The organism is Acinetobacter sp. 24-47-62, assembly GCF_056779765.1.
The window spans coordinates 1-57,638 of record NZ_JBWYIN010000018.1 but is presented as its reverse complement, the minus strand read 5'-3'; the positions used below and the strand labels follow the sequence as shown (position 1 = coordinate 57,638).

Sequence of the window (57,638 nt, the reverse complement as noted above, 5' to 3'; positions counted from 1 at the left end):
TCAATGCTAGAAGCTGGACTCGAAACACTCAACAACTCTGCAAGCTGCTTCGTTCGTTTCCGTGTATCTCGTCGGTATGGGGTGCATTCTAGAGCATTTCAAAATCATTGCAAGTGCTTTTAACCCCATGTTTTAATGAGTGTTCTATTTTTATGCACCATTATGATTCATTAATAATCACATTTACACTTAACCCTATAATATTGAAGCAAAAACATTAATTTAATATTTCTGCTTCTTTTTTTAATCACTATTTCGCTTTTGAAGGTTTTATATTCACACTTAAAATTTTAATAGGATTTTTTGGCACATCTTGATACATACCAAATCTACCAGTAGGCACTTTTGCAATTTTATCGACAACATCCATGCCTTTAGTTACCTGACCAAACACAGCATAACCAGGATTCATTGGCGCTTTATTTAGAAAATCATTATCCGCAATATTGATAAAAAATTGGCTTGTTGCTGAATCAGGCTGGTTTGTACGTGCCATGGCTAAAGTGCCACGGTTATTCTTTAAGCCATTATAAGACTCGTTCTTGATTGGAGGTCGATTCGCTTTTTCTTTCATCGATACATCTAATCCTCCACCTTGGATCATGAACCCTGGAATAACCCGATGGAAAATTGTGCCGTTATAAAAATTAGCTTTCGCATAAGTTTCAAAGTTCTTTGCTGAAATCGGAGCTTTATCATTAAACAACTCGATTTCGATATCTCCTGCTGATGTTTTGATTTGCATATGCGTATTTGCTGCCAAAGACAAAGTACTCATCGCCGCAACAGAAGCACCTAACATCATTTTTTTTAACATACGCTATCCTCTTATTGATGTTTTATCTTATCTATTATTCACGAATCAATCGCCAGAAAAGATTCAATTTTTTGTTAAGCATCAAAGTATTTTTATTCGATTGCTGTATATAAAGAAAAAATCCTGAGTTTCGTTTGAATCTCAGGATTTGAAAGTAAGCATCTATTAACTATTTTTATCCCAAAATCTTCTAAACTCTTTACTCATTTCAATCAACAATTTTTTAGAACGCCCTGAGACTAGCGTTAGATTAATAAATCCGTGTGTTTGATCTTCAAAATCTTGATACAACACTTTAGTGCCATTTTGACGTAATTTGTGGGCGTAAATTTTGCCTTCATCATGCAATACATCATGTCCCGCTGTAACAACATAGGCTGGTGCCAATTTTTTTAGATTACCGTATGTTGGGGAGATTAGTGGATTATCCAAAGCAACTTTATGTCTTGTCGCGTAGTATTCTGTCACATAGTCAATATCGCTGTTGGTTAATACTAAACCATCTTTATACGCAAAGAATGATGGATGACGACTTTTGAAATCTACCGCAGGATATATTAAAAATTGAGCTTGAGGCGCATAACTGGCATTTAATGCACGTTGAGCAACGACAGCACTAATATTACCGCCAGCACTATCTCCTGCTACAGCAATACGATTTTTTAAGATTTTAAAGTGACGGCGATTTTGATATACCCATGCCAATGCGTCTTCACATGATTGAATCAATGATTGTGGAGAAACTTCTGGCGCTAAAGGATAATCAATACTGATCACTTGTACTTTTGCATAATTCGCAATGATTCGGCACGCTTCATCATGTGTATTCACACTTCCGACAACAAACCCACCACCATGATAAAATACAATCATTGGTAGTTTTTTATTCGGAGCAGGATGATAATGTCTGGCAAATACAGTACCACTTTGTAAAGGAAGACGAATATCTTCTACATATTGAACATGAGATGATTTATGTGTGATGGATTGGATTTGATTTTCAAATTCTTTTCTTGATTTATCAATATCAGCGCCAATAAAGCCTGATTTTCCTTGTTTCAACTGTGCAGCCATCAAGCATTTTGTAAAGCTATCGAGTTGAGGATAGTCATAGGGATAGCCAAGTAACTTTACTAGAGATTCTTGAACGATCTTTGGGAGTCGATCTAATGCACGTCCTGCAGAACCCTGACCATTTTCAAGTAATTGTTGTATTTTTTGATTCACGATTCCGATCCTTTTAAAAATCCGTATTCTTCATATTTTCTACACGATCAGCCATTTCATGACTATTTTGTTAACTAAGTCTACTGATCAATATACAAACTTCAATCCCATTTACGCTAATCTGACTATAGCAGTCTTGTCATTGACTATTTAATCCAACATCAGGAATTTTTTGGTTGTCCTGATTCAACATATAAAGGTGAAAGCTATGGCAATAAAAGTAATGATAATGTCATTGGCCACAGCAGTTCTTGCAGTCGGTTGTGTGGCCTTCCCTGATGATGGCCCTTATTATAATGGTAATTATGACCATCGTTATGATCGTGATTATGATCGCAACTATGACCGTCAACGTTGGGAGAGAGAACGCGCACAACGTTTACATCAACAGCGCCTTGAACAAGAAAAGCGCAAACGTGAATATGAACGTCAACGCCAACAACGTGAATTAGCAGATCGACGTAATAAAGAACGTGCTGAGCATGATCGTCGTAAACAGATTGAACAACGTCAAAAGGAAATTTTAAAACAACGTCAAGCTGAACGTAATCGTTGGAATCAAGATAATCGTAAAAAAGCGATTGAGGAACAACGTAAGCGCTTAGAACAGGATCGCAAGAAGCGAGAACAGGAACGTCAACACGATCGCCGAGATCGTTAAGCTTTCTTGGACTCAACACAATTGATTTAAAGTTACCTCACAAACCTAACATTCACATTTGAATGTTAGGTTTTTTTAAGTGCTGTGACTCTAAAAATAGACAGTAAAGGCATCCTATTTACTCTCTATTCTCTGCATTTTCATAAAATTTAACCCATTATAACCAGTTTAAATGAATTAAATTTCATTGCATTTTACTCAACAACTTGAGGGGCTTCTGCACCTTCAGCTGGGACAGCTTGAATCGGTTCAGCAGACTCTACATTTGGGTCAGCTTGTACAGCCACACCATTTTGGGTATCCATTTCAGTAGTTGCCGCTTGCGCTATTGAAGCATCTGTTTGTGTGGTCGCTTGAGCAGTTTCAGCAGATTGGTTTGAAGTACAACCTACAGTAGCAAAACCAATAGCTGCAAATGCCAGGGAAATGAGACCTAATTTTTTCATTGTTTAATTCCTTACTTGAAACATTCAAAGTCAGAGTTAACTTTGAAGGCTTATCATTCCTGACTTTTTTATTTCATGCGTCAGTTCTTGGTTCAAGTTTCGATGACTTCAGGTTGAACTTATGAAAAAAGTGTAAAGAAAATGCAATTCAACTTTTATAGTTGAATATATCTCCTAAGCCATTTATTTAATTTATTTTTTAGTGAATATGTGGTGCGATATAAGCCCTTTTCGAAGGTGACTGAATCACAGTGTGGCTACACGGTATATCTGTTGCTTAACATTGTTACTCAGATCTCGACAAGCAAAAAAAACTCATCCAAGGAGGTTGGATGAGCTATTAAAAAGCAAAAACAAAATAAATAGAAACTACAGCGTTAGTATCTGGTTAAAGATAATACAGTTTTGATTATTTAAAAGGAAAGACTTGTTTTATCTGAATCTATATTTTTTATATATAAAATATACACTAAATCATATTTTTATAATCTTTCTTCAGCTCATCTCCTCTTCTTATTCTAGACTTTAGATTTCTCTAAATGGATCGAAAAATTTTCATTCCTTGTTGTAAAGATGAATTTAGTAGAAATAAACATCGTTTAAGCTTGAATTATTTATAGTCGCCCACATTACCTTTGTATTGATGAATTACACACGCATGGCAGTTCAGATTAACGCAGTTAACACTGATGCCAAAGGACTGTACATGTTTAAAAACCCATTTAAGCGGAGATCTTCCATGGCAAATGAGCAAAACGAACAAACTCAGGACGTTCAAACGGAACAAACTGAACAGCAAGTTGAAAATCAACAAGCTGAAGTTGAAGTTTCTGTAGAAGACCTTCAAGCGCAAATCGCAACGCTGACTGAAAACTTAAAATATGAAAAAGCAGTTGCTGCAAATGCGAAGTATGAAGCAGAAAAAACCAAAGAACGTTTAGAGCGTGAAGCGGATACTGCGAAAAAATTTGCTTTAGAGAAATTTGCAAAAGAATTATTGGATTCAGTTGACAACCTTGAACGTGCAATTGCTGCTGCAGGTGATGAAAAAACTCCTTTATCAGAAGGTGTAGAACTCACACTGAAGTCATTATTAGCAACATTAGAAAAATTTGGTGTTGTGGCAGTTGACACTGAAAATGGTTTTAATGCTGATTTGCATCAAGCAGTAGGTATTGCTCCAGATGCAAAAGCGGGTGAGATTGGTACGGTACTTCAAAAAGGTTACACCCTTTCTGGCCGTTTACTTCGTCCTGCAATGGTCATGGTAGGCCAATAAGTCAAGAAATACGGGAGTTTGTAAAAATTTTTTAAGTTTTTAACTTGAAAAATAATGAATGGCTCTCATATCGGATAACAAGTGAAAGATCACAACAAAATTTTCGAGGAACACATCAATGGCTAAAATTATTGGTATTGACTTAGGTACTACAAACTCATGTGTTGCAGTACTTGAAGGCGATAAAGTTAAAGTAATCGACAACGCTGAAGGCGCTCGTACAACTCCGTCTATTATTGCGTATAAAGATGGTGAGATCCTTGTTGGTCAATCAGCTAAACGTCAAGCAGTAACAAACCCGAAAAATACATTATTCGCGATTAAACGTTTGATCGGTCGTCGTTACGAAGATCAAGCAGTTCAAAAAGATATTGGTCTTGTACCTTACAAAATCATCAAAGCTGACAATGGCGATGCTTGGGTTGATGTAAACGACAAGAAACTAGCACCACAACAAATCTCTGCAGAAGTTCTTAAGAAAATGAAGAAAACTGCGGAAGATTACTTAGGTGAAACAGTTACTGAAGCGGTAGTTACTGTTCCTGCATACTTCAACGATGCTCAACGTCAAGCAACGAAAGATGCTGGTAAAATTGCTGGTTTAGATGTTAAACGTATCATCAACGAACCAACAGCTGCAGCGCTTGCGTTCGGTATGGATAAGAAAGAAGGCGATCGTAAAATAGCGGTTTACGACTTAGGTGGTGGTACTTTCGACGTATCAATCATTGAAATCGCTGACCTTGATGGCGACCAACAAATCGAAGTGTTGTCTACTAATGGTGACACATTCCTTGGTGGTGAAGACTTTGATAACGCGTTAATCGACTTCTTGGTTGAAGAGTTCAAGAAAGAACAAAACGTAAACTTGAAGAACGATCCTCTTGCACTTCAACGTTTAAAAGAAGCTGCTGAGAAAGCGAAGATTGAATTGTCTTCTTCTAATGCAACTGAAATTAACCTTCCATATATCACGGCTGATGCGACTGGTCCTAAACACTTAGTGATCAACGTAACACGTGCGAAATTAGAAGGTCTTGTTGCTGACTTAGTTGCTCGTACAATCGAGCCATGTAAGATTGCACTTAAAGATGCAGGTCTATCAACTTCTGATATCTCTGACGTGATCTTGGTTGGTGGTCAGTCTCGTATGCCACTTGTACAACAAAAAGTACAAGAGTTCTTCGGTAAAGAGCCACGTAAAGACGTGAACCCTGACGAAGCTGTGGCAATGGGTGCTGCGATCCAAGGTGCTGTACTTTCAGGTGATAAGAACGACGTTCTATTACTTGACGTAACACCGTTGACACTTGGTATTGAAACAATGGGTGGCGTGTTAACTCCAATCATCGAGAAAAACACAACAATCCCTGCGAAAAAATCACAAGTGTTCTCTACAGCTGCTGATAACCAGCCTGCAGTAGACATTTCGGTTTACCAAGGTGAACGTAAAATGGCTCAACAAAACAAATTGTTGGGTAACTTCCAATTGGGCGATATCCCACCTGCTCCACGTGGTGTGCCGCAAATTGAAGTATCGTTCGACATTAACGCTGATGGTATCTTGAAAGTATCTGCGAAAGACAAGAGCACTGGTAAAGAGCAATCAATTCAAATTAAAGCAAACTCAGGTTTGAGCGATGCTGAAATTGAAGCGATGATCAAAGATGCTGAAGCGAATGCGGAAGAAGACCGTAAGTTTGAAGAATTAGCGAAAGCGCGTAACGAAGCTGATGCATTAGTTTCTTCTGCTCAAAAAGCAGTAAAAGACCTTGGCGAACAAGTAACTGCTGATGAAAAAACTGCGGTTGAAACTGCTGTTTCAGAACTTGAAGCTGCAACAAAAGAAAATGACGTTGACGCGATCAAAGCGAAAACTGAAGCACTTCAAAACATCATCATGCCGATCACTCAACGTGCTTATGAAGCTGCGCAGGGTGCTCAAGGTGGTGCGCAAGGTTTTGATCCAAATGCATTCCAAGGTGATGCTGCTGGTCAACAACAAAAAGCGGACGACGGCGTTGTAGATGCTGAGTTCACTGAAGTGAAAGATGACAAAAAATAATTTGTCCTCTTAAACGAAAACCGCGCGAAAGCGCGGTTTTTTTATTTACATCTTTGAATTTTTAAATGATTATCAGATATTTGTATCTTGCATTGCAGGCATCATAATTTCTTTCACACAAGATGCTCTAGACGTATTAAGCACAAAATGAACGGCAGCAACTACATCAGACACAGGAATTAAAGATTCGTCTGTTTCTTCTAGGACAGATTCTATTGTTGTATCTAGATCAAAATCAGGTGCTAAATATCCAAGATTTAACACCGTAACGCCTATTCGATCCTTTCGTATCAACTCTCTTAAGGCATGGGAAATTCCACGTAATGCAAATTTGGTAGCTGAAAACACTATTTCTTTTCCATTGTGATTGTCTAAACCCCATGTTGAACCAATGAGGATCACTTTGGCATAATCTGATTTCTTTAAATTTTCCAAAATGGATTGTATAGATAAAATACAACTGATGATATTTGTATTGATGATCGTTTGAATTTCTAATGCTGAGATTGATGGAAAATCATAGTCATGCGTAAAAGCATCTTGCTCCCAAACACCTACATTATAAATAAATACATCTAATGCTTTATCTCCAATTACGTCTTTAATTTTCTTGCATGCTTGGACAGGGTAAGCTAAATCAGTTTGAATCCGCTCAATCTGGCGTGGTAGTTGTGGGGTTGAGCGTGATATTCCATAGATTAAATCATCATCATTTGGAACTAAAGTAGCTAACGCTTTTCCTAGACCATAACTGATGCCATGAATTAAAAAAGTTTTATTGATTGATGATGGCACTGTCGTTTTTCCAATTTTGTTATTAGATTTCTTATGATCAAATCTCAAGTTAGCTTGAGGTCAAGTTGAATTAAAAACACAAATAAAATAGAAAAATTAAAATGACAGTTTTTATGACGATGACCAAAATAACCTGCCTATTTTAATAAAAAAGCCCAATCTACATTGGGCTCTTTATCACGAATTACTCATCAAACGAACTTTCTAACTCTTCAAGTTCCATCATCAGTTCAAGCATTTTTTCTTCTGCTTGTGCTAATTTTCCTTTAAGCTCAGTTTGTTCATTCATCAATTTTAAAAGATCATCTTTCCGAGACGCATCATAAAGTGATGCATCTCCTAAAGCATCCTCAATCTGACCTAGACGTGGTTGGATTTTCGCAATCTCAGCTTCCAGTTTTTCAATATTTTTACGAATTGGTCGGCTCATTTCACGGCGACGCGCAGCTTCTTTACGCTGTGCTTCTTTATCTACTTTAGAAACTACAGGCTTATCGATCACTTGAGATTTTACTGGCTCAGGTGCTTGCTGCCCTTGCTTCATCAACTCTGCACGTGCTTGACGTAACCAGTCTGCATAAGCGACCAGATCACCTTCAAACTCACGACATTTACCGTTATGCACTAGGAGTAATTCATCACAGACACTTGCAATCAATTGACGTTCATGTGACACCAGCACCACTGCCCCTTCAAAGTCTTGTAGTGCCATAGTTAATGCATGACGCATATCCAAGTCTAAATGGTTGGTCGGTTCATCTAGAATTAAAACATTTGGACGCTGCCAGACAATCAAAGCCAATGCTAAACGTGCACGCTCACCCCCTGAGAAGCTTTCACACGGCGTATCCATACGCTCACCAGAGAAGCCAAAACTCCCTAAGAATGCCCGTAAAGTGGCTTCACTAATCTTTTTATCTGCAATACGAGATAACTGCAACATTGGACTCGCATTACCATCTAATGCATCCATTTGATGTTGGGCAAAATAACCAATATTAAGTAGTTCAGATGCTTTACGTTGACCTTGGATTAAAGGTAAATCACCCACCAATGATTTAATTAATGTGGACTTACCCGCTCCATTCATCCCCAATAAACCAATACGGCTGGTTGGCGTGATTTGTAGTTTCACATTGGTCACAATCAGTTTGTCACCATAACCAATATCAGCACTATCCAGTTGCAACAACGGAGAACTCATTTTGGTGGGTTCACGGAAGCTAAAGGTAAAAGGCGTATCGACATGCGCAGCAGAAAGCTCTTGCATTCGTTCGAGCTGTTTAATACGGCTTTGTGCCTGTTTTGCTTTGGTTGCCTTAGCTTTAAAACGATCAATATATTTTTGCAGATGTGCACGTAGCTCAAGCTGTTTCTCATAGGCTTGTTGTTGCTGAGCTAAACGTTCACTTCGGGTACGTTCAAAGGTTGAATAGTTACCGGTATAAAGCATTAGTTCTTGGTTTTCGATATGTAAAATATGGTCGGTAATGGCATCCAAGAAATCACGGTCATGCGAAATCAGTACCAATGTGCCTTCATATGCTTTCAACCAGTCTTCTAACCATAAAATAGCATCTAAATCTAAATGGTTCGTCGGTTCATCAAGTAAGAGTAAATCTGAACGACTCATCAAAGTACGCGCAAGATTTAAACGCATACGCCATCCACCAGAGAAACTTTTTACACTAAGTTCTGACTGATGTTCAAAGAAGCCTAGGCCAGCCATCAGTTGTGATGCTTTAGACGGCGCTGAATAGCCACTAATTTCATCAAAACGACCATATAAATTTGCCAAATCTTGATCAGACAATCCGTCAGGATGCTCAAGTTTGTGTTGGATATCCCAATACTCTTCATCACCGGATAGAACGAAATCAATCGCTTTCATATCCAGCGCTTTAATCTCTTGCGCCATATGCGCCACTGTCCAAACCGATGGTCGTGTCAATGAGCCACCATCTGATTCCATGCCCCCAAGTAATGCTGAAAACAACGTCGATTTTCCTGCACCATTGACACCTGTTAAACCAATCTTCCAACCAGGGTGAAGTTGCATAGACGCTTTTTCAAATAAAATGCGACCGCCGCGGCGAATGGTAAGTTGGTCTAACTGAATCATAGATATTCAAACAAATAAGTATTGGATAGCGCATTTTAATGGATTTCAACCAGAACAACCAAAAATTAATCCATCTTTCATCTTCATTTCATTCTTGACATAAAAAAGCCATCACTCAGGATGGCTTTTGAATCATTCAAAACTTAACGATTTAGTCAGTAAAAGTTACTTTAGCAATGGCCTTTTTACCTGCTTGAACAATCACTGTTTTGTTTTCGTTAATTGAGAATGATGCATCCACCACTTCCCAATCAACTTTTACGGCTCCACGTGAAACAGCATCTTTTGCTTGCGCTGCATTTTTGGTTAAACCTGCTGCACGAACAATAGAAGCAATAAACATTTCACCACCGAATTCACCACGTGAAATCGTCACTTCTGGCGTTCCTTCAGGAAGCTCACCCTCTGTGATGATATTCCCTGCACCTTTATGTGCATTCGCAGCAGCTTCGCTTCCATGGAAACGCTCCACTAACTCGAGCGCTAAGATACGTTTAATTTCTTGAGGGTTACGACCTTCAGCCATTTCTTTCAATAAGCCTTCGATCTCTTCCATTGACTTGAAGCTCAGCAGTTCGAAATATCGCTCAATTAAGCTGTCTGGCATCGAAAGTACTTTTTGGTACATCGCACCAGGTGCATCAAATACACCAATGTAGTTACCTAAAGATTTAGACATTTTGTTGACGCCATCTAAACCTTCAAGAATTGGTACAGTGATACACACTTGTGACTCTTGATTATAACGACCTTGTAAAGTACGCCCCATCAGCAAGTTAAAGGTTTGATCTGTACCCCCTAACTCAACATCTGCCTCAAGTGCGATAGAGTCATAGCCTTGCACCAATGGATACAAAAACTCGTGAATCGCAATCGGCTGTTGGTTGTTATAGCGTTTAGTAAAGTCATCACGTTCAAGCATACGTGCAACCGTTTGCTGTGAAGCCAATTGGATCAGATCAGCAGCAGTTTTTTGAGCAAACCATTCTGAGTTAAACACCACCTTAGTTTTATTTGGATCAAGAATTTTGAACACTTGTTCCTGATAGGTTTTCGCGTTTTCTAAGACTTGCTCACGTGACAATGGTGGACGAGTTGCACTTTTACCTGTTGGGTCACCAATCATCGCAGTGTAATCACCAATCAAGAAGAATACTTCATGACCTAAGTCTTGAAACACTTTAAGCTTGTTAATTAATACCGTATGACCTAAGTGTAAGTCTGGTGCTGTAGGATCAAAACCCGCCTTAATTTTCAAAGGACGATTCAATTTTAATTTCTTCAGAAGATCTTCTTCTGAAATAATTTCATGTGTGCCTCGTTGAATAAGGGCAAGTTGTTCTTCAGCAGGCAGGAAATTTGACATCACAAAACCCAAATACATCTGTTGTTCAATTTGTGCGATATACTAACACTTTTTCAGCACAATGCAGGCTTAAGAATAATCATGACCACAATCTACATTGGTGTAATGACTGGCACGAGTATGGACGGCGTCGATTTTGTAGCCGCTTCTTTTGATCCATTACAGATCCATGCAACGCTGACATTAGCCTTTGATCCAGATTTACGTGATGAACTGATGGCACTTACTTTGCCAGACGATAATGAAATTGACCGCATGGGTAAGGCTGATGTCGCTTTAGCACAGATGATCGGTCATGGAGTCAATCAACTTATACAAGAAAATAATCTCGATAGAACTCAAATAAAAGCCATTGGATCTCATGGTCAAACGATTCGTCATCGTCCCGAACATGGATTTACCCTTCAAATTGGTGATCCCAACATTATTACTGAAATCACTCAAATTCCTGTGGTATCAGATTTTAGACGCCGTGATATGGCTGCTGGTGGTCAAGGTGCACCTCTAGTGCCAGCATTCCATCAAGCCTTATTTCAGCATCCGACGATACACCGTGTGATCTTAAATCTCGGTGGAATTGCCAATGTCAGTATGTTACCTGCGGGTGATCCTAAAGGCGTATATGGTTTTGATACTGGACCAGCCAATATTTTGATGGATGCTTGGTGTGAACGTTACACAGGGCAGCCTTATGATGAAAATGGCAATTGGGCTGCTTATGGTACGCCTATTCGTGCTTTGCTTGATCGTTTGCAATCACATGACTTTTTCTCGAAAGAGCCGCCAAAAAGTACTGGTCGTGAAGACTTTAATTTGGAATGGTTGGATGAACAAATTGCGGATTGGCGTAGCGATGTTGAATACGATGAACTTGAAGATACGCCTGAAAATGTTCAAGCAACGCTGATGAAACTTACGACACGTGCCATTAAAAAAGCCATTTATCGTTCCCCTATGGACACAGGTGAAGTTTATGTCTGTGGGGGGGGTGCATACAACTCACAATTATTAGAACAATTACGTTGGCGTTTACGTAAACATGAGTGGAGTGTTCAAACCACAGCAGATTTGGGATTAGCACCGACTTGGGTGGAGGCGACCGCTTTTGCGTGGTTGGCTATGCGATTTGTAAACCAACTTGCTGGTAATTTACCTGAAGTGACAGGAGCTCAAGGAGATCGAGTTTTAGGAACGATCACTGCGGTTTAAATGAAGAATCGATGTATCCACTATCCTGAGTTGATACATCGATTTACTTAAACAGGTGCAAAATTCAATTTTGAAAGTGGCGAGTTTACAGCAAAAATTCGATGTCTACATTCAGTAAAGCCATTTTCCCTTAAACGCTGAAGATGCATATTTAGATAATCCTCTGCATCTGCTTGGCTTTCAAATAAGTAAATTCCACCTGCTTCTTTGGACGCTTCATTTTCAGTCCAAATTTTCCAAATCAAGCCTTTCTCATTTGCTATTGAATCCGCGAGTGTTTTGAAACTTTCAAACATTTCATGCCCCCAAGGTCCATCATAGGGAAAATCAATTTGTAGAATAATCGCCATTCAACTTTTCCTTATATACGCGCATCTTTGATTAAGTCATCAATAGCTTGTGTTAATTTTTCCAATGCCACATGACCAGAGCCTATGATTTTGACATTGTCTCCATGACGTATCGCAAAACTTGGGAACCCTTTTATGCCCCAACTTCGATTAAGCTTGAACTCTTCATAGGTCGCTGCTTGGGTCTCAGGTAATTCAAACAACGTTGAGAATACGTCAAAATCCAGCTCAAACGTTTCACATATACTTCGATAATATTCAAGCTCGTTCGGATCTTCACCATCCACATAAAATTTATATTGGATTGCTGAAAAAAATGCCAAAAGTTTTTCATCATGATGATCATGGTCTTGCCAAAGTTGTCGAGCAACGTAAACAGCACGTGCTGAAGGCTCGGTATCATAGTTAAAATGTGCTCTTTCTAACAATTTTTCAGTGAAAGGTTGTTTAGTCAGTCTCTGAATATTTTTCCATTCGGTGCGTAAAAAATTCTTGAAAGTATCGGTCCAAGCATCACCTCCACCAGGTCTTAAACCACCGCTAATCACTTGAAAGCCAACACCATGCTGAATTGCATATTCACGCGCTTGTTTAATGATATTTGAACTTCCCCAACACCATGAGCACATTGGGTCACCCACATAAATCAGGCTGAGGTCAGATGCTACATTGACCACTGCATTTTGGCCTTTTTCCAATTCGGCTACTGAACAAGTACCAGTTTCTAAATCACAATTCATTGTCATTGCTATGTCCTCAATTTGCTAAATCAGATCATTTGCTACATCTGATCAATTGACTTAACTTAGCGGTTCTATAATGATGTGAATAGACAATAAAAATGAAAGGTGGTGTTCGATTTTATGAACAGCTTACCCTACTCAATCGATGACCTATATTGGTTCGTACTGATTGCAGATGCTGGAAGTTTATCCGCGGCAGCAAGACGTTATGATATTGCTAAATCCACGTTATCCAATCGACTTTCAAGACTTGAAGAATCCTTAAATATTAGATTATTAAATCGAAATACCAATTCAAGCTCACTAACTGATGCTGGGAAGATTTTCTTAAAAGAAATCTCCCCCCTATTTCATCAAATTGAATCGCTGACGAACGATCTCACACAATTAGAAATACAACCCAAAGGTCGAATTCGAATAGCTGCTTCGGGAACTTTTGGAAAATTGGTGGTATTGCCTTTAATCTCTCAATTTTTAATTGAATACCCACACATTGATATTGAAATTGATTTGAATGACAGCAAAGTTGATTTAATTTCTGGAGGATATGACTTAGCCATCAGACTTGGTGATTTAGCAGACTCTACACTCCATGCTCAAAAGGTTGGACAAGTTCGAAGAATTTTATGTGCCAGTCCGACCTATCAAATGCATTGTGGCATTCCTGAACACCCAGAGCAACTGTGTGATCATCATTTTATCTCGCATAACCGCGAGCTGTCCAAAATCACACTTTTCAAAAACGGTACGATAAAAAAATTTAAAATTTATACACATCTGATGGTGACACCATCCGAACATGCACTTGCTGCTGTAGAAGCACATTTAGGTATTGCCGCCGTTGCAGAAATCCAAGTGGCCCATCAATTAGTCAACTCAACGTTAATTCATATTTTACCTGAATGGTCTCTAATCCCTGAAGATGTCCACTTGGTTACTCCGAGCTTAAGCTATCGGACCTTAGCTTTGAGACTTTGCTTAACGTTCTTACAAAAACAAATACCAATACAAATACACCGTTTAATCAACCCATAATATTGTCAGACAATGAACGACCTTCTTTCACCTAGAACTGACCCGTTCAGCCCTAGTTCTATCATCCAAATTTGATAAAGATATGTAAAGGAAAGAGGATATAGATCATGGAAAAACAACAACGAATCACTGAGTTTCAAAAAGGTAATCTTATTTTTGATGTAATAGATAGCGGTCCAATCGATGGCAGTCCAATTGTGCTATTACATGGTTTTCCTGAAACATCAAAAATTTGGCAGCATAGTGCCGAAATACTAAACCAACATGGTTTTCGCACCTATGCGTTAAACCAACGTGGATATAGCTTAAGGGCTCAACCGAAAAAACGCGCAGATTATGCCATTCAACATTTAGCAGATGATGTAAATGTTCTACTCGACTTAATTGGAGAGCCTTCATATATCGTAGGACACGACTGGGGCGCAGTCGTTGCTTGGGAAGTTGCTCTACGTTATCCTAATAAAATTAAACATTTGACCGCGATCTCCGTCCCTCACAAAGCAGCATTTATGCGGGCTTTTTACAGCAGTACACAACTTTTTAAATCCTATTATATGGGACTATTTCAGCTTCCATGGATACCTGAGTTGCTCTTTAATAAAACACCTCAAATTGGCGAGGCTTTATTAAAAAATTCTGGAATGACAGTTGAACAATTAAATGACTTTAAACAAGAAATGATCATAGAAAAACGGCTCAGCCCATCACTCAATTGGTATCGAGGTTTACCTTTTAGCTCTAATAAAACGCTATTCAATAAAGTCAAAGTTCCCACTTTATTTATTTGGGGCAAAGATGACGTTGCAATTGATGCTAAAGGTGTTCAGTTCAATCAAAATTATGTTGAAGGTCCATATACGGAAATTCATTTAGAGGCGAATCATTGGATTCCAGTTCAAAATTATCATGAGCTGACTGATTTAATTCTGAAAGAACAGCAAAAATTATCATAAAAAAAGCCCGCTTAGCGGGCTTTTTTTGCTGCATATTAAATTGAGAATGAAGATCCACAACCACATGTCGTTGTCGCATTAGGATTTTGCACGATAAAGCGAGATCCTTCCAAACCTTCGACATAATCCACAACTGAACCAACGAGATATTGATAACTCAGTGAGTCAACAAGCATCTTCACATCACCATTCACAAATTCAGCATCGTCTTCATTTTGAGATTCAGCAAAATTGAATCCGTAAGAAAAACCAGAGCAACCACCACCTGTCACATATACACGTAACATCAAATCTTGATTTCCTTCGCTCTCACGAAGTTGACGAACTTTATTCGCAGCATTGTCAGTCAGCTCAAGTGCTTGGGCAGTCATGATGGATTCCTCAAAAAATTAAATAGGCTTTGAAATTAAAAGACCATATATCAAGTATAACATACTCAATATATGGTCATAACTCGAACTTTAAAGTTTATTCAGAGTAAATTTATCGGATTTAAATGTAACGTCCTATGAACTTATTTGTAGTTCTCATCCTGCAAGCTACATTCAAAGTTTGTCGGTTCATTCTTACAACGGAACTGCCAAAGTAGTTTCATCATTTGTTTGTTGTAAACACCTTGTTTAGTAAGTGCAATACGAGATTCACGCATCAATTTTTGGTAACCAGGTTTATCTCCAGCTGGAACATTCATCCAATATTTAGCCGGAATATCCGCTTTCATTTTGCCTAAAATTTGATTCGCACGTGGTAACTGTGTTTTCACCCAATCACGCGATTTCTGTCCGAAACCTTCAGGGAATTTATCATGACGAATGATGATATTACCGGTCACTTGAAGAATTGGATAATTCACAATTGCACCTTTCGTTCCTAGCCCTTTATGAAGTTCTAAAGGACGGAATACCGCTGCTGGTGCACCAATAATATCAACTTGGCCATTATTGAATTTACTACCAAAATTAGTGACATCAGAACTCACTGCTTGCGCACCAATTTGCTGTACCATAATTTTTTGTGCCTGATCATAATCAAGTACAGCGATCTTTTTACCCGCAGCTTTAGCAACCGTATTAATACTACGATCACGCACCATTAAATAAGCATCGCCAACAGGAATCACACCTGCAACTTCATAGTTGCCATTTTTCATATGTTTTGCAAAGGTTGGACTTGCTAAACCTTGCATGACTTTAACAGCTAAATTGAGATTAGTAATCGCACCAATGGCATCTAAAGAGCCAGTGAAATTATTAAACTGACGACCGCGCATCCCTGTGATACTTACACCGTCACATTTACCTGCTTTGAAATCTTCAGCAATTACGCCTTCATTTTGTCCGACTTTAAGCTCAATATCAGCTCCCCACTGCTTAGCAGCAAGTTGATAGTCTTTCATTAACGCATAGACATCGCCGTTTTTCCCGACGAGATCAAACACGCAGACGACTTGCTTTGCTTGTGAAGCCGTTGCAGCAGTCATTAAACCTGCTGATAATAATAATGTTTTGGTTAAATTCATTTTATTGTTTCCTATTCCTTCTTTCTTATAATCTCGAATATCCCATATCGAACACCTTAAACTTCAGTGTCAGTGTGTTAAACTAAAATGAGATTACACGATCCAATTGTGTAGATACTGATCCTGAGATGCTGTATGTATATGGTTTTTAGATACAGATCATTTAAATACTACTTATTGTGATTAAAGCATACTTTTTTCTTATAAATGTGCATTGGCGAAAATGACATAAAATGAATAAAAAAAATCCTAGACCAGGTCTAGGATTTTTTCTTTAGAAATCAGAATTATTCACCACCAAGTGAACATTCGAAGTTGGATTTATCGACAGAGCAACGTGCTTTCTTAAGAACAGACATCATCTCTTTGTCATAAATACCTTGTTTAGTGAGATCCATACGACCATCACGAAGTAGTTTTTGATATTTCAGCTTTTCTTCAGCTGAGAATTGCATTTTGTACTTAGCAGGAATTTCACTCTCTAAACGCTTGATCATTGCGTAGCTTTTCGGCAAGTTTTTAACAAACCAATCACGTGATTTTTGACCAAACCCTTCAGGGAATTTTTCAGGCTTCATCACAAAGTTTGCTGTAATGTGTACTACAGGGAAATCAAACATTGCCCCTGTATTGCCTAAACCTTTATAAATTTCAAGAGGCTTATAGGCATATGCTGGTGCACCCACCATATCCACTTGACCATTATTGAACTTCGCAACAAAGTTCGAAACATCAGATCCGACTGCTTGAGCACCGACACGTTGCACCATAATTTTTTGTGCTGGGTCATAGCTTAATACTGCGAATTTCTTACCAGCGGCTTTTTCAATAGAATCAATTTTTTTATCACGCACGAAAATATATGCCGCGCCTAGTGGTGCAATACCAGCAACTTCATATTTTTTCCCACCGAGATTTGTGACCATCTTTGCAGCATTACGTTTGTCTAAAGCAAAAGTAATCGCACGTTGTGCAATTGCATTTGATGGTGCGCCACCTAAAGAGTCAATCGAACCCACAAACTTATTATATTGACGAGCACGCATCGCTGTTAAGAAAACAGCATCACACTTACCTGCTTTAAAATCATTATCGGCTACAGCCTCATCTTGACGTGGAATCAGATTAATATCTGCCCCCCAACCCTTTGCTGCCAATGCCCATTCTTGAGCCATTTGGAACGATTCACCAGACTTACCGAGTAAATCAAATACACACACATCAACCTTTGCTTGAGCAGTTGAAACCATACCCATGGTTGAAGCCGCCAATAAAGCCAGAGTTGTTTTTTTCATTCTTAGTTCCTTTTAAGCATTTAAATGGATTCTTTTCCATGACAAAAATTTTAATCACTCTCTATTTAAAAAAATAGAGCTATTGCTCTATTTTTTATTATTCAATTATAAGTTGTTGAATTTTATAATTTTAATTATTTATTAATTTCGTAAACGCTTATTTAATTATCTTTATATTTCATATAATAAATAAAATATGTGACTTCAAGCACATCATTTTATTGAAATTAATTCCAAAAAAATGACTTAAGATTTTAGATTGATACAAAAAAAGCACTCCTAAGAGTGCTTTTTTTAACTTATAGCATTAAGCATCAATATCTGCATTCAATGCATTCTCTTCAATAAATGCACGACGTGGTTCAACATCATCACCCATGAGACAAGAGAACATGCGATCTGCTTCAATTGCATCATCAATCGTCACTTGAAGCATATTACGATTTTCAGGATCCATCGTGGTTTCCCAAAGCTGCTCTGCATTCATCTCGCCCAAGCCTTTATAGCGTTGGATCATCATGCCACGGCGTGAATCTGCCAATACTTGTTGCCATACTTGATGGAAGTTAGCAACATTGACTTTACGCTCACCTTTTTGCAAATAAGCCCCGTCTTCAAGTAACGTAAACCAACTCTTTGAGTTTTGAAGTAAACGTTTATATTCACCTGAACCCAATAAACCAGCATCTAATAAATAGTGATGAGGAAGGTTGTGTACATACACTGTTAAACGTGGCCAATAATGTGTTTCACGTGAACCATCTGCGAGTTCTTTTTCGAATGCTTCGAGCGTGAATTCAGGTCTTAAGCTTGGCTGTTGTGTTTCAATTGCTTGACGCAATTGCTCAGCCCAAGACGTCACATAAGCTTCATCTTGATTTTGATCTAATTTAAATGCATCTAAACCAAGTAAAGCATCTAACAAAGTTGCAGGATAACGAATCGTTAATCGCTGTAAGCTTTTTTGTGATGTCTGATAATCAGCAATGACTTTTGCAAGCGCTTCACCACGAATCGCAGGTGCGTCAGCACTGATATGTAATGCCAACTCATCAATTGCATTCGAAATTAAATATGTTTCAAGCGCATCATTATCTTTAATATACTGCTCTTGCTTACCTTTCTTTAATTTATAAAGTGGTGGCTGAGCAATATAAATATGACCACGTTCCACTAATTCCGGCATTTGACGGAAGAAGAACGTTAATAACAGCGTACGAATATGTGAACCATCCACGTCCGCATCGGTCATAATAATAATTTTGTGGTAACGTAATTTGTCTGGATTATATTCTTCACGACCGATACCACAACCTAATGCTGTAATCAGTGTTCCGACTTCAGCAGAAGAAATCATCTTGTCAAAACGAGCACGTTCCACGTTTAAGATTTTACCTTTGAGCGGTAAAATCGCTTGCATTTTACGGTTACGACCTTGTTTCGCTGAACCACCTGCTGAATCACCCTCGACAAGATATAGTTCAGATAAAGCTGGATCTTTTTCTTGGCAGTCCGCCAATTTACCTGGAAGACCAGCTATATCAAGCGCACTCTTACGGCGAGTCATTTCACGTGCTTTACGCGCCGCATCGCGTGCACGTGCGGCATCAATAATTTTACCCGCAATTGATTTAGCTGCAGCTGGATTTTCAAGAAGATACTCTGAAAAAGCTTTATTCATTGCTTGTTCAACAGCAGGTTTTACTTCACTCGATACCAATTTTTCTTTGGTTTGAGAAGAGAATTTTGGATCAGGAACTTTCACTGAAACAATTGCTGTTAAACCTTCACGTGCATCATCACCAGAAACTGCAACCTTCTCTTTTTTGAGTAAGTTTTCGTTTTCCATGTAGTTATTAAGGCCACGAGTTAAAGCAGCTCGGAAACCAGCTAAGTGAGTACCACCATCTTTTTGAGGAATGTTATTGGTAAAGCAACGGACGTTTTCTTGGTACGTATCATTCCATTGCAATGCAACTTCAACACCAATGCCATTATCAGCTTGCGTGGTAAAGTGAAAAATATCGTTAAGATGCGTTTTTCCTTCGTTAATGTATTTAACGAATTCTGATAAACCACCCTCATAATCAAATACATGTTCTAAACCAACACGTTCGTCACGTAGAACAATTCGGACGCCCGCATTTAAAAATGACAGTTCACGTAAACGACGAGCTAAAATATCGACATTGAAAATGGTCTGACTGAATGTTTCAGCACTTGGATAAAAACGTACACGAGTACCTGAACGATCTGTATCGCCCACCACCTTTAAAGGGTATTGAGGGTCACCATGGCGGTATTCTTGTTCATGAATTTTACCAGCACGATGAATTGTGAGTTCCAGTTTACTAGACAAAGCGTTTACAACTGAAACACCTACACCGTGTAAGCCACCAGAAACCTTATAGCTGTTGTCATCAAACTTACCACCCGCATGAAGAATCGTTAAGATGACTTCAGCAGCAGATACACCTTCTTCAGGGTGAATATCTGTGGGAATACCACGACCGTTATCTGCGACAGAAACAGATTCGTCTTCGTGAATGGTAACCAGAATTTCATCACAGTGACCAGCAAGGGCTTCATCAATCGAGTTGTCCACCACTTCAAACACCATATGGTGTAAACCAGTACCATCATCCGTATCACCAATATACATGCCTGGACGCTTACGTACTGCGTCTAAACCACGTAATACCTTGATGCTAGAGGAATCATAAGCCTTTTCAATGGTTTGTTCTGTTTGAGAAGCAGCTTGATCTTCTGAACTCATGGTTACTCCCTAGTGAAAAAAAGGTCTATCCAAAGATGGAGAAAACTTCAAAAAATTATTGCACAACAACTTGAACAGAACCGTTTTCAACATTGAATAATTGATAGGAAATAGACAAATCATGTAAATGCTTTTGTACAGATTCATGGTCTAAAGTGGTAATGAAAACTTGACTACCGAGTTGGCTCAATCGCTCAATTAAACGTTGTTGTGCGGTTATATCTAATTCTGCTGTCACATCATCTAATAATACCACAGTTTCCTTATTAGACGCATGCAACATTGCGATCTGTGACAATTTTAAAGCCATGATTAATAATTTTTTTTGCCCCCGTGACAGTACGGCATCTGCATCTCCTGTTGGGGTTTTTAACTTTAAATCTGCACGGTGTGGACCATATTCTGTATAGCGTCTTTCGCAGTCTTTTTGATGATACAAAATCAAGTCTTCAGCCAAGCCATGTTCCACATGAAAGCCTGCTGCATACTCCATATGGATCTCGATATCTGGTAATAGTGTTTTAAGATCTTGCTGAAAAAATATCTGCCACTGTTCAACAATAGCCTGACGTTGTAAATGTAATATTTCACCGTACTCACTAAGCATTTTGTTCCATGCTTCTAAATCTTGCACCGTCAGATTACGTTTTGATTTTAATAAGCTGTTTCGTTGTTTTAAAGCTCTAGAATAAAATTGCCATGCATAATAAAAATCTGGTTCCACGTGAAACATTAACCAATCAAGCAATTGTCGTCTTGGTTTAGCTCCGTGATCAATAATATCTGTACTCAGAGGGTCAATAAGCTGTAATGGTAAAATTTTGGCTAGCTGTCCCTGCGTAGCAATACTGTCCCCATTCACTTTAATATTTTGCTCACCCGTAATGAGCTTTTGCATACCAATCTTTTCATTAGCAGACTGTGCAAATACAATCGCATCCTGCATTTGATTTTGAATGTAATGTTTAGGAATATGTGTACGAAAAGATCGACCAGTGGCCAATAAGTGAATTGCTTCTAATATAGACGTTTTTCCTGAACCATTTTGTCCATAAAAAACATTAAACGGTTGCAACTCTTGGAGTGCAACCGCTTTTAAATTTCTCACACGCTGGATATTTAAACGCGTAATGAACATGACCAGATTAAACTAAATCAAAAACAACATTAAACACGCATCGGCATGACGACATAGGTTTGATCTTGATGTGCTGGATCTTGAACCAATACAGATTGGTTTGCCTCAGTCATCGTCATTAATACATCATCACCATCCAGCACATTCAATACATCCAAAATGTATTGTGCGTTGAATGACATTTCCATAGGTGCATTATTGTATTGAATCGCAAGATCTTCAACTGCCTCATCTTGCTCTGGATTATTGGCACGAAGTTGCAGTGAATCTGGATTGAAGTTTAAAAATACACCACGCAATTTTTCATTACTCAGGATAGCAACCCGCTGTAATGATTGTTTGAAAATATCATGTGCAATCGTAACTGTTTTATCACCGCCACGAGGAATAACACGTCGATAATCAGGGAATTTACCATCAATTAATTTTGTAGTAATACGAACAGTAATATCACCCTGCTCTTTATCACGGCTTGGAATTGTCAAAGTAACATTCAGCAGTTCACGACCAATTAACAACGAGAGTTGATTATCTTCGATACTCAATAGACGCTGTAATTCACCGACCGCTTTACGAGGCACAATTGCTTGCACTAACTGCGAAGCATTCGAACTGGCCAATGTTTCACAAAGAGCAAGACGATGTCCATCTGTCGTCACTGCACGAAGCTGATTTTCATCAATTTCAAGTAAAGTACCTGTAAGATAAAAACGGACATCCTGAACAGCCATCGCAAAAGAGGTTTTTTCAAATAAACGTTTTAGTTCACGTTCAGTGACCTGAACTTGAGTCCCTTGACTATTTTCAGTCGTTAATAAAGGGTAATCCTCAGCAGATAATGTTCCTAATACAAAGCGGCTATTACCAGATTTCAAAATACAACGCTGGTCTTCTGTGATTTGTAAATCAATCAGTGCTGCTGTCGGCAAAGATTTACAGATATCCATCAATTTACGTGCGGGTACTGTGGTTTGACCTGCTTGTAAACATGCTCCCTCTACAAGCGTTGTACTCGCAACAAGTTCAACTTCAAGATCGGAACCTGTAATCGTCAGTGCATCTTGAGTAACCTGAACTTTGACGTTTGAAAGAATATTTAACGTATGGCGACGTTCTACAGCACCTACAACATGAGACAAAACATTGAGTAAGCTTTCTTTCGCGATCTTCAAACGCACGATGGATTTCCTCTAAAAACAGTATATCGACGACAGACTAAAACACTTTTAATCATGTACTATGCGGCAGAATATGCCGCATTGCAAGAATAGAATTTAAACAGATTTAGCTTTGTAATAAGCGCATTAAATTTTTGTAATCTTCATTAAAGATAGGATCTTCAGCACACAAACTCTGCACTTTTTCACAGGCATGCATGACTGTACTGTGATCACGACCACCAAATGCCATGCCAATTTCAGGAAAACTGTCGCCCGTTAATTCTCTCGCAAGCCCCATTGCTAATTGACGTGGTCGAGCATAAATACGAGTTCGTTTAGGTCCAACCAACTCTTTCAATGGGATACGAAAATATTCACTGACTACACGCTGAATATTTTCGGTGCTAATAGTACGAGCACGAATCGCAAGAACATCTTTCAGTGATTCTCGCACCACATCTAAGTCGATTGGTGTCCCTTTAAAACGAGAAATCGCGACGACTTTATTTAATGCACCCTCAAGTTCACGTACGTTTGCCACAACTTGCTGTGCAATAAAGAGCGCACAATTACGAGGCAAATCGATACCATTACTTTCAGCTTTTTTAAGTAAAATCTCAATTCGAGTTTCAATATCAGGCGGTTCTACCCCTACCGATAATCCCCATGAAAAGCGAGATACCAAACGAGGATCTAACTCGGTCAACTCTTTAGGATAGCGATCTGAGGTCAAAATAATTTGTTTAGATTCATCTAATAAGGCATTAAACGTGTAAAAAAACTCAACTAAGCTGGCTTCTTTACCTGCAAGTAAATGGATATCATCCACTAAAAGTAAGTCCAGTGAACGGCAATTTTTTTTAAATTCTTCGACTTTACCTTGTTGAAGTGAACTCACAAAATCCTGAACAAAACTTTCAGCAGTCATGTACATCACACGAGCATTTGGTTTAGCTTGTAATAAAGCATTACCCACTGCTTGCATCAAGTGGGTCTTACCTAAACCAGTCGGACCGTATAAAAATAACGGGTTATGTTGAGGTTCGCCTAACTGAGTTAACACTTTACGGCAGGTTTCTGCCGCCATCTGATTTGAACGCCCTTCGACGAACAATGCAAAATTAAACAGCGGATTTAATAATCGTTTTTTTGATGTTTTTGTATTTTGCTGCTCATTGCTTTCTTTTTTTGCTCTGACTACAGGTGCTGCTGCTGAAGACTCAAGCGCTGCAGTTGTTGTCGCAGGTTGCTCTGAAGCAGATAAAATCGCGCCTGGTCGTGAGTCGACTAAAATTTCAACTTTACAAACACGTCCTTCAGACATTTGTTCTGCAAGAATGCTAATTAATTCTAAATGATGTTCTTGAATATAGCGTGTCCAGTAAGGATTAGGTGCATAAAGCTTTAAAACACCATCTACCTCTTCGGCAACCAATGGACGTATCCACATTGCAAAGACATTATCTGAGAGCTCTTGTCGCAAGCGATTTAAGCAGTCTGTCCACAGCATGTGAAACCCCTCATTCCATTTAAATTTAAAAACAACCCCATGAGATTGGGGAGGCAATCATACCCAAGTTATCCACATATGTCATGAGTAATTTTGAACTTTAAACACAAATAATCAAATTTAAAAGTCTAAATTTAAATTTAAAACAGGGTGTGGATAAGGTTTTCCACAAACTGTGGATAAATAAAAGCAATAACTTATCCACAATCTATAAAAAATATGAAAACATAGTTATCAACAGCCTAAGTATATATATTTAAAAAAAAATAATGCTTTATCCATAGAAAATTACAACCCTAATAGTAATAAATTTAAATTTATAAATTTGAATTTATTTAATAAGATTCGGTTTTCTGTGGATAATCATTCCTTGTGTTTAAATTTAAATTCAAATTTAAAAATCAACCATAATTAAATTTCATCTTGTGTATAAGTTTATGGATATTTCTGTGGTTAACTTAAATTCTATAATAAAAACATATATTTATTTTGTGTATAAATAGATTATTTAACAAATTTGTATCTTTCTCAGACTCAAGCAACTTTCATCAAAAGTGTTACACAATACTGTTTAATATTGACAGAACAAACAATGCACAATACAATCGCGAACCTTTATAGAACACCAACTTTGGAGTTTCGATATGAAACGTACTTTCCAACCATCTGAATTAAAGCGTAAACGCGTTCATGGTTTCCGTGCTCGTATGGCGACTAAAGCTGGCCGTCAAGTATTAGCTCGTCGTCGTGCAAAAGGTCGTCACAGCTTAACTGTTTAATACCAGTTTAGTTTATCGACGATTTGGGTGTTATGACACTTTATAGTTTCAGTCCAGAGGTGAGAATCCGCTGTGCTGCAGATTACAAAGGTGTATTTGATGGTGCGCTTTTTAAAGTGCATCAACCCCATTTCTTATTTTTGGCTACACCAACTAAACAGCCTAAAAGCCGTTTAGGTATTGTTGTTGCTAAAAAGAAAGTGCGCCGTGCACATGAAAGAAATCGAATAAAACGTATTGCTCGCGAAAGTTTTCGCTTAAATCAGCAAGATATAGATTTATTGGATATTGTGGTCATGCCTAAGGTAGGTATTGAGTCGATTCCGAATGCTGAATTGCATAAGCAATTACAATTTGCATGGCAGAAGCTACAGCGTCTTGTAAAAAAACATCATAAAATATCAGTTCCCTCTCCTCAAAGTTAGAGGTGGCCAATGGTCCGTATATTGCATTGGTTGATTCGTTTCTATCAAATTGCGATTAGTCCGCTCCTTGGACCTCGTTGCCGTTATTTCCCAACTTGTTCTCAATACTCGTTAGAAGCTATTCATATACATGGCCCGATTAAAGGTGTCTGGTATGCAACGCGACGGATTTGTCGTTGCCATCCGTGGGGTGGAAGTGGATATGATCCTGTTCCCAAAAAAGCAATTCGTTTTATTTCATTTCAGCAAATAGATTCTCAAATGACTCACGTTACTGTACCCTTGCGTGAGCGTTTATTGAACCAAAAATCACTCTAACCAATTGGGGTAATCGATATGCAACAATGGGCCAGGTTTGCAATTCTCGGGGCCATGTTTGTCACCGCATATTTGCTTATTCTTGCTTGGCAAAAAGACTATGGTCAAACTGAAACAACTGCTGCGACAGCACCTGCTGCCGTCGTTGCCCAAGATGTTTCTGCTGATCTGCCAACGAGCCAAACGACAGCGGGTTCAACTGATATACCGCAAGCAAATATTGCAGCTGAACAACAAGACACAACTACACCTGCAACAGCAAATCAACAATTAGTTGCTGTTCAAACTGATTTATATCATCTTTGGATTAACCCTAAAGGTGGGGACATTGTCCGTGTTGAACTACTCAATCATGATAAAAGTAAAAATAGTGAACAACCGTTCGTTATGCTTGAAAATGATGAGAAACGTACTTATGTCGCTCAATCAGGTTTAATTGGTTTAAATGGACCTGACAGTAGCCGTAGTGGACGTCCAACATTTGAGTTTGAAAAGTCGACTTATACTTTAGCTGATGCTCAAGCAACCACCAATAAAGATGGTGAAGCTGAGAAAGTGTTAAAAGTACCAATGGTATTAAAAACGGCTGATGGTGTTGAAATCATCAAAACGTTCACTTTCCAAGAAGGTGCATATCCAGTTAACGTAAGTTATCAAGTGATTAACCGTAGTCAGCAAAACTGGCAAGGTCAAATGTTTGGTCAGATCAAACGTGACAACTCTGAAGATCCAGGTAAAACTGATCAAGGAATCTTTACGCTGGGCACTTATTTAGGTGGTGCTTGGGGTACACCTGATGAGCACTATAACAAATTAAAATTTGATAATTTTAATGAAGAAAAGTTAAGTGTTGAGGCTCAAGGTGGTTGGGTTGCAATGGTTCAGCATTACTTTGTAAGTGCTTGGGTGCCTGGTAACTTCGGTAACCAGCCGTATTCTGCAAAAATGGAGTCACGTAAATCTGCTGATGGTATGAATATCATTGGCTTTACTTCGCCTACCATTAATGTACCAGCTGGCAAAACAATGACTGTTGATGCAACATTCTACTCAGGTCCAAAAATTCAATCTGAATTGAAAGACTTGGCAACTGGTTTAAATCAAACGGTTGATTATGGTTGGTTATGGCCAATTGCGAAATTGCTATTCTTAGGTTTGCAATTCTTCCATGGCATTGTTGGAAACTGGGGTTGGTCAATTATTCTATTGACAATTCTTGTGAAACTTATTCTTTGGCCTCTTTCATCTAAGAGCTATCGCTCTATGGCAAAAATGCGTGTGATTGCACCAGAAATGCAACGCATGAAAGAAGAGTTCGGCGAAGACCGTATGCGTTTCTCACAAGAAATGATGGCACTTTATAAGCGTGAACAAGTCAATCCATTATCTGGTTGTTTACCTTTACTTCTTCAAATGCCAATTTTCTTGGCTTTGTATTGGGTGCTCATGGAGTCTGTTGAGTTACGCCACGCTCCTTGGTTAGGTTGGATTCAAGATTTATCTGCAATGGACCCATGGTTTATCCTACCATTGTTGATGGGTGTGACGATGTATGTTCAACAAATGTTGAACCCACAGCCGACAGATCCAATGCAAGCAAAAGTCTTTAAGTTTATGCCGATTATTTTCACGGTATTCTTATTGTTCTTCCCTGCTGGACTTGTGCTTTACTGGATTGTCAACAACTTGATCACGATTCTTCAGCAAGGTCTGATTAATAAGAGTGTTGAGAAAGCTCGCTTAGCAAAAGAAGATACAGCATCTACGAACTAAGTTTTGTTAGTAGCTGAATCGATCCGCTTAAGGTGATATCCTTAGGCGGATTTTTTTTGCCTTGCTTTGAGATCATTTCAATGACGAACCTACAACATCAAACCACTATTGCTGCGATTGCAACACCGCCAGGTCGTGGAGGTGTAGGTGTAATTCGACTGTCTGGTCCTAAGGCATATGCCATAGCAGAGGCTTTAACTGGTAAGGCACTCGGTCCTGCTCGTTATGCTGCATTTCGTCAATTTCTTGATGCGAATGGGCAAGTCATGGATGAGGGTTTGGTCATTTGTTTTCCAAATCCGAATTCTTTTACGGGTGAAGATGTAGTTGAGTTACAAGGTCATGGTGGACCGGTGATTCAAAATACATTATTGGGCCGACTGTTAGAGTTAGGCGCAATTGCAGCAAAAGCGGGTGAGTTTTCAATGCGCGCTTTTGAAAATGGAAAAATGGATTTAGTCCAAGCCGAATCAATTGCTGATTTAATTGATGCTACTTCACAAGCAGCTGCTCGTTCTGCAGTACGTTCATTGCAAGGCGCATTTTCGGCCAAAGTAAATACAGTATTAGAAAAACTCATTCACTTACGATTACATGTTGAGGCGGCGATTGATTTTCCTGAAGAGGAAATTGATTTTCTTGCAGATGGAAAAATTTTAGCGTTATTGGAAGATGTGCAAGCATCAGTGGGTGCAGTACAACAATCAGCACGCCAAGGTCAACTTCTGCGTGAAGGTTTACAAGTGGTGATTGCAGGGAAACCCAATGCAGGTAAATCGAGTTTATTGAATGCATTGGCTGGTGTTGAGCGCGCGATTGTAACGGACATTGCAGGTACAACGCGTGATGTACTACATGAGAAAATAAGCCTAAATGGTTTGCCAATTACCCTGACGGATACAGCAGGGCTGCGTGAAACGGGAGATATTGTTGAGAAGGAAGGTATTCGTCGAGCGATTAAAGAAATAGAAAATGCTGATCTCCTACTCTTGGTTTACGATTTGAGTCAAGGTGAAGATCCGATGCATTTGGCAGATACTTACTTTGCTAATTATATCGATCCTAAACGCTTAATTTTAATCGCTAACAAATGTGATTTAGTAGATAGTGAAGCTAAAGTTGCTGATCTCCAAGGCTTTAGACACATTACGGTCTCAGCCAAGCAAGAAATGGGTGTTCAATCGCTTGTAGATGCGATTACAGCACATGCAGGCTTTCAGCCTGAAGAAGATACCTTTATTGCAAGAACACGCCACCTAGACGCAATGAAGCGCACTCAATCTTATCTTGCGGAAGCTCGTGAACAACTTGTTGTTTACCATGCAGGAGAGCTTGTCGCAGAATCGTTACGTCTCGCACAGAATGCATTAGGTGAAATTACTGGTGATTTTAGTGCGGATGATTTACTCGGAAAAATCTTTGGCTCTTTCTGTATCGGAAAGTAATTTCAATTTAAGCCTATATTCCAGTAAATTCTAATAAGTTCCAATGACAATTAAATAGCATTAAGTTTTAATAGCTTAGTGCTTTTTTTATGCCTTTTTATTGTTCCAATATGTTCTATACGTTCATCTAGTGCTATGATTTTTTTAGTCACCTAATAGCTACGTGACAATAAAACCTTATTTTTATGCCTGAGTGACTAGAATAATGCCAAAGATAAACGGCCTGTTTTTCTCTACTGATAGAGAGATTCAAAACCTTAAACCACAGGACAAGCGATATTCAGTTAAAGACAAGCTGAATAATGGGCTGTTTATTGAGGTTAAGGAATCAGGCGTTAAGTCGTGGCACTATCGTTATTCACTGGCAGGCAAGCAAGAACGGCTTGTTATAGGTCGTTATCCTGACTTGTCATTGAAGGACGCTAGACAGATCAGAGATGAATCAGCCTCATTGGTGGCTAAAGGTATTTCACCTAAACAAGATAAGGCCAAGCCCAAAGGCATTTTGTTCAAGGACTACGGCGAACGCTATTTAAAAGAAGTCATTAAAAAAGACCGTAAAAACCCTTACAACATGGTTTTATGCCTGAGCAATGATATTTATCCGATGATGGGCCACATTCCATTAGATCAGATCAGTATTGAAGATATACGCCGTACTATATGGCGCAAAAAAGAACAGGGATATGATGCAGCAGCTAACCAAGTCAGAGGCTTGTTAAAGCGCATGTTTGATTATGCAATGACTTTGGGCCTTGTACCTTATAACCCTGTTTTGGCTATCCCATCACGGCACGTACACAAGGCAAAGCCTAGAGATAGATATTTAAGCACAAATGAAATCCGCACCTATTACACCACCCTCCTAAACTCAAGAATTTATCGACCTAGAAAGCTGGGCCTTTTGCTGTCATTGCTGACATTGGTTAGAAAGTCAGAGCTATTGAGGGCTAAATGGGAGCATATCGACTTTGATAGCCGTATATGGCTTATCCCTGAAACAAAGGCTGATAGTGCGACAGGTCATAGCCGTGAAATGGTCGTTTATATGTCAGATCAGGTTATAGAGATATTTAAGGAACTAAAAGCGATTGCAGGCAATGAGCCTTTTGTATTTGTAGGCAGAAAGCCAGGTACTCATATCAGCCATAACGCCTTTAATACGGCGCAAAAGGCAGCACTGGCATTAACAGACTTGCCACCGTTTACCGTGCATGACTTGAGAAGAACGGCCAGCACCCATTTAAACGAGCAAGGTTTTAATAGTGATGCAATCGAGGCTTGTTTAAACCATACAGCCAAAGGTGTAAGGGGGGTATATAACAAGGCCAAGTATGAAAAAGAACGCACAGAGATGATGCAGAAATGGAGTAATCATATTTTTAGTGTGATTTATGAGCCGAATTTGATCTTTTTTAATCAGGCTAAAGGTGCTTAATTGTATCTAATTGTAACTTGCTGAATATTTTAATTATTGAGGAAAAAGACTAAAGCGGACTAAAACGGAGTTAAATGTTGATAAACAGCAGGTTGATGGTGCTTCACGACAACAATTAACGCACTTGTTGGGTAAAGAGGTAGCCATTTAAGCATAACTCTTATAAAGTAAAACATAGAAATCTAATACATTCATTAAGAAGCATTTATGTCTAATGAGTGTAGGAAAGAAAGAAAAAGGTCAAACACGCCAATGCTTGACCCTTTTCATGGAACAGATGGCTTTAGTAACGCCAATTACTAAACGCCATTAATTTTTAACCGCCGTCTGGCAGGACACAAAACTAAGGAATCTTAGAAATGTAAAACGATTAAAAACTAAGTTTTTGTACTTTGATCAACAATGATAAACATTGATGAACGCTTTTATAGTAGTTCAAACATGACATAAGTCAACATTTTGTTTACGAATGGAAGCACTTGTTGTTAGTCATTGGACTTAATTGAATAGGTATATATTGCTATATCTAATTAATAAAACTTAGTTTTTCCCTCTTAATTACTTTTCTACTCCCTATTTTGTGTCTAGGCATTTCCAATATTGGAGAATGTTTAGATGACTATATCTAAAGAGCAGCAAAACGAAAATCAACGTCTAATCCGCCGTAAAGAAGTGCAGACCAAAACTGGCTTAGGTGCTTCATCTATTTATGCTGAAATGGCAAAAGGAAAGTTCCCGAAGCCTATTCAAATTTCTGAACGCCGTGTCGCTTGGATTGAATCAGATGTTGATTCATGGGTAGCTGAACGAATCGCAAAACATAAAGCCAACATTGCAACGATGGAGGCTTAAACAATGAATAACACCCAATTAAATCAAGTTTTAAGCCATCTCAAGCAAGGTCGAAGCATTACCCAGATGGATGCAATCCGTCTTTTTAATTGCTACCGCCTGAGCGCAATAATCGAAAAGCTACGCCGTCAAGGTTATGACATTGTGACCTATAACGAGCGTAATAGTTCGGGTACTGGTACTCATGCACGTTATGAGCTTAAAGAGGTGGCAGCATGAACCCATCTATTTTTAATTTCAATGAACACGGCGTTCGGATTGCCTTTGATGTAAACGGACAGCCTTTGTTTTGTCTGCCTGATGTTGGTCAAGCCTTAGATATTAAAAACGCGACAGCAAGCCGTTTTAAGCTAAATCCAAAGGGGGTACATGAAATGTATACCCTTACAAATGGCGGTACTCAAAAGTTAACTTTTATCAGTGAAGAAAACCTGTACCGCATTGTATTTAGATCGACTAAACCCGAAGCATTGAATTTCCAAAACTGGGTATTTTCTGAGGTATTGCCGAGCATCCGCAAGACTGGGAGTTATTCAGCACGGCAGACAGCCTATGAAGAACTGAACCGCCTATGTATGCAAGCAAAGACCCAAAAGGCTAAAGGTTCATTTCATGGCACTGGCTTGGCAAACCACCGCTATTCAATGCGAGATTTAAACCTAAGAATTACAACATGCAAAGCAAATTTACAGCTAACTTTTGAGGGTATACACAATGATTGAGCATGTAGACCCTGAGTTTTTCAAAGCCTTCGACCACTACAAAGCCATGCTTGAGCAATACGGCGATGACCACCCCATCACCGAGCAGGCACTCATTTTAACAATGCACTACACGCCTGAGAGTATCAAACAGGAAATGCACCAAAAGGCTAAGGAATTAAACCTATTGCCACCACCAAGCGGTTACACCGATGACGGCGAACCCATGTACCGACTGGAAGATATTGCAAAGCATTTCGGCATTAGCTTTGAAGAAGCAGAACAGCGTTTATTGCAGATGATGGATAACCGCCAGCAAGTAGGCTTGTCGAATGACGGCGTTTTGGTTAATGCCAATATCAATATTAACCGTATTCAATGAGGTGAAGGCATGAGCGAAATAATAGATTTTAAATCCAAAACTCAAGCCGATAGTCAGCCTATGACCGATGACGAAATGCGGTTAGCCAATATCTACGATGTTGCAGTCGGTTTAATTATTGATATTGAGGAGGGTAAAACTTTCTCAATGACTGAGATAAAAGCACAAATGATTGAAATTTTAGAAATCATACAAGAGGAAGTTTAAGCATGAAAAGTCAAACATTGAATATTGCCAACATGCCTAAGTATGGTTATATTAATCGGGCTTTGAGCAAAATCTCAAAGTTAGCTGTGGAAGGCTACAAATCTCAACAGGCGTACAGTCCTCTAAGGGCTTTTTTTGTACGTGAAATCTCTATGCGTTCGCATGTTATGGTGAAGCTGGAGAGGGACACTTTCGAGTGTACAGGTCACCTGTTGAGCCTGTCTTCCAACCCTTTTCAGCTTTGCCACCCTCATTTGGAAGTGACTGGCAAGGCTCCATTAAATCAACAGGAGCGTATTAATCATGCCTAATCGAAACCCATCCAATCAAAATAAAACAGCTCAAGACTATTTAGAAAATGCACAAGTATTTCTTGAATCTTTAGAGGGTATGCTACTTTCATTGTTTGTAAGTTATGACCAGCTTGATTTATCAGATGAAAAAGCAGGGTCAGTCATAAGCATTTGTGAAATGTTGGCAAATGGTGCTTTGGAGGATATTGAAAGTGCCAGTGAAAAAACAAAGTTTGATCTATCGAAATTTATAAATCGGGCTAATGGTATAACCATTCTGCTTTCAGAATTGTCACGCTTTAATCTTGCAAAAGGCTATACAGCATCCGCTATTCATGGCTTGTTTTTAATTGCTAATGAATTGAGCAAATCGCTTGAAACGGCGGTTGATGCAGTTATGGAAGAGAGAAATCATAACTCAAAATTATCAGAGCAATTAAAAGGGGGTACACAATGATTCATCATGATACCCCCCAACAACTAATAACACCCGATCAAATTATAGCTGATTGTGTGAAATTAATGCCACAGGATAAAGCATATTTAGAGCATGGCATCATCCAGTATTTTGGCAGTCCAATACAGCCGATCTATGTAAATCCGAACACGATAGAAATAAACGGTAGCGCCTACCAACAGCCTTTAATCATACCAATCTACAACAGGTATTTAGAGGTGATTCAAAGTGCTGTATTAGAGCTAGGTAAACGTGTCGAATTTACAGATGGCACAACAGCAAAAGGCTTTTCATGTTTTGGGGAATTAAAAAACAATGAGCCAATTATTATCACGTATAACCTAGAGGCATTCTTTAAAGTTGCGCAAACAGGTTATGCCGTTGTGTTGGTCGTATTGCCGAATCTATGCAATAAGAAGCAAATAGAACTCAATCCCTTAGACTTTGAACGAATACAATTTGTTATTCAGCAATTATCGAAGTCAGGTTTTGACAAGTTGTATATGCCAGTCAGACCCGAACATATACAGCTTGAGACATTTCAACAGCTTCAACAAAATACTGATGTAAAACTACTCAATCAGTATCTCAGATTGGATGAAAAAGACTTTCTCATTGAGTTATCAAAGGATGAGCCATTAGAGGAAATCACAGCGTTTATTGATGAGGCAATCGAACAATTAGACCATGTTCAAGCATTCCCCAAAGGACATTTAGCCAAGCCATTTCGTTATAGCGATGGTGTGTTTCATCTATTGAAAGATGGCTTGTACTACATTGAACAGACCAAAGACAACGAATACAGACACTATATTTCAAGTCCTATTCATGTGCTGGCACAGACTAGGGATTCATCAAGTAGTGCATGGGGGCGCTTGCTGGAATGGAAAGATGCAGACGGGGTTAAGCATACTCAAGCCTTGTCAATGGAGTTATTTCAATCAGATGGGGTAGAACTCCGAAAAGAACTAGCAAACCAGGGTGTAGTCATTGCCCCAAGTGGCAAAGCAAGAAACTTGCTACAAAGTTATTTGATGAGCTACCCAACGGCTAAACGTGCTTTATGTGTAGAACGTGCAGGATGGCACGATGATGTTTATGTATTGCCGAATAAACAGATCGGACAGCATAAAAATAGTGATTTAGTTGTGTATCAAACGACTCAAGGCGTTGAATGCAGTTATCAAAGCAAGGGGACATTAGAGCAATGGATAAATAGCATATCTCTACCAATTGCCAATCATTCCAAATTGGTTGTGGCTTTGAGTTCAGCTTTTGCTGGGCAATTGCTTTCACCTTTAGAACAGCAAACAGGTGCAGGCATACACTTTAAAGGGCAATCATCTAAGGGCAAAACTACGGCGTTGTATGTGGCATGTAGTGTATGGGGACATCCTGAAAAGCATCATAAAACGTGGCGTTCAACAGGGAATGCTTTAGAGCATACAGCCTACAGTTACAATGATAGCTTTCTAGGCTTGGATGAAATTGGGGAAATATCTAACCCAAAAGAGCTTGGCAATATTGTGTATATGCTTGCCAACGGTAAAGGAAAAGCAAGATTAACTAAGCAAATCACAGCTAGAGCGCCGTATAAGTGGAAATTAATATTTATGTCCACTGGAGAGAAAAGCCTCAAAGAAATCATGCAAGAGAACGGTCAAAAGACCAAATTAGGACAAGAAGTCCGATTAATTGATATTGATGTAGACCAGTCCGAATATGGCTTATTCGATCAGATTGATTTTGCCGAAGATGGTGCAAAACAATCTAAGTTGCTTGTAAGTCGTTCTAATCAATTTTACGGCGTTGCAGGTATGGCATGGCTTGAATATCTAACCAATGATAAAGACAAGCGAATGGCACAAGCGAAAGCACTATTAGAGCAATATAACTCGGAGCTGATGGCTGAACACACACAAGGTCATATTGTCCGTGTAGCAAATGCATTTGCTTTAATTGCCGTTGCTGGGGAGTTAGCAACTCAAGCAGGGATTACAGGATGGACAACAGGTACAGCATTTCAAGCTGTTCAAACTGTATTTAATGCATGGGTGAATGACTTTGAGTATGTCGGGGACTTTGAAAGCCGAGAATATATTTTGCATGTTAAGGCATTCTTTGAAGCGAATGAATCCAGCCGATTCGAGTCGATTACCCCTGACGTCGATCAGATTGAAAAAATCATCAATCGAGTGGGCTACTGGAAGATAGAAAATGGAGAAAAACTATTTCTTGTGTTGCCCGAACAATTTAAAAATGAAGTGTGCAAAGGACATGATAGTCGAAAGGTCGCTAAGGCATTGTTGATAGAAGAATTGCTGGAGCATGACACAGGTAAAAATACAAAGACCGTCCGATTACCTAGTCGTACAAAAGCAATCCGTGTATATGCAGTAAAAGACGCTATTTTTAGCTGGGAATAGCAAAAATAGAGGGCAACAAAGGCAACAAGGGCAACAGGCTTGAAAATAAAGGCTTAGAACGTGTTGCCCTATCTAAAATGCAACAGGCAACAAAGGCAACAATTGAGGTAATTCTTAATTTGTTGCCCATGTTGCCCAAACGAAAAAAAAGAGGCAACAGGCTGAAACATAGATATATCAAGCATGTTGCCTAAGTTGCCCATGTTGCCCTTAAAAATAGACATTCTGAGTAAATTCAAGAGATTTATAACAATGCCAAACGTGAATAAAGTTATTTTAATGGGTGTATTAGGTCGTGACCCTGAAACAAAACAATTCCCCAATGGGAGCATTACGAATTTTAGTATGGCGACCACTGAACAATGGAAAGACAAGACCACTGGAGAGCGTAAAGAGCTTACAGAATGGCATAGAATCACAACTAATAACCGATTAGCTGAGATTGCAGGCAAATACCTTAAAAAAGGCAGTAAGGTTTATATAGAGGGCAGTTTAAGAACTAGGAAATGGAAAGACAAAACTACTGGAGCAGATCGGGAAGTGGTAGAAGTTCGGGCAGATGTGTTGCAGTTGATTTAATGAATAGCCTCCTTAGTTGGGGGCTTTTTTATGCCTTAGATTCGATTAGATCGGCATAGTCTAATTAGATAAAAATGCTTCTTTCATAGGATTGTTTCGCAAATCGCATAAATGGAGTGATTGCACTCCCTATTTTGTCGTTCTAGGTCGTACAAAACCGTATCAGTACGTATCAGTAAATGGCCTTAAATCTTGCATGACAAGCCTTGTATATTTGTTTGACAAGATACTGATAAAAGTACCTATAAAAATGCACTCAATGCCAAGCCATACAAGGCATACGCCGTTTTAAGTAGATATGCAGTTCGTCAAACTACGTCCAACAAGAAAGGCGGTTTTGTCATGCTACGTCCTGCTAAATTTTGCTTTACAAGGTACTTATAAGAAATGCTATCTATGTCAATTACAGCAAGGCATACAGCAATTTAATAACTTTGATTTTGTACAGCTACGTACAACAAATCTCAGGTTTTGTTAGGTTCAATCATGCCGTAATCTTGCCGCCCTAATTTCAGGTTTTATCAGGTTTGATAAGTTAAGCGAGTTTTACGATTAGCAAAACTTCTGTATCATTAACTTAATTATTTAAATAAGAATATGATTATGAAAAATATAATATTAATTTCAGCGTTGCCATTAATCTTGATTGGTTGCGGAAATCCTAACAGTAAGCCTACCTATGGCGATTATGGATTACCTAAGAATTGTCGAGCGCTTATACAAGCAAATATTGATGGATGGCGTTCTAAGCAATATACAGCTGAAGAAGCCATGAATTCTATCGAACGTAACTGTGGTGCTAATGGAAAAAATTGGGACAATTAAAAAAAAGCACTATTAAGTGCTTTCCTATTGATGTGTTACATCTATTTTTTAGATTCTAAACTACGAAGTTGTTCAGATATTTGAGCTGTTGTTTTATTAAACTCAGGATAGGCCAGCATTAATTTCATCAAATTTTCTTGGGTGAACTTTGAGGGGTCGTTATACATATCTAACAGTTCTTTCTTATAAAGACTTTCTTTTGCTTTCAGTTCTTGTTCTTGTTTTAAAGCTTCTTTATTAGCTTGCGCTGCCTTTATTCGCTCCCCTAATAAAATGCCTTGCTGAAGGCCATTAAAGCTAGTTTGCCCAGTATTAGGCACCTTGATAGTGTAATCATAAGGTTCAATACTATGGCTATAGGTGCTTACTAAAAAAATGGAAAGTAAAAGTATTCTTTTCATAAATATACCCTTTATCATTAAAGGTAAGATTAGCATATTAGTTTTAAGCAGTGCCCGGCAATATCTATATCATTCGAATGTGGTTTCTAAAGAAGATGTATAGAAGAAACCCCACATGTATTTGGCAACAGTGGGGTTTATTGGCATCTCTCTTTAATCAAAATAGGCCCATCATCTTCATACCGCCAACTTGACCGATTGCCTGTGATACACCATTCCACATATCGGCACTTGCCTGACCTTTTGCTAAAGCTGCGCCTGCCTGAGCTGCACCACTCTGTTGATACAGGTTCGAAATATTGCTGGCTGTTTGCATGCCTGCGTTACCTGTGCCTGCTGCTGCGTTCTGACCAAGCGAGGTTAAACCTGCTAGGTTTTGGTAGCGCTGATTGATTAACTGATTAAGCAAGTGTGGTCTGAATTGCGCTAATGCTGCCTGAGTATTACCACCACGCAAACCACCAGTAGCCGATGCGTTTTGCAGAATGGCATTTTCACCTTGCTGCAAATAGGTTTGCATTTCAGCACTATTGTTTATTCCATCAATAGCAGCCTGTTGCTTATCTGCCCCATTGATTCCGAGTAGATCCTGCTGACCTGCTAGACCACCCAAACCAGCATCAGCATAAGGCTTTAAGATTTTTTGAACTGCATCAAACTGTCGACGCTGTTCTTCTACACCCATTTCAGAGGCTTCAATCTGGGCGTTTGCTGCTGCATTTGCTGATTTTCTTTGTGCCCTGGATGATAAAGCACCACCAACCACACTGGCACCTACCACTCCTACTGCAAGTTTTGTTCCTATTGCTGCTGCTGCGATTGGCATAAGCATTCTCCTGTTTTTAAAATTACTTTTTTAGTGATTAATAGCCTCTTTTAGCTATTCAAAATTTTTAGTAAATTAGCCTTAATAGACTGCTATTTTTTACCAAAAATTTATTCTTAATTTTACCATGCTATTATTTAAATTCATTTAATAATTCAATAATTTATGTAAGTTTTTACGTACAAATTAGACATGATTTTTATACGTTTTTATACTGATATTTTCATCAGAAAATAGGGTTCTAATTTCAAGTTTTATCAGGTTCAAAAGTTAGGTTTTGTGAGGTTCAATCTATCAGTGACGGCTAACCAGTCGGGGGGGGAGCTGATAAGTTGAGGGATGACATAAAGCGGATACCACTCCAAACCGCACCAGCAAAAAAAATCCTGTTTGAGTTAAAAGTTAAAATAAAGTTAAAGGTGCTTACTATTGCTTACAGCTACGGCGTTCTAAATGTCAGGTTTTGTCAGGTTTAGGCTAAGACTTGATGAAAGGTACATCATTTCCAAAACATGGCTATATCGAGCAATCAGGGCGGTTCTGTGCATATCCTGAATAACAAGTTTTGACAGGTTCAATCCTAAGTCCGAGCAGCCAGTGGAAAGTAGTATTTTGTAGTAGTCCAAACCATAACAATTGATAACAGGTGCAGCGTTTTGAATGTCAACAATTGTTAACAGGTACGCCGTTCTGAATCTCAGGTTTTATCAGGTTTTGTATTTTTAAAACTGAAGTTTTCTGAAGTAGGACAGCGCAAAATTGCGTTGTGTTTCGGAACAACTACGCGCGCGCGCACGAGGGATGTATTCACTGTGGTTTTAAGGCTTAAAATCCCAATAGAATTACAGCGTGATTATTGGAGCGGTTCACTGCTACAAATGGCCTCAACATAGAATCACCCCCCCCACCATCTAAAATCCTTAACTGCGGTCAAATAAACGCGACTGGACGCACGTATCTGCAATCGAAAGTATTTTGTGATTTTTATAACTTGCTCACATTTCAAAACCGACCAAGCTACTTAATCAGCCACTTGGACGGCTAACTTAATTCGACATTTGAAATGCGGATTTAAAATCTAAAATTCTACTGACCAGCTCAAAGATGGTTAGTGAGTACCTCAAAGTCACTCACAAAGGATAGGATTCTAAATCTGATCCTACCTGAGCCACCAATAAGGGGAGCAGCTTAAAAAGTGCCTAGTGATGACACAATCAGTCACCTATTAGTCACTATGTTTTAATTAAATTTATAAGTTATTAATTTATATTAAAAATATAATTGGAATTACATTCTGTATCGGGAAGTAAACGAGTTTTTATCTGTGGTTTAAAAAGCCCAGTAATGGGCTTTTTGGTTAATTGGCTAAAGGTAACTTGCTTGGCTTAACCCTCATCTGCTTTATGAATAAAACAATCAGTAAGATTGAAATTGCAATACAGAACCAAATCACTGCATTTGTAAGCCCAAAATGGTCAGCTAAATATCCTACTGCTAGGATGGGTAGAATCGTTCCGAGATAGCCGATAAAGAGATAAGTAGACATGACGGCGGCTCGATTGTGAGGTGTGGTCATGTGATGAATAAGTCCGAAAGCCCCAAGTAAAGCTAAGCCATGTCCAATCCCAAACAGACCATCGCTTAGGAAAAATAACCAGCTAATTTTAAACTCCATACAGAGGAATAAAGCGATCACGCTCATGAAGCAAGTCATGATACCGAGTAATAGGCTGGATTGCGGTTTGATTGATCTTGAAAAAAATTGTGTCGCAGCTGAAATCAGTAAAATGACAGTAATGGCAGAACCACTAATCAGTGGACCGTGCCAAGGCAAAATGTCTTTAACAAATGAAGGAGATAGTGAGGCGTATAAACTAAATCCTGCAAAAACAGCAAATGCAGTCAAGCTCAGTATAAAAAATTGAGTGCGATCATGTGATTGTGGTGTTAATAATTTGGGAGCAAAATTAAATTTTTGCACATCAAAAGGTATAGGTTTGAGTGTAAATAGACTAAAGAAGCAAAATATTGAACCTATCACAATGGGTACATAAGGTATTACCAAAGGATATGCAAAAAATTCAGCAAAAAATCCCCCAAATAAAGGACCTAAACCAAATCCAACAGCAGTAATGATTGAGCTTAATTGTGGTGCAATTTGTTTATGGGAAGTTGGAACAGTTTGAATAAGCCCAATAAGAGCAGATGTTGTCATCAATCCAGATGCGATACCAATGATAAATCTTCCCCATGAGAGAGACATGACATCGCTCGCAAAGATAGACATTAACAAGCCAATGGTGATAAAAATGAGCCCAAGTTGCATAGTTTTTACATAACCAATGGTATTACTGGTTCTGCCCAAAAACAGTAAGGTGGTCAGGCACCCTAGCATGTAGGAAACGAAAATAAAGGTGATATCGCTCGGGTTTAACCCCCATAATTCTTGGTAAATTGGATAAAGTGGGCTAGCAAGCGCTGTTCCAATGGTGCCGATACAGAGTGCGATACTTACGAGAATAAAATCTCGCCACGATTGGTTTTCATTCATTATTTGTCTTATAGAACAGCAGTGCTGATACGATGATTCATTAGTCTATGTCGGCTGTTAAGCATGAGTCAATTATCTTCAATCAGTTAAAATTCAACTGTCATATTTGGTTTCACGTGAAACAATTTATGAGGTTTAAAATTACATAAAAACTGATCTTTGTAGAAAGTAGAAGATTAGAATAAGCAATAATATCCATCAAACATATGCTCAACTTATGTATAAAAAAATTTTAATCAGTGCTTTACTTGCACTGTCTACAAGTTCTAGCTTTGCGAATATTGAATTGCTTCAGCAGAAAATTAAAACGCAACATCCAAAATTGAATATTCAAAATTTACAAAAAACTGACATGAAAGGTTTCTATAGCGGATCTTTAGACAATCAGATTATTTATATTGATGAAGAAGCTAAGCATTTATTCTTTGGGTCAATGATTCGTATCGAAGATCAAAAAAATCTAACACGTGATTTGGTGCTGAAACATAATTCAGTCGACTTTAAACAACTTCCACTTCAAGATTCCATTAAGACTGTAAGGGGGAATGGTAAGCGTCAGCTCGCGATCTTTTCTGACCCAAATTGCCCATATTGTAAGACGCTTGAAAATAATTTAAGCCAGTTAAAAGATGTGACAATTTATACGTTTATGTATCCAATTAAATCTCAATCGATCCAGCCCTCTAAACAAGTTTGGTGCTCCGCAAACCGTGAGTTTGCATGGAATGCCCTTTTACAAAAGAATCAACAACCAACAGCCCAAGCTGATTGTTCAAACCCTATTGAACGAAATTTGGAACTTGGACGTCGTCTAGGTGTTCAAGGAACGCCAGCAATTATTTTTGAAAATGGATTTAGGGTAACAGGCGCTTATCCAGCTTCAGAAATTGAAAAAATTTGGAAAGAGCTGAACTTGTAAAATCTAGGTCATAGGAATGAAAAAGCACCTTAACAAGGTGCTTTTTTTGATTAAGATTTTTTGGTAACGAGGTTATAAATAAACAGAACGATAATTGCGCCTATGACTGAAGCAATAAAACCTGCCGATGAACCTTCGGGATAAATATTAAGAAGGCGTCCACCATATGTAGCAAGTAATGAACCAGCAATACCTAATAACGTCGTGACAATGAAACCTGCTTTATCGTCACCAGGATGAATTGCGCGAGCAATTAAACCTGCTATAAAACCGATAAGAATAGCTCCAATAAGTGAAAACATACTTGTTCTCCTTTTTATCATGAATTTTTATTGTGTCGCTCAAATATAGTTGATTATGTATTGATGTTTGAAAAGAAGAATCACGCTACATGTTGTTGTTATTTTGTTGTTTATAAAAAAAGTGGCATATGCCACTTTCTTAAAAAAACATTACAGACCGATTTCACCAATGAATGGAATATGACGGTATTTTTGATCGTAATCTAGTCCATAACCTACGATAAATTTATCTTCAACTTCAAATCCTAGAAACTCTACTTCCAAGTCGATCTCTCTTCGAGAAGGCTTACTGATCAGCGTGCAAAGTTTGATAGAGTTTGGCTCACGAGTTTCAAGGATTTCTACCACTTTACTCAGCGTATTGCCTGAATCGATGATGTCCTCTACGACAAGAACATCTTTACCACGAATTTCACCATCAAGGTCTTTTAGAATTTTAACATCACGACTAGAAGTCGTTCCACTGCCGTAACTTGAAACTGTCATAAAGTCGAGTTCGTGTGGTTTTTCAATGGTGCGGCATAGGTCTGCCATGAAAATCACTGAACCGCGAAGTAAGCCTACAAGAACCAATTCTCGATCACTATTTGCATAGTGAGCATTAATTTGATTACCAAGTTCATTAACTTTCGCTTGAATTTCTTCAGCGGAAATCAACACTTTCATGTCAATGGTCATGGGTAGATACCTAAAACAACAATTCTAAAATTAAAAAAGGTGTTGACCTGCAACACCTGAAATATGCTTCAATTTTAAAACATATCCCAGAATGTTGCACCCTTTTTAAAAAAACGAAATGTAAACTAATGGTTTATTAATGCGCATCACGTTTAAGCACGACAGCACAAACTAAGAATACAGCACCAATCAACACATATTTTTTAATTGGGTGTTGTGGTTGAGTCTGAGCATTAGGATGCTGATTGTTGATATGCTTTTTGTCCATAAATATAAGTCGCCTCAATATTTCGATCATCACCCATGGTAAACAATGCGAAAAGTGCATCTTCAATATTTTTAGCGCGTTGTTGTCTTAATGTTTGTAATGCAGTGGCATTCAAATTTAATACAACAAAATCCGCTTCTTTTCCAATATTAAAGTTACCAAGTTTATCCTCGAGCGCTAATGCTTTTGCTCCACCTAGGGTCGCATGATAAAGCGATTCAAATGCAGATAATTTGTCGCCTTGGAGTTGTTGAACTTTATAGGCTTCATTCAACGTTTGAAGCTGATTAAATGAAGTCCCCGCACCGATGTCTGTGCCAAGACCGACTTTGACTTGTTTATCCCAGGTTTTTTTCAATGGAAACAATCCACTTCCTAGAAAGAGGTTTGAAGTCGGGCAGAAGGCGATTGCAGAGTTTGTTTGATGCATACAATCCCATTCATGCTCTTCTAAATGAACGCAGTGAGCGAAAACAGATTTATTGCCTGTTAATCCATAGTGGTGATACACATCTAAATAGCCATTTTGCTCAGGAAAAAGCTCTTTCACCCAAGCGATTTCATTGGTGTTTTCACTCAAATGAGTATGAATATATACATCAGGATATTCAGTTTTTAACTGCCCTGCTCTTTTTAATTGTTCTGGTGTAGAGGTAGGCGCAAAGCGAGGCGTAATGGCATAAAGGTTTCGACCTTTACCATGCCATTTCTCAATCAATTCTTTGCTATCTGTATAAGCATTTTCAGCGGTGTCTATCAGTGTTTCAGGTGCATGACGATCCATCAATACTTTGCCTGCAATCAAACGCATCTGGTATTGTTCTGCCGCTTCAAATAGTGCATCAACAGATTCTTTATGAACTGTACAAAAAACCAATGCAGTCGTTGTGCCATTTTTCAGCAGCTCATTGACAAAAAAGTGTGCAATTTGGTCTGCATAAGCTTTGTCTTGAAATTGGATTTCTGTAGGAAAGGTATAAGTGTTCAGCCATTCGAGTAATTGTTCGCCATACGCACCTACCATTTCAGTTTGAGGAAAGTGAATATGCGTATCGATAAAACCAGGAACAATCAGTTGATCTGGGTAATGCTCAACTTGGATAGAGGATTCAAGCTGACGGAGCTGTTGTTGCCCATCTTCCCAACGACCAAACCATTGAATTTTACCCGCTTGAGTAATCAATAAACCATCTTCTACGTAACGCACTTGGTCGTGAATTTCACGCGCTTGGGCAACCGTATTCTGAATATCTAGGAAGCGACCGCGAATCGCCGTCGATGCAACTACAGAAGACATTTAAAACCTACACTTTTAATTTTTTCGATTGATTGTAACTGATCTATCTTAATTAAACTGTATATCGTTTGCTGAGCCCCCACTCTGCGAGAATACGACGATAAGTAGTCGAAGATCGATCAGCCTCAAAATGCGCTTCCATCATTAAATCAAGTGGTAATTCTTCAGGTTTTTGCGATTCTACGATATCTTGGTCTTCGGCAAAAATTTGGGCATTAAAATCATAGACTGCTTGTAAATCTCCAGTCTGATCAAAATTACGCGTCAAAGGAACAAATAATCTGGTTTGATTGACCGATACAGGACAACACGCATTCAAGATTTTTAAAATCCCATTGTCTGGAAAATCTACAGTTAATATCGCTGAAAATGGTGGGTAAATATCAAAAGTCCTTTTCCATTCAAAACCTTCTGGCTCTAAGTGTTTCAAAGCTATGCGGGTAATTACTGACACCACTAATATAAATTGTTTTTAAACCATAGTCTGTTCTCTCAGTATGGTATTTCGGTACAACTGGGTTGTTTCGATCTGCAAAAGCTTCGTGATGCACCCATGCAAAGTGAGCTACATCAATGAATCCTTCGAGTTGACGACCTGCTGAGCCTGCAATATCAACATATGGAGGTAAAATAGACTGATGATCAGGATGATCCCAAGTGTCAAGTTGGGGAATATTATTGTGTTGAGAATCACGTCCATGCAAGCTAGTCCAGACCAGTCCATATCTCAAAATTACTGGAAATTGGGTTAAACTAAAACGGTCAGATATCTTAGTTAAATCAGGTTGAGCAGGAATTTTTGTACACTTCCCTGCAAGGTCGAATCTTAACCCGTGATATCGGCAAATAATTTCTTCACCCTCTACCCATCCTTTGCTTAGAGGTACACCCCGATGAGGGCAGATATCACGCACTAATCGAATTTCCCCATTGTCAGTTTGGTAAATCGCCATTTTTACATCAAGTAAAGTGACCTGATGTGGTGTGGTTGAAACATCTTGAATACGAGCCACTGGATACCAATATTGCGCGAGAATTTCCCAATCTTGTAAGTCGAAACTACATTGGCAAGGTGCACTGAGTGGATTTAATGCGGGAATCATATTCATCGTCATTTCCTAAAAAAGAGCTCCGAAGAGCTGCGCTAAATTTACTGAGCTTTTTTCTTTGGAGATGATGCAAGATCTTTGCCAACCGTCTCTTAACATTTAAAATTGGAGAGCTGAGTGGAAATATTAAATTCTAATCAAAATATATAAAGTGAATTTACCCATGGACTTATATGAGAAGTTAAGCCATTTAATACGATCTAATGCAGATATTTATGAACTTTTACATTGTTTACGGCAGATTGATAGTGCGGCCTATTTTAGTGCGGGCTTGATTCGAAATTGGATCTGGTCTTATTTACATAATCAAAATTATTCTATTTTTGAAACTGAAATTGATGTCATTTATTTTGATCCTTCAGAAAAAATGGATGAGAGACGAAATTATTTAAAGGGTGCACTTCAACATAGATATCCTAATATTCATTGGGACATTACAAATCAAGCCCTGGTACATCATTGGTACAGAACTGATGAAGGTGCTCAAATTGATCCATATACTTCAGTACATCATGCTATGAGTTTTTGGCCAGAAACGGCAACCGCAATCGCTATCAAATTAATGGAGAATAATCATATTGAAATCCTCGCACCTTTGGGGCTTGAAGATTTATTTACTTTAAAATTAAGGTGGAATAATCGTTTGGTTTCACGTGGAGTCTTTGAACATAGGGTTAAGTCAAAATGTTTTTTGGAACGATGGCCTGAGTTAAGCATTGTGAATTAGATTGCTCATCTAAGGATATAAATAAAGCCTTCAGATGAAGGCTTTATTGAATCCAACAAAGTTTGACCTTATAAGGTCATTTGATGATGTTTTTTACTATAACGGATTGAAAGCCATGCAGTAATTGAAAGGACAATCACGATAAAACTTAATGAAATCCAAATTGGCATATGAAATACGTCAAGCATAAGCATTTTGAAACCGATAAAAATTAAAATAGCCCCAAGTCCATAAGGTAAATAATGCATTTTTGAAGCGGCTCCAGACAGTAAGAAAAACATAGCCCGTAGACCGAGGATAGCCATCAAGTTAGCTGTAAGGACAATAAAAGGATCAGTGGTGACCGCAAAAATCGCTGGAATAGAATCGACTGCAAAAATAACATCAGATGCCTCGACTAAAATTAGCACTAAAAATAATGGGGTTGCCCATAGAACGCCATTTTGCCTTACGAAAAACTTATTTCCTTCCAACTGTGGAGTAATTCGCATGTGTTTACGTAGCCATTTCAGAATGGCCATATCTTCAATATTTGGATCATCCTCTTGTCCTTTAAGGAATTTAAATCCAGTGTATACAAGGAAAGCACCGAAGATATAGAGGATCCACGAAAATTCCTGAACGAACCACGCACCGATAAAAATAAAAATTGTTCTGAGAATAATAGCGCCTAATACACCATAAAGGAGTAATTGACGTTGAAGTGCAGGAGGTATAGCGAATGCAGCAAAAATCATTAGCCACACAAAGACGTTATCAATTGCAAGCGACTTTTCCAGTAAGTAGCCGGCAAAATATTCCATAACTTTCGTATTGGCTACGTTTATACCAGCGGTATTTTCTAGATATAGCCATAGTCCACCACCAAAAAGTGTTGCGACAGTGACCCATGCAATACTCCAATAAGCAGCAGTTTTAACTTTAACTTCTTGACCTTCTTTTTGTTTAAAACCTAGAAAGTCAATTAAGAGCATAATCGTGACGATGCCAAAAAAAATGACATAAAGCCAAATATTGCCTATGGTTTCCATAGTGATCTCCAATACTGGCAATTGATTTTGGCATAAAAAAAACCTCGACCAGTTGCCAGATAATAATTCTGAAACAACATGATCAAGGTCTTGCCTACACCATTTTGATTATGCATTTTAGATAATCGAAATGATGCTCAGATACCGACTTTTTTCAAAGTGTAATGACGATATTCTGACACAGTATTTAAGTACTGTTGGAGGAGGCTACTCCCCTTGTTCAAATTTGATAATAAATTACGTTGAAATCGTTTCATTTGATTTCGAGTGCACAAAGGATGACACACTTATAAGTTGTGTGCAAATTATTTAAATGGGTTATTAAATTTGTCTTTAAAAATTGAAATTAATAAGATTATTGCAATGATGATCAATACTACAATTGATATTAAATAGATATCCATTTCATTTACTCATTAATTTTTTAACAATAATAATACATTTATATGGTAAAAAAATAACATTTAATGATTATGACTGACAATATATATTTTTGTTTTTTATAATATTTCTTTTTTTAAAATAAATTAAAGTTTTGAATTTGTAATTGATAGACAAGTTTGTCCCATTTTTTCATAGTGTTATGTAAATATGTCGTTCTAATCTATATTTAATAACGAATGATAGGATAATGATAATGTTAGAAATTAAACATCAAGAAAATGGATCAAAAGGTGAGTTTTTTATTGGTGAAGATGGCCATCATTTAGCTGAAATGACTTATTCATGGGCAGGTGAAGATAAATTTATTATTGATCATACTTGGGTTGATGATTCATTAAGAGGGCAAAACGTGGGACGTCAACTTGTTGACCGTGCGGTGGAATTAGCTCGTCAAAAGAATGTTAAAATCCTACCGCTTTGTCCATTTGCTAAATCTGTTTTCAACAAAGATGAAGCAATCCACGATGTTCTGTTTAAATAAAATCATATAGTGAGCGGTCATATGCAGTTTGAACATATCGATAGTGTGAAAGGCGGTGAGTTTTATCTCACGGACGCAGATCAATCAAGAATTGCAGAAATCAGCTATCGTTACCAAACTCCACAGATCATTATAGCGGATCATACTTGGGTCGATGATCGTTTACGTGGACAAGGAACTGCAAAGTTATTGTTAGATCGACTTGTAGAATTTGCTCGTACAGAAAAATTAAAAATTGTTCCAACTTGCTCTTATGTGGTTGTCATGTTTAAGCGTTTTCATAATGAATATCATGATGTTACCGCTTAAATATAAAAAAGCCCGCAGAGCGGGCTTTTTTATTTATTCTTTTGCTTTGAGTGCTTGAATGAGTTTTTGATGCAAACCACCAAAACCACCATTTGACATGATCACAACGGCATCCCCCTCGCCTGCATCATTCACGACAGTTTGAATGATCTCTTCTATAGTACGCGCTACCATAGCTTTATTCGGAGCAGCTTCAACAACAGGTTGTAGATCCCAATCTAAACCCTCAGGTTGATACCAAATCACCTCATCTGCCAATCGAGCAGAATATGCTAAACCATCTTTGTGGCTTCCCATTCGCATCGTATTTGAGCGCGGCTCAATAATAGCCCATAGTTTACGTTCGCCTAGTCGTTTACGAGCACCATCCAGTGTTGTGTCAATTGCTGTTGGGTGATGAGCAAAATCATCGAAAACTTCAATACCTCGAATGGTATCGAGGAGCTCCATACGGCGTTTTACACCACCAAAATTCGATAATGCTTCGCATGCAGTTTCAATGGAAACACCTACATGCTCTGCAGCTGCAATGGTTGCTAAAGCATTTGCAACGGAGTGTTGACCTGTCATCGACCATTGGACTGTACCTTTTACTTCGCCGTCTTTTAAGACTTGAAAGTGAGTACCATCTGCAGAAAGTTGGTTTGCAGAGATAGTTGATTGATCATGAGATTCAAGCGATGTACGGACGATCGGTGTCCAACAGCCTTGTGCCAAAACTTCATCAATATTTGATTCAGTGATTGGTGCGATGATACGGCCTTCACTTGGAATAGTACGAACCAAATGATGAAATTGTTTTTGAATGGCAGCGAGATCATCAAAGATATCTGCATGATCAAATTCAAGATTATTCAGAATAGCTGTCTTTGGATGGTAATGAACAAATTTAGATCGTTTATCAAAGAAGGCAGAGTCGTATTCATCTGCTTCTACACAGAAATATTGACCTCCGCCTAGACGAGCACTTTCTTTAAATCCAAGTGGTACACCACCAATTAAAAAGCCCGGTTCCAAGCCCGCTTGATCTAATACCCAAGCTAACATCGTGGTAGTGGTTGTTTTTCCGTGCGTACCAGCAACCCCTAATACATGTTTACCTTGTAACACATGGTCGGCAAGGAACTGTGGTCCAGAGATATAGGGTAAACCCTGATTTAGCATGTATTCAACGGCATCAATTCCACGTTTCATGGCATTACCAACGATCACTAAATCTGGGTGTGGTTGCAAATGACTACGGTCATAACCTTGCATTAAGGTAATACCCGCATTTTCGAGTTGTGTCGACATAGGTGGATACACATTTTGGTCCGAGCCTGTCACTGTGTGCCCTAGGTCTCGAGCTAACAGTGCTAACGATCCCATAAAGGTGCCACAGATTCCCAAAATATGCAGATGCATGATGATTTACTCCACTACTCTTTTCGACACAAACATCTTTTTGGTGCTGTTGTCATGTGTTATTTGATTTGATGTCAACGATAACAAGGCTCTTGGTGAAAAGATAGTGATTATTAGAAGGCCTTCCGTAAAATTTTGCAGAAATAAATTTTTAAATTTATGAACTAAAATATATGAATATTTTTAATCTAGTCTGATGAAACGAAATGATTTAATCGTAGAATAACGCGGACGATTTAACTTGAGATTTAAATGATTTATTTACCTTTATTGCTTCTGATTTTAGCAAATTGCTTTATGACTTTGGCGTGGTATGGTCATTTAAAATTTTTGCCGCATGATGCCCCTTTATGGCAAGCCATTCTATTTAGTTGGATCATTGCATTAATCGAATACAGTTTGATGATTCCTGCAACCAAGATGCTGGCTCAAAATGGCTGGGCTGTGGGACAAATGAAAATCACTCAGGAAGTTGTTACGCTATTGGTATTTGTTCCTTTCATGATTTTCATGTTTAAACAGCCTTTCAAATTGGATTATGTATGGGCTGCACTTTGCTTATGTGGTTGTGTGTATTTTGTGTTTAGAACACCATGATTCAAAAGGATAAAGATTAACTAAAGTTATTTTCATATTCCCGAATTAATCTTTGACGATCAGGCTCAAATTCAAAATGTTTTAAGCAGCGTGCCAAGATTTCATGTGCCATTTCATGAGCAGCTTCCCGTAGTTCCGGTTCAGATACATTTTTTTCAATCATGGATAAGCATTTAATCATTCTTTGATTTAATTCGATATTACTTATACAGTCCCGTGCCATCGGTGCAAAGCTACTGTTAATAAACTCACGAATATCAAACATATCGACACTGATATTCGAGAAATTAAAAGTTTTCTGTTCTGGATCTGGCTGACTATCAATAATAATCCGCGTTAAGGCATTGATCGCACTAATTGCTGAACCCACATCATTAATTGCAGCTGACATCGCTTTTTGTCCAACCTCGCTCATGACCAATAAACCAAATCTTGGGTCTTGTAAAAAGCTTCGGTTCGTTTCGATAATCACGTATTCATGAATTTGATGTTCTAAATTTTTTAATTCTTCGTCATCTATTGGATTTTCCGTAAAGACTTCAATCAGAACCAGTGATGGGTCTACGAATTTCCCAGGAAGAAAAGCAAGATGAATATGTGCATTGTGAGTTTGAGCAAGAAGATTTAAGGACTCAATATCAAAATGAGTAAAATAACCTGTCTGTTTTGGGTGTATTTTGAGTTGGCTTTCGCCCAATGGTTTTTGTCCTGAAGCGCCAAAGTTGGGGTGTGTACGGAATGTACTTAAAGCTTGAGATGCTGCTGTTTCAATTTTAGAAATAGCATTGGTTAATGTGCCAAGCTGAGACAATGTTTGTACCCAACGAATCAGTGTCACAATCAAATAAATGAGAACCAAAATGGTACTTACAAATAAGACAAAACGACCCGAAACGCCATAATATTGTAAACCCAAAGCGATTTTTGCGATGACGGCATAGATAAATGCGGAAATAAAACTGGTAATTGCGAGACGAGTATTATCATCATTCATCATCAGCTTATAAGCACGTGGCGTACCACTTGAGGAAGCTGAAGCAAATGCGGCGACCATAATCGAAAGTGAAAATGTAGTGACCGCCAGCATACTCGAAGCAATGATATCCAGTAGGCTACTTAGTGTTTCAATACTGATATTTGGAACCGCGTGTGATGGAATAAAATAACGACTTGCGGTTGCAAATAGAGAGAAAAAAATCGCTAATAAAGCCCCAAGTGCTGGTGTAAACCATAAATTTTCTGCAGGGTTATTCCACCATAGTTTCAGTTTAAACCACATGCTATATTCTCCTTTTTATTTTTTAATTTGAATGGCTTAGTTCAGTTTTATGTAAATTCAATTTGTCTTAAATGAGCTAGACGTTTAAGGCCGAACAATGACCAATCATAAAATTCATTTTTATGTCTATTAACAAGTATATATTTTTAATCCTTATTTTATCAGCTTAACTTTAGACCTATTCATTTTCAGTCTATAATAGTGAGTTCTTATTAAAGCTTGGCTCTCGTCGAGATTTATCTCTCTTACTTTAATCTCTGGAAACATTGCAATGAATGCGGCCGCTTCACAAGACACTCCTCTCGTTGGAATTATCATGGGCTCTCAGTCAGACTGGGCGACACTCGAACACACTGCCAATATGTTGAATCAGCTTGGTGTACCTTTTGAAGCGGAAGTTGTTTCAGCACACCGTACGCCAGATCGTTTGTTTGAATATGCTGAGCAAGCTCGTGATCGTGGTATCCAAGTGATTATTGCGGGTGCTGGTGGTGCAGCGCATTTACCGGGTATGTGCGCAGCGAAGACTGATCTTCCTGTTCTAGGTGTACCGGTTAAATCTTCGATCTTGAATGGTGTTGATTCATTGCTTTCAATTGTACAAATGCCAGCAGGTATTGCTGTCGGTACTCTGGCAATTGGTCCTGCAGGTGCGACCAATGCTGCGATTATGGCGGCACAAATTTTAGGTTTAACTCGCCCTGATATTGCAAAGAATGTAGCCGATTTTCGTTTAGCGCAAACTGAAAAAGTTGCGAGTAAAAATATTCCTGGTCAAGCTTAATTCGAGAGAAATCTTATGGATAAAACCATCGGTATTTTTGGTGGCGGTCAATTGGGTCGAATGATGGCGCAGGCGGCACTTCCATTAAATATTCAATGTACTTTTTTTGAAGCAAGTACAGACTGCCCTTCTGCTGCTTTGGGTCCAGTGATCTCAACTCAAGCTGAAAATGGCTTACAGGATTTCATTAATAGTGCAGAAGTCTTTTCTTTAGAATTTGAAAATACGCCATTGTCAGATGTAGACGTATTAACTGAAACTAAGCAACTGCATCCCCCGCGTCAGGCTTTAGCGATTGCTCAACATCGCTTGTCTGAAAAAGCGTTATTTGATGAGTTAGATATTCCAGTAGCACCTTACAAAGCGGTGACATCACTAGAAAGTTTACAAAACGCGGTCGCTGAACTTGGTCTTCCAATCGTACTAAAAACTTCACGTGGTGGTTATGATGGTAAAGGTCAGTTTGTCTTACGCACTGCGGATCAAATTGATCAAGCATGGGCGGAACTTGGTCCTGCGGGTGAATTGATTGCTGAAAGTTTTGTGACTTTCTCGCGTGAAGTGTCAATCATTGCAGTACGTGGTCAGAATGGTGATGTGAAAACATGGCCATTGGCTGAGAACCACCATCACAATGGTATCTTATCGCACTCGATTGTCCCTGCACCGAACAGTGTAGATCTACAACCTGTAGCACAAGATTACGTCACTCGCTTGCTTAACCATTTGAACTATGTCGGTGTGCTGACGCTTGAGCTATTTGTGACGGACAAAGGCTTATATGCTAATGAGATGGCGCCACGTGTACACAACTCAGGTCATTGGTCGATTGAAGGTGCTGTGTGCTCTCAGTTTGAAAACCATATCCGTGCTGTTGCAGGCTTACCTTTGGGTTCAACTGAGATAATTCGTCCAACGGTATTGGTGAACATTATTGGTGAGCATCCAAAGACTGAAGATGTATTGGCTTTAGAGGGTGCTCATTTGCACCTTTATAATAAGTCAGAACGTGAAGGTCGTAAAATTGGTCATATTACCTTAATGCCAATCAATAGCTCAGAATTGACTACACTCTGTCGTCAGTTGTCGAAAATTTTACCAAACCCATTAGCATTAAGTGAAGATATGACCATCTAAACTTTAAGTTGCTGATAAAAAAAGCGATCACACGAGTGGTCGCTTTTTTATTTATCTTGTTTAAGGCATGATTGCGCCTCTTTAAAAATCACTGGCCATTGGTCGGATGAAATTTTAAAAAATTGCATAATAATTATACTATTAGTTCTGATTAGAACACATATTTTGAACTGTGTATAAGTTTGATTATGGCTTATGTGAGCCATCTTAACTTTGAATTCAAAGCGGTTTTAAATTCAAATAAAATGCATACGCAGTTTTTAAATTTAAAATAATAGGCTTGCAGGATATTTTGAATTCAAAGTTACTATTGAGGTTTGAATTCAAAAATGTATTTAAAGATTTATATTTAAATTCTTATCTATTGAGTAAATTAAATTATTTTAATATTTATAATTTTCAATGATTTATGTTAATTTGTGGTATTGGATGACTGTGGATAAGTTTTTTTGAATTTAAATATTGTGTGGCGGTTTAAATTTAAATTCAATAACAAATGAATTTAAAACTAGGTTGTGGATAAGTTTTTAAATTTAAATTTTCAAAATAAATTTAAAAAAGTAGAAAGTATGAATTTAAATTTACGATTCGATGCTTTAATTTTTAGAGTGAGCTGTTAAGGTAAAGACATAATTCCAACATTTTAGAATTACAGGGTCTTATGCAACGGCTTGCACTCACGATAGGTTCATTTTTTTTAGCGATGTCTCAAACTCATGCTGAGTTGATTATTAATGGTCAGTCTGTGACAGCCTCGCCATCCATGACGGCAACTGTGTCATCCGCTCCTAATTTTCAGCAATGCATCTCGAATTTAAAATCACAAGCGATTACTAAAGGGGTTAGCTCGGCGACGTATGATCGTTACACGCAGAATTTAACTCCTGACTATTCTGTGATTGAACGTTTAAATTATCAGCCTGAATTTTCGACGCCAATTTGGGATTATTTGTCAGGTTTAGTTGATGATGAACGTGTTCAATTGGGGCAACAGAAACTTCAACAGCATCGAGAAACACTTGACCGTGTAAGTGTGGCTTATGGCATTCCAGCTGAAATGGCGGTTGCAGTTTGGGGAGTTGAGAGTAACTATGGTGATATTTCTGGACGCTATCCATTGCTTCAAGCTTTGGGAACTTTAAGCTGTGAGGGGCGCCGTCAATCGTATTTTAGAGGTGAATTTTTTACCACCATGAAACTTTTACAGCGTGGTGATGTTCGGGAAGAACAATTGAGAGGATCGTGGGCAGGGGCTTTTGGTCATACTCAGTTTATGCCTTCAACCTATGATGAGCTTGCTGTAGATTTTGATGGTGATGGACGACGTGATCTAGTCTCGAGTATTCCAGATGCTTTGGCTTCAACAGCAAATTTTTTGAAGAAAAGAGGATGGCAAACTGGTCAACCTTGGGGATTTGAAGTGCAGATTCCTGCAGGAATGTCAGTTGTAGGTGAGGGGCGACGTAATAAGAAAGCATTGTCTTATTGGGTCAATCAAGGATTGAATAGAGTGGATGGCTCCCCTTTAATTCAGGGTAATCTTTCAGCATCTTCTCAAGCTGGGTTGCTTGCGCCTGCTGGCAGTGCTGGGCCGGTCTTTCTAGTATTTAAAAATTTTGATGCTATATATAGTTATAACGCAGCAGAAAGTTATGCGTTGGCAATCGCACATTTATCAGATCGATTGCAAGGAAAAGCTAAAATTGCAAAAGCTTGGCCGACTGATGATCCTGGTACATCAAGAGCAGAACGCCGAGAAATTCAACGCTATTTAATCCAGCGCGGTTACGATATTGGTGCGATTGATGGTTTAATTGGGGATAAAACTCGACAGGCAATTCGTCAAGAGCAAACCCGATTGGGCTTAAATCCTACAGGTCGAGCGGGACAGCAGATATTGAGTGCATTTAGAAATGAGCAGGCTCAGCTGATGATGCAATAAATAGGTTCCCGGATTAAAAAAGGTCAACATAGGTTGACCTTTTTTTGTGATGATGTTTCTAAATAATAGAACGATCGATTTTAACAGCATCGAGTAAGTCAAAAATGACTAAGGTTACATCTTGACTTAATTCTCGATCGTTAAAAATTTCATAAGCTGTAATGGTGACATCTGTATCGCTTGGAAGTTGGCGTTGTTCCTCTTCAATTAAATCTTGAATAGGTAATAATGTTTGCTTAATTTGAATATGTAAGACGTCTTCGAATTTAATGTTCTCATCATCGAGTTCGATGAGTTGTTTATTGAAATATGGCAGTAAAATTGAGTAGAGATAAGGTTGAAGCTCGACAATATCAAATATTTCAATATCACGAGTTTCCTCGATCGTGCTGATATGATCATTTACCTCAAGAATAATATGATAATAACTCACGTCTCTCTCCTCTGATTAATTTCAAAATACCTTAACACGAATTCAAAACTATTCAATTAAATCCGTAATTTAATTATGGGATTGAGCTTTGGTGCTGATTTCATCGACTTTTGAGTAGTTCGAGATCAGCAGCAGTCAATTTAAAATTGGAGAAATTCTGCTTTTCTAGAATTGGATACATTAAGGCATTGGGGTCATTAGTATGCTGAAGACCTAATGCATGACCAAATTCGTGAGCCAATGTGATTCGAAGCTCATCTATAGATTGAAATTCATAAATATTGACTTCGCGACCATTAAACTCACCTTTGTGGAACATTTTGGCTTGAAAAACTTGGTTGAATTCATCAATGGCTTTACGTTGTTGGTGTTGGGATTGATTGAATTTTTCAACTTTATCGTTGAGTTCTGTTCGTAAGATGTTAAAACGTTCAATATTGCTATCAATTCCAAGCTTCTGCTGTGTGAGCAGTGTCTTAGAGTTATTGATCTGCTGAAGTTGTGAATCTGTAATAGATGTGTTTAAGCCATTAATGTGGTGGACGAAATTATTATGTTGATCTAGATCATTACTATAGTTGTGTTGCTGCTGTTCAATTTGCTGTTTTAAAAATTCAAGTTGTTGTGATTCTTGTTCTAGCTGTAATCTCATTTCATCGGCTAATGATTTGTTATTTTCAAATTGCTTTAGCGTATGCTTTCTATAATTGGATTCATTTTGACGTTCATCAAAAATGAGATTAATTGTAAGACGAGCATTGGGGTCATAAACAAAATACTTTTGTTGAGTTTGATTTTCCCAGATATTCGCTGCCTCTTGAGTTATTTGGCGTAATGCCGCTGCATCAAGTTGAAATCTTGGGTCAATAAACCCAATACGATATCTTAGGCGTTGATCAATGGGGTGTTGAAGCCGATCTAAAGTTGAATTGTGATTCAACTGAGGATGAATAAAACGTTGTACAGCAAAATATGCAATGCATAAAAAGAAAAAGATCAGAATAATGGAGCGCATCATGCGAGCAATTCAACTTAATTTTTATTCAATGTAGCGTATAAAAACATTTTGGAAAATAAATCATCAAAATATATAAGCTCCATTGTGCATAAAAATGAAAATTATTCGTGAAATTTAAATGAATGATGAAAATAAATATGAATAATGATTAAAAAATGAGTGAAAATTCATGTTTTTCATCTTTTTAGTCGAAAAAAGCAACACCTGTTGAAAATAAGTGAAATAAGGGGTTGCAAGGGAGGAGAAAATCTATAGAATGCACCCCATACCGACGAGATACACGGAAACGAACGAAGCAGCTTGCAGAGTTGTTGAGTGTTTCGAGTCCAGCTTCT

The 57,638-nt window shown here is 38.4% G+C and carries 55 protein-coding genes and 3 pseudogenes; 30 read left to right on the top strand and 28 right to left on the bottom strand.

Annotation, left to right across the window (positions count from 1 at the left end; all coding sequences use genetic code 11):
* Positions 1–250: 250 nt before the first annotated feature.
* The gene (locus AC1M87_RS13610) at positions 251–817 is read right to left on the bottom strand and encodes a peptidylprolyl isomerase (RefSeq protein ID WP_481588046.1); all 567 of its coding nucleotides are present in this window, start codon (positions 815–817) and stop codon (positions 251–253) included.
* 165 nt (positions 818–982) lie between these two features.
* A complete protein-coding gene (locus tag AC1M87_RS13605; RefSeq protein WP_092768668.1) occupies positions 983–2,053 on the bottom strand; it encodes an alpha/beta hydrolase in 1,071 nt (356 codons plus the stop codon).
* Positions 2,054–2,252: 199 nt separating this feature from the next.
* On the opposite strand from AC1M87_RS13605, the gene AC1M87_RS13600 reads away from it, so the two are divergent.
* A complete protein-coding gene (locus AC1M87_RS13600; protein ID WP_092768671.1) occupies positions 2,253–2,705 on the top strand; it encodes a cell envelope integrity TolA family protein in 453 nt (150 codons plus the stop codon).
* A gap of 194 nt (positions 2,706–2,899) precedes the next feature.
* On the opposite strand, the gene AC1M87_RS13595 is transcribed toward AC1M87_RS13600, so the two are convergent.
* Entirely contained in the window at positions 2,900–3,151 is a 252-nt protein-coding gene (locus AC1M87_RS13595) for a molybdenum ABC transporter substrate-binding protein (RefSeq protein ID WP_481593997.1), read from the bottom strand.
* Between the two features lie 706 nt (positions 3,152–3,857).
* On the opposite strand from AC1M87_RS13595, the gene grpE reads away from it, so the two are divergent.
* Together grpE and dnaK are read left to right on the top strand one after the other, a co-directional pair.
* Entirely contained in the window at positions 3,858–4,430 is a 573-nt protein-coding gene (grpE, locus tag AC1M87_RS13590) for a nucleotide exchange factor GrpE (RefSeq protein ID WP_257219952.1), read from the top strand.
* A 118-nt stretch (positions 4,431–4,548) separates the two neighbouring features.
* A complete protein-coding gene (gene dnaK, locus AC1M87_RS13585) occupies positions 4,549–6,495 on the top strand; it encodes a molecular chaperone DnaK (RefSeq protein WP_092768678.1) in 1,947 nt (648 codons plus the stop codon).
* A gap of 72 nt (positions 6,496–6,567) precedes the next feature.
* Here the strand turns inward: dnaK and AC1M87_RS13580 are convergent, their stop codons facing one another.
* The 3 genes from AC1M87_RS13580 to tyrS all read right to left on the bottom strand — a co-directional run bounded on the left by AC1M87_RS13580 (position 6,568) and on the right by tyrS (position 10,796).
* On the bottom strand, positions 6,568–7,290 hold the full coding sequence (locus AC1M87_RS13580) for an SDR family NAD(P)-dependent oxidoreductase (protein WP_481593996.1): 723 nt from the start codon (positions 7,288–7,290) through the stop codon (positions 6,568–6,570).
* 184 nt (positions 7,291–7,474) lie between these two features.
* Positions 7,475–9,412, bottom strand: a complete 1,938-nt coding sequence (locus tag AC1M87_RS13575; RefSeq protein ID WP_481593995.1) for an ATP-binding cassette domain-containing protein — start codon at positions 9,410–9,412, stop codon at positions 7,475–7,477.
* Positions 9,413–9,563: 151 nt separating this feature from the next.
* The gene (tyrS, locus tag AC1M87_RS13570) at positions 9,564–10,796 is read right to left on the bottom strand and encodes a tyrosine--tRNA ligase (protein ID WP_481593994.1); all 1,233 of its coding nucleotides are present in this window, start codon (positions 10,794–10,796) and stop codon (positions 9,564–9,566) included.
* A gap of 63 nt (positions 10,797–10,859) precedes the next feature.
* Here tyrS and AC1M87_RS13565 point away from each other — a divergent pair, with 63 nt between their 5' ends.
* Positions 10,860–11,987: an anhydro-N-acetylmuramic acid kinase gene (locus AC1M87_RS13565; RefSeq protein WP_481593993.1), complete on the top strand. Its 1,128-nt coding sequence runs from the start codon at positions 10,860–10,862 to the stop codon at positions 11,985–11,987.
* 47 nt (positions 11,988–12,034) lie between these two features.
* On the opposite strand, the gene AC1M87_RS13560 is transcribed toward AC1M87_RS13565, so the two are convergent.
* On the bottom strand, positions 12,035–12,337 hold the full coding sequence (locus tag AC1M87_RS13560) for a monooxygenase (protein WP_481589586.1): 303 nt from the start codon (positions 12,335–12,337) through the stop codon (positions 12,035–12,037).
* 11 nt (positions 12,338–12,348) lie between these two features.
* A complete protein-coding gene (locus AC1M87_RS13555; RefSeq protein WP_481590917.1) occupies positions 12,349–13,083 on the bottom strand; it encodes a DsbA family protein in 735 nt (244 codons plus the stop codon).
* 117 nt (positions 13,084–13,200) lie between these two features.
* Here AC1M87_RS13555 and AC1M87_RS13550 point away from each other — a divergent pair, with 117 nt between their 5' ends.
* The gene (locus tag AC1M87_RS13550; protein ID WP_481593992.1) at positions 13,201–14,115 is read left to right on the top strand and encodes a LysR family transcriptional regulator; all 915 of its coding nucleotides are present in this window, start codon (positions 13,201–13,203) and stop codon (positions 14,113–14,115) included.
* A 107-nt stretch (positions 14,116–14,222) separates the two neighbouring features.
* A complete protein-coding gene (locus AC1M87_RS13545; protein ID WP_092768699.1) occupies positions 14,223–15,068 on the top strand; it encodes an alpha/beta fold hydrolase in 846 nt (281 codons plus the stop codon).
* Between the two features lie 35 nt (positions 15,069–15,103).
* On the opposite strand, the gene erpA is transcribed toward AC1M87_RS13545, so the two are convergent.
* The 7 genes from erpA to dnaA form a co-directional block, all read right to left on the bottom strand.
* On the bottom strand, positions 15,104–15,439 hold the full coding sequence (gene erpA, locus AC1M87_RS13540; protein ID WP_035268624.1) for an iron-sulfur cluster insertion protein ErpA: 336 nt from the start codon (positions 15,437–15,439) through the stop codon (positions 15,104–15,106).
* A gap of 143 nt (positions 15,440–15,582) precedes the next feature.
* Positions 15,583–16,587, bottom strand: a complete 1,005-nt coding sequence (locus AC1M87_RS13535; protein WP_035268621.1) for a putative solute-binding protein — start codon at positions 16,585–16,587, stop codon at positions 15,583–15,585.
* A 287-nt stretch (positions 16,588–16,874) separates the two neighbouring features.
* A complete protein-coding gene (locus AC1M87_RS13530) occupies positions 16,875–17,882 on the bottom strand; it encodes a putative solute-binding protein (protein ID WP_481593991.1) in 1,008 nt (335 codons plus the stop codon).
* Between the two features lie 307 nt (positions 17,883–18,189).
* Entirely contained in the window at positions 18,190–20,658 is a 2,469-nt protein-coding gene (gyrB, locus tag AC1M87_RS13525) for a DNA topoisomerase (ATP-hydrolyzing) subunit B (RefSeq protein WP_035268615.1), read from the bottom strand.
* 55 nt (positions 20,659–20,713) lie between these two features.
* Positions 20,714–21,796, bottom strand: coding sequence for a DNA replication/repair protein RecF (gene recF / locus AC1M87_RS13520; RefSeq protein WP_481593990.1), 1,083 nt, complete (start codon positions 21,794–21,796; stop codon positions 20,714–20,716).
* Positions 21,797–21,825: 29 nt separating this feature from the next.
* Entirely contained in the window at positions 21,826–22,974 is a 1,149-nt protein-coding gene (gene dnaN, locus AC1M87_RS13515) for a DNA polymerase III subunit beta (RefSeq protein WP_092768709.1), read from the bottom strand.
* Between the two features lie 106 nt (positions 22,975–23,080).
* Entirely contained in the window at positions 23,081–24,466 is a 1,386-nt protein-coding gene (gene dnaA / locus AC1M87_RS13510; RefSeq protein WP_035268607.1) for a chromosomal replication initiator protein DnaA, read from the bottom strand.
* A gap of 644 nt (positions 24,467–25,110) precedes the next feature.
* Between dnaA and rpmH the strand changes: the two genes are divergently transcribed.
* The 16 genes and pseudogenes from rpmH (at position 25,111) to AC1M87_RS13430 (ending at position 37,366) form a co-directional block, all read left to right on the top strand.
* Positions 25,111–25,245 carry a 50S ribosomal protein L34 gene (rpmH, locus tag AC1M87_RS13505; RefSeq protein ID WP_000831329.1) on the top strand — a complete coding sequence of 45 codons (135 nt, stop codon included), beginning with the start codon at positions 25,111–25,113 and terminating at the stop codon, positions 25,243–25,245.
* Positions 25,246–25,277: 32 nt separating this feature from the next.
* Complete coding sequence (gene rnpA, locus AC1M87_RS13500; RefSeq protein ID WP_035268604.1) at positions 25,278–25,670, top strand: ribonuclease P protein component; 393 nt, start codon at positions 25,278–25,280, stop codon at positions 25,668–25,670.
* Positions 25,671–25,679: 9 nt separating this feature from the next.
* Positions 25,680–26,001: pseudogene (gene yidD / locus AC1M87_RS13495) on the top strand (membrane protein insertion efficiency factor YidD).
* Between the two features lie 5 nt (positions 26,002–26,006).
* A complete protein-coding gene (yidC, locus tag AC1M87_RS13490) occupies positions 26,007–27,761 on the top strand; it encodes a membrane protein insertase YidC (protein ID WP_481593989.1) in 1,755 nt (584 codons plus the stop codon).
* A gap of 80 nt (positions 27,762–27,841) precedes the next feature.
* A complete protein-coding gene (mnmE, locus tag AC1M87_RS13485; RefSeq protein ID WP_481590912.1) occupies positions 27,842–29,206 on the top strand; it encodes a tRNA uridine-5-carboxymethylaminomethyl(34) synthesis GTPase MnmE in 1,365 nt (454 codons plus the stop codon).
* A 205-nt stretch (positions 29,207–29,411) separates the two neighbouring features.
* Positions 29,412–30,644: a tyrosine-type recombinase/integrase gene (locus tag AC1M87_RS13480; protein WP_439736649.1), complete on the top strand. Its 1,233-nt coding sequence runs from the start codon at positions 29,412–29,414 to the stop codon at positions 30,642–30,644.
* Positions 30,645–31,259: 615 nt separating this feature from the next.
* Complete coding sequence (locus AC1M87_RS13475; protein ID WP_481593988.1) at positions 31,260–31,496, top strand: helix-turn-helix transcriptional regulator; 237 nt, start codon at positions 31,260–31,262, stop codon at positions 31,494–31,496.
* A 3-nt stretch (positions 31,497–31,499) separates the two neighbouring features.
* Positions 31,500–31,715, top strand: a complete 216-nt coding sequence (locus AC1M87_RS13470) for a helix-turn-helix domain-containing protein (protein WP_481593987.1) — start codon at positions 31,500–31,502, stop codon at positions 31,713–31,715.
* The gene (locus AC1M87_RS13465) at positions 31,712–32,218 is read left to right on the top strand and encodes a BRO-N domain-containing protein (protein ID WP_317112783.1); all 507 of its coding nucleotides are present in this window, start codon (positions 31,712–31,714) and stop codon (positions 32,216–32,218) included. The genes AC1M87_RS13470 and AC1M87_RS13465 overlap by 4 nt, the downstream gene beginning before the upstream one ends.
* Positions 32,211–32,579, top strand: a complete 369-nt coding sequence (locus AC1M87_RS13460; RefSeq protein WP_481593986.1) for a hypothetical protein — start codon at positions 32,211–32,213, stop codon at positions 32,577–32,579. The genes AC1M87_RS13465 and AC1M87_RS13460 overlap by 8 nt, the downstream gene beginning before the upstream one ends.
* Positions 32,580–32,588: 9 nt before the next feature.
* Complete coding sequence (locus tag AC1M87_RS13455; protein ID WP_481593985.1) at positions 32,589–32,786, top strand: hypothetical protein; 198 nt, start codon at positions 32,589–32,591, stop codon at positions 32,784–32,786.
* A gap of 2 nt (positions 32,787–32,788) precedes the next feature.
* The gene (locus tag AC1M87_RS13450; protein ID WP_481593984.1) at positions 32,789–33,097 is read left to right on the top strand and encodes a hypothetical protein; all 309 of its coding nucleotides are present in this window, start codon (positions 32,789–32,791) and stop codon (positions 33,095–33,097) included.
* Positions 33,090–33,536, top strand: coding sequence for a hypothetical protein (locus AC1M87_RS13445; protein WP_481593983.1), 447 nt, complete (start codon positions 33,090–33,092; stop codon positions 33,534–33,536). Before AC1M87_RS13450 ends, AC1M87_RS13445 begins: the two co-directional genes overlap by 8 nt.
* Positions 33,533–35,962 carry a DUF927 domain-containing protein gene (locus AC1M87_RS13440; RefSeq protein ID WP_481593982.1) on the top strand — a complete coding sequence of 810 codons (2,430 nt, stop codon included), beginning with the start codon at positions 33,533–33,535 and terminating at the stop codon, positions 35,960–35,962. Before AC1M87_RS13445 ends, AC1M87_RS13440 begins: the two co-directional genes overlap by 4 nt.
* A gap of 252 nt (positions 35,963–36,214) precedes the next feature.
* Positions 36,215–36,538 (top strand): annotated as a pseudogene (ssb, locus tag AC1M87_RS13435) (single-stranded DNA-binding protein); the annotation flags it as partial.
* Positions 36,539–37,144: 606 nt separating this feature from the next.
* A complete protein-coding gene (locus tag AC1M87_RS13430) occupies positions 37,145–37,366 on the top strand; it encodes a kynureninase (protein ID WP_481593981.1) in 222 nt (73 codons plus the stop codon).
* 41 nt (positions 37,367–37,407) lie between these two features.
* On the opposite strand, the gene AC1M87_RS13425 is transcribed toward AC1M87_RS13430, so the two are convergent.
* The 3 genes from AC1M87_RS13425 to AC1M87_RS13415 form a co-directional block, all read right to left on the bottom strand.
* Complete coding sequence (locus tag AC1M87_RS13425) at positions 37,408–37,767, bottom strand: hypothetical protein (protein WP_441297750.1); 360 nt, start codon at positions 37,765–37,767, stop codon at positions 37,408–37,410.
* Between the two features lie 157 nt (positions 37,768–37,924).
* Positions 37,925–38,593 (bottom strand): hypothetical protein, encoded by a 669-nt coding sequence (locus tag AC1M87_RS13420; RefSeq protein WP_481593980.1) that lies wholly within the window; start codon positions 38,591–38,593, stop codon positions 37,925–37,927.
* 1,357 nt (positions 38,594–39,950) lie between these two features.
* The gene (locus AC1M87_RS13415; protein WP_481589596.1) at positions 39,951–41,144 is read right to left on the bottom strand and encodes an MFS transporter; all 1,194 of its coding nucleotides are present in this window, start codon (positions 41,142–41,144) and stop codon (positions 39,951–39,953) included.
* Between the two features lie 217 nt (positions 41,145–41,361).
* Between AC1M87_RS13415 and AC1M87_RS13410 the strand changes: the two genes are divergently transcribed.
* A complete protein-coding gene (locus AC1M87_RS13410) occupies positions 41,362–42,063 on the top strand; it encodes a DsbC family protein (protein ID WP_481593979.1) in 702 nt (233 codons plus the stop codon).
* Between the two features lie 50 nt (positions 42,064–42,113).
* Here AC1M87_RS13410 and AC1M87_RS13405 read toward each other — a convergent pair whose 3' ends face one another.
* The 5 genes and pseudogenes from AC1M87_RS13405 to AC1M87_RS13385 form a co-directional block, all read right to left on the bottom strand.
* Complete coding sequence (locus AC1M87_RS13405; RefSeq protein ID WP_035268591.1) at positions 42,114–42,365, bottom strand: GlsB/YeaQ/YmgE family stress response membrane protein; 252 nt, start codon at positions 42,363–42,365, stop codon at positions 42,114–42,116.
* 150 nt (positions 42,366–42,515) lie between these two features.
* A complete protein-coding gene (hpt, locus tag AC1M87_RS13400) occupies positions 42,516–43,043 on the bottom strand; it encodes a hypoxanthine phosphoribosyltransferase (protein ID WP_035268589.1) in 528 nt (175 codons plus the stop codon).
* A gap of 136 nt (positions 43,044–43,179) precedes the next feature.
* Positions 43,180–43,311, bottom strand: a complete 132-nt coding sequence (locus AC1M87_RS13395; RefSeq protein WP_257219949.1) for a hypothetical protein — start codon at positions 43,309–43,311, stop codon at positions 43,180–43,182.
* Positions 43,277–44,608: a guanine deaminase gene (gene guaD / locus AC1M87_RS13390; protein WP_481593978.1), complete on the bottom strand. Its 1,332-nt coding sequence runs from the start codon at positions 44,606–44,608 to the stop codon at positions 43,277–43,279. The genes AC1M87_RS13395 and guaD overlap by 35 nt, the downstream gene beginning before the upstream one ends.
* Before the next feature lie 52 nt (positions 44,609–44,660).
* Positions 44,661–45,717, bottom strand: a pseudogene (locus AC1M87_RS13385) (Rieske 2Fe-2S domain-containing protein).
* A gap of 163 nt (positions 45,718–45,880) precedes the next feature.
* On the opposite strand from AC1M87_RS13385, the gene AC1M87_RS13380 reads away from it, so the two are divergent.
* Complete coding sequence (locus AC1M87_RS13380; RefSeq protein ID WP_481593977.1) at positions 45,881–46,444, top strand: nucleotidyltransferase family protein; 564 nt, start codon at positions 45,881–45,883, stop codon at positions 46,442–46,444.
* A 68-nt stretch (positions 46,445–46,512) separates the two neighbouring features.
* Here the strand turns inward: AC1M87_RS13380 and AC1M87_RS13375 are convergent, their stop codons facing one another.
* Positions 46,513–47,475, bottom strand: coding sequence for a TerC family protein (locus AC1M87_RS13375; protein ID WP_035268580.1), 963 nt, complete (start codon positions 47,473–47,475; stop codon positions 46,513–46,515).
* Between the two features lie 637 nt (positions 47,476–48,112).
* On the opposite strand from AC1M87_RS13375, the gene AC1M87_RS13370 reads away from it, so the two are divergent.
* Positions 48,113–48,400: a GNAT family N-acetyltransferase gene (locus tag AC1M87_RS13370; RefSeq protein WP_035268578.1), complete on the top strand. Its 288-nt coding sequence runs from the start codon at positions 48,113–48,115 to the stop codon at positions 48,398–48,400.
* 21 nt (positions 48,401–48,421) lie between these two features.
* On the top strand, positions 48,422–48,709 hold the full coding sequence (locus tag AC1M87_RS13365; protein WP_481593976.1) for a GNAT family N-acetyltransferase: 288 nt from the start codon (positions 48,422–48,424) through the stop codon (positions 48,707–48,709).
* 33 nt (positions 48,710–48,742) lie between these two features.
* Here the strand turns inward: AC1M87_RS13365 and mpl are convergent, their stop codons facing one another.
* The gene (gene mpl, locus AC1M87_RS13360; RefSeq protein ID WP_481593975.1) at positions 48,743–50,113 is read right to left on the bottom strand and encodes a UDP-N-acetylmuramate:L-alanyl-gamma-D-glutamyl-meso-diaminopimelate ligase; all 1,371 of its coding nucleotides are present in this window, start codon (positions 50,111–50,113) and stop codon (positions 48,743–48,745) included.
* A gap of 252 nt (positions 50,114–50,365) precedes the next feature.
* On the opposite strand from mpl, the gene AC1M87_RS13355 reads away from it, so the two are divergent.
* Entirely contained in the window at positions 50,366–50,710 is a 345-nt protein-coding gene (locus tag AC1M87_RS13355) for a DMT family protein (protein ID WP_481593974.1), read from the top strand.
* A gap of 16 nt (positions 50,711–50,726) precedes the next feature.
* On the opposite strand, the gene AC1M87_RS13350 is transcribed toward AC1M87_RS13355, so the two are convergent.
* Entirely contained in the window at positions 50,727–51,989 is a 1,263-nt protein-coding gene (locus tag AC1M87_RS13350) for a DUF2254 domain-containing protein (protein WP_092768740.1), read from the bottom strand.
* A 271-nt stretch (positions 51,990–52,260) separates the two neighbouring features.
* Here AC1M87_RS13350 and purE point away from each other — a divergent pair, with 271 nt between their 5' ends.
* From purE to AC1M87_RS13335, 3 genes are all read left to right on the top strand, one after another.
* The gene (purE, locus tag AC1M87_RS13345; protein ID WP_035270333.1) at positions 52,261–52,773 is read left to right on the top strand and encodes a 5-(carboxyamino)imidazole ribonucleotide mutase; all 513 of its coding nucleotides are present in this window, start codon (positions 52,261–52,263) and stop codon (positions 52,771–52,773) included.
* Between the two features lie 15 nt (positions 52,774–52,788).
* A complete protein-coding gene (locus tag AC1M87_RS13340; protein WP_481593973.1) occupies positions 52,789–53,910 on the top strand; it encodes a 5-(carboxyamino)imidazole ribonucleotide synthase in 1,122 nt (373 codons plus the stop codon).
* 661 nt (positions 53,911–54,571) lie between these two features.
* Positions 54,572–55,852 (top strand): lytic murein transglycosylase, encoded by a 1,281-nt coding sequence (locus AC1M87_RS13335; RefSeq protein WP_481593972.1) that lies wholly within the window; start codon positions 54,572–54,574, stop codon positions 55,850–55,852.
* A 58-nt stretch (positions 55,853–55,910) separates the two neighbouring features.
* Here the strand turns inward: AC1M87_RS13335 and AC1M87_RS13330 are convergent, their stop codons facing one another.
* Together AC1M87_RS13330 and AC1M87_RS13325 are read right to left on the bottom strand one after the other, a co-directional pair.
* Positions 55,911–56,285, bottom strand: a complete 375-nt coding sequence (locus AC1M87_RS13330; protein ID WP_035270344.1) for a hypothetical protein — start codon at positions 56,283–56,285, stop codon at positions 55,911–55,913.
* Between the two features lie 100 nt (positions 56,286–56,385).
* Positions 56,386–57,303 (bottom strand): matrixin family metalloprotease, encoded by a 918-nt coding sequence (locus AC1M87_RS13325; protein ID WP_481593971.1) that lies wholly within the window; start codon positions 57,301–57,303, stop codon positions 56,386–56,388.
* Positions 57,304–57,638: the final 335 nt, after the last annotated feature.

Bases quoted from the DNA above. Each gene is read 5' to 3' on its own strand.
- AC1M87_RS13335 (WP_481593972.1), top strand. From the start codon at position 54,572: ATGCAACGGCTTGCACTCACGATAGGTTCATTTTTTTTAGCGATGTCT.
- AC1M87_RS13455 (WP_481593985.1), top strand. From the start codon at position 32,589: ATGAGCGAAATAATAGATTTTAAATCCAAAACTCAAGCCGATAGTCAG.
- AC1M87_RS13550 (WP_481593992.1), top strand. From the start codon at position 13,201: ATGAACAGCTTACCCTACTCAATCGATGACCTATATTGGTTCGTACTG.
- AC1M87_RS13395 (WP_257219949.1), bottom strand. From the start codon at position 43,311: ATGGACAAAAAGCATATCAACAATCAGCATCCTAATGCTCAGACTCAA.
- hpt (WP_035268589.1), bottom strand. From the start codon at position 43,043: ATGACCATTGACATGAAAGTGTTGATTTCCGCTGAAGAAATTCAAGCG.
- mpl (WP_481593975.1), bottom strand. From the start codon at position 50,113: ATGCATCTGCATATTTTGGGAATCTGTGGCACCTTTATGGGATCGTTA.
- AC1M87_RS13440 (WP_481593982.1), top strand. From the start codon at position 33,533: ATGATTCATCATGATACCCCCCAACAACTAATAACACCCGATCAAATT.
- gyrB (WP_035268615.1), bottom strand. From the start codon at position 20,658: ATGAGTTCAGAAGATCAAGCTGCTTCTCAAACAGAACAAACCATTGAA.
- AC1M87_RS13415 (WP_481589596.1), bottom strand. From the start codon at position 41,144: ATGAATGAAAACCAATCGTGGCGAGATTTTATTCTCGTAAGTATCGCA.
- tyrS (WP_481593994.1), bottom strand. From the start codon at position 10,796: ATGTATTTGGGTTTTGTGATGTCAAATTTCCTGCCTGCTGAAGAACAA.
- AC1M87_RS13610 (WP_481588046.1), bottom strand. From the start codon at position 817: ATGTTAAAAAAAATGATGTTAGGTGCTTCTGTTGCGGCGATGAGTACT.
- AC1M87_RS13420 (WP_481593980.1), bottom strand. From the start codon at position 38,593: ATGCCAATCGCAGCAGCAGCAATAGGAACAAAACTTGCAGTAGGAGTG.
- erpA (WP_035268624.1), bottom strand. From the start codon at position 15,439: ATGACTGCCCAAGCACTTGAGCTGACTGACAATGCTGCGAATAAAGTT.
- AC1M87_RS13370 (WP_035268578.1), top strand. From the start codon at position 48,113: ATGTTAGAAATTAAACATCAAGAAAATGGATCAAAAGGTGAGTTTTTT.
- grpE (WP_257219952.1), top strand. From the start codon at position 3,858: ATGTTTAAAAACCCATTTAAGCGGAGATCTTCCATGGCAAATGAGCAA.
- AC1M87_RS13450 (WP_481593984.1), top strand. From the start codon at position 32,789: ATGAAAAGTCAAACATTGAATATTGCCAACATGCCTAAGTATGGTTAT.
- mnmE (WP_481590912.1), top strand. From the start codon at position 27,842: ATGACGAACCTACAACATCAAACCACTATTGCTGCGATTGCAACACCG.
- dnaK (WP_092768678.1), top strand. From the start codon at position 4,549: ATGGCTAAAATTATTGGTATTGACTTAGGTACTACAAACTCATGTGTT.
- AC1M87_RS13475 (WP_481593988.1), top strand. From the start codon at position 31,260: ATGACTATATCTAAAGAGCAGCAAAACGAAAATCAACGTCTAATCCGC.
- AC1M87_RS13340 (WP_481593973.1), top strand. From the start codon at position 52,789: ATGGATAAAACCATCGGTATTTTTGGTGGCGGTCAATTGGGTCGAATG.
- AC1M87_RS13410 (WP_481593979.1), top strand. From the start codon at position 41,362: ATGTATAAAAAAATTTTAATCAGTGCTTTACTTGCACTGTCTACAAGT.
- AC1M87_RS13460 (WP_481593986.1), top strand. From the start codon at position 32,211: ATGATTGAGCATGTAGACCCTGAGTTTTTCAAAGCCTTCGACCACTAC.
- dnaA (WP_035268607.1), bottom strand. From the start codon at position 24,466: ATGCTGTGGACAGACTGCTTAAATCGCTTGCGACAAGAGCTCTCAGAT.
- purE (WP_035270333.1), top strand. From the start codon at position 52,261: ATGAATGCGGCCGCTTCACAAGACACTCCTCTCGTTGGAATTATCATG.
- AC1M87_RS13380 (WP_481593977.1), top strand. From the start codon at position 45,881: ATGGACTTATATGAGAAGTTAAGCCATTTAATACGATCTAATGCAGAT.
- AC1M87_RS13465 (WP_317112783.1), top strand. From the start codon at position 31,712: ATGAACCCATCTATTTTTAATTTCAATGAACACGGCGTTCGGATTGCC.
- AC1M87_RS13565 (WP_481593993.1), top strand. From the start codon at position 10,860: ATGACCACAATCTACATTGGTGTAATGACTGGCACGAGTATGGACGGC.
- AC1M87_RS13555 (WP_481590917.1), bottom strand. From the start codon at position 13,083: ATGACAATGAATTGTGATTTAGAAACTGGTACTTGTTCAGTAGCCGAA.
- AC1M87_RS13405 (WP_035268591.1), bottom strand. From the start codon at position 42,365: ATGTTTTCACTTATTGGAGCTATTCTTATCGGTTTTATAGCAGGTTTA.
- AC1M87_RS13430 (WP_481593981.1), top strand. From the start codon at position 37,145: ATGAAAAATATAATATTAATTTCAGCGTTGCCATTAATCTTGATTGGT.
- AC1M87_RS13530 (WP_481593991.1), bottom strand. From the start codon at position 17,882: ATGAAAAAAACAACTCTGGCTTTATTGGCGGCTTCAACCATGGGTATG.
- AC1M87_RS13365 (WP_481593976.1), top strand. From the start codon at position 48,422: ATGCAGTTTGAACATATCGATAGTGTGAAAGGCGGTGAGTTTTATCTC.
- guaD (WP_481593978.1), bottom strand. From the start codon at position 44,608: ATGTCTTCTGTAGTTGCATCGACGGCGATTCGCGGTCGCTTCCTAGAT.
- rpmH (WP_000831329.1), top strand. From the start codon at position 25,111: ATGAAACGTACTTTCCAACCATCTGAATTAAAGCGTAAACGCGTTCAT.
- rnpA (WP_035268604.1), top strand. From the start codon at position 25,278: ATGACACTTTATAGTTTCAGTCCAGAGGTGAGAATCCGCTGTGCTGCA.
- AC1M87_RS13480 (WP_439736649.1), top strand. From the start codon at position 29,412: ATGCCAAAGATAAACGGCCTGTTTTTCTCTACTGATAGAGAGATTCAA.
- AC1M87_RS13325 (WP_481593971.1), bottom strand. From the start codon at position 57,303: ATGATGCGCTCCATTATTCTGATCTTTTTCTTTTTATGCATTGCATAT.
- AC1M87_RS13535 (WP_035268621.1), bottom strand. From the start codon at position 16,587: ATGAATTTAACCAAAACATTATTATTATCAGCAGGTTTAATGACTGCT.
- AC1M87_RS13545 (WP_092768699.1), top strand. From the start codon at position 14,223: ATGGAAAAACAACAACGAATCACTGAGTTTCAAAAAGGTAATCTTATT.
- AC1M87_RS13575 (WP_481593995.1), bottom strand. From the start codon at position 9,412: ATGATTCAGTTAGACCAACTTACCATTCGCCGCGGCGGTCGCATTTTA.
- AC1M87_RS13600 (WP_092768671.1), top strand. From the start codon at position 2,253: ATGGCAATAAAAGTAATGATAATGTCATTGGCCACAGCAGTTCTTGCA.
- recF (WP_481593990.1), bottom strand. From the start codon at position 21,796: ATGTTCATTACGCGTTTAAATATCCAGCGTGTGAGAAATTTAAAAGCG.
- AC1M87_RS13595 (WP_481593997.1), bottom strand. From the start codon at position 3,151: ATGAAAAAATTAGGTCTCATTTCCCTGGCATTTGCAGCTATTGGTTTT.
- yidC (WP_481593989.1), top strand. From the start codon at position 26,007: ATGCAACAATGGGCCAGGTTTGCAATTCTCGGGGCCATGTTTGTCACC.
- AC1M87_RS13425 (WP_441297750.1), bottom strand. From the start codon at position 37,767: ATGAAAAGAATACTTTTACTTTCCATTTTTTTAGTAAGCACCTATAGC.
- AC1M87_RS13470 (WP_481593987.1), top strand. From the start codon at position 31,500: ATGAATAACACCCAATTAAATCAAGTTTTAAGCCATCTCAAGCAAGGT.
- AC1M87_RS13560 (WP_481589586.1), bottom strand. From the start codon at position 12,337: ATGGCGATTATTCTACAAATTGATTTTCCCTATGATGGACCTTGGGGG.
- AC1M87_RS13350 (WP_092768740.1), bottom strand. From the start codon at position 51,989: ATGTGGTTTAAACTGAAACTATGGTGGAATAACCCTGCAGAAAATTTA.
- AC1M87_RS13355 (WP_481593974.1), top strand. From the start codon at position 50,366: ATGATTTATTTACCTTTATTGCTTCTGATTTTAGCAAATTGCTTTATG.
- AC1M87_RS13445 (WP_481593983.1), top strand. From the start codon at position 33,090: ATGCCTAATCGAAACCCATCCAATCAAAATAAAACAGCTCAAGACTAT.
- AC1M87_RS13375 (WP_035268580.1), bottom strand. From the start codon at position 47,475: ATGGAAACCATAGGCAATATTTGGCTTTATGTCATTTTTTTTGGCATC.